Here is a 56,658-nt window from a genome sequence, read left to right as displayed (position 1 = left end):
CGCATGATTTCGGCGACGTCGCCGCTTCCGGACGGTGTCCGCGCGCGCATCCGTCACACGGTCTCGATGTCAGGCGTTCATGATCTCCGCCCGCTGATGAAGGCCGCGATGAATGTCGAGCTTCGCATCGACGAGGCGGAGGCGCGCGTGGAAAGCCCGGCCTTGCTGGCGCCGATGCCCAATGCCCGCGTGACGTGCTGGGTGGGCAGCGCCGAGCGCCCGGAATTCATCCGCCAGAACGCGCTGCTGGCCAACATCTGGACCGGGCTCGGCGCGAAAACCTGCGTGATCGAAGAGCCCGGCCGGCATCATTTCGACGTCATCGACGGGCTCGCTGATCCCGATCACCAGCTCACCAGGATGTTGCTGTCGACTTAGCCTGCCGATGACGTTGGCTGAAACGTCTGTACGGCCTGACGCGCGCCAACTGCAAAAAGTTTGGTGAGCGCCGCGGTGACGGCGCTGCGCATGCGCGGATCGGCGCCGAGCGTACCAAAAATGCCGTCGACCTCCAGTAGCGCCGGCGCGAGCCGTTCCGCGACCGGGCCCGCGCTCTCGGCAATTGCCTTCAGCTTCGCGGCCAACGGATCGCGGACGTCGATCGTACGGCCGTGCTCGTCGGTGCCGGTGACGTAACGCATCCAGCCGGCCACCGCGAGCGCGTGGGTTTCGATCGGCAGTCCCAGCCGCAGCCGGTCCTGCATCGTGGCGAGCAGGCGCTGCGGCAGTTTCTGCGAGCCATCCATCGCGATCTGCCAGGTGCGGTGATGTAGGGCAGGATTTGAGAAACGCCGCAGCAGCGAGGCGCCATAGGACGCAAGGTCCGTTCCTTCGGGCATCGCCAGCGTCGGCGCCGCGTCGAGCATCACCTGCCGGGCAAGGGCCGCAAAATGCGGATCGGTCATCGTGGACGCGATGGTCTCATGCCCTGCGAGATAGCCGAGATAGGCCAGCGCCGAATGGCTGGCGTTGAGCAGCCGCAGCTTCATGTGCTCGAACGGCGTCACGTCGGACACCAACTGCACACCGGCGGCGGCGAAATCCGGCCGGCCGGCCGGAAAGCGGTCTTCGACGATCCATTGCGTGAACGGCTCGGTGACGACGGGCCACGCGTCAATCATGCCGAGCGCGGATGACACCGCGGCGCGGTCGGCGTCCGTGGTCTCGGGCACGATGCGGTCCACCATGGTGGAAGGGAAGGCGACCTCGGCCTCGATCCAGTTGGCGAGATTGCGCGAGCGAAGTGCGGCGAACTGCGTCACGATGCGGCCCACCGTGTGGCCGTTGGCGGAAAGATTGTCGCAGGACAGAACCGTGAAGGGGGGCTCGCCGGCGATCCGCCGTCGCGAGAGCGCGGCCACCAGCAAGCCGATCGCCGAGCGCGCCGTGCCCGGATTCTGCAGGTCGTGAACGATGTCGGGATGAGCTTCGTCGAGTTCGCCGGTCTGCGGCGTGTGGCAATAGCCCTTCTCAGTGACGGTCAGCGAGACGATGCGCGTCGCCGGATTGGCCAGGCGCGCGATCAAATGGCCCGGCTTCTCCCTGGCGACTTCCAGCGCGAGGACCGAGCCGATAATGCGGTGATCGGTGCCTTCGCCGGAGCGGACGGCGAGCGTGTAGAGGCCATCCTGCGTGGCGAGCGCATCGCGCGTGTCCGGACTGCGCAAGCTCGCTCCGATGATTCCCCATTCGGTCGCGCCGCCGGCGATGAGGTCGTCGATCACCACGGCCTGATGTGCGCGGTGAAACGCGCCAATGCCGAGGTGGACGATGCCCGGTGTGACGCGCGAGCGGTCATAGGCCGGCCGGCGCATCTGGTCTGGCAGCTTGTCGAGATTGGCCTCGGACAGGCGCAAATCACCGGATTTCGATCCATAGGGCCGGCTTTTCGTCGTTTCGCTTGACATATCGAGCTCAATCCATCAATTTCCGGTCAATTGGTCAGGCCAATGTTCCGGATTTATTGGCCTTGATCCGATCAAAGCAAGAAAAATCGATTCACGTTTGGGATCGTCAGGGAGAGCCGAGCGTGCCGCTCGAAGCCGTGGAAGCGCGACGCCTTTATCGCCAGGTTGCCGATCAGCTTCGCGCCTTGATCGACAGCGGCGAATACGGCGTCGGCAGCCGTCTTCCGACCGAACGTGATCTTGCCGAACAGTTGAAAGTATCGCGGCCGACGGTACGCGAGGCCCTGATCGCGCTCGAAGTCGAGGGCAGGGTCCGCATTCGCGTCGGCTCCGGCATTTATGTCTGCGAACCGCCGCCGCTCGCGCCCCTGCCGCCAGCTACGAGCGAGATCGAAGGCCCGTTCGAGCTGTTGCGTGCGCGCGAATTCCTCGAGGGGGCCATTGCCGAGCAAGCCGCGCGCGTGGCGCGGCCTGAAGACATCGCGCGCATCGACGCTTCGCTGGAGGCGATGGCGACCGTCCAGCATCCCGGCGAAGCCTCGATGGTTCATGACCGCGCGTTCCATGTCGCGGTGGCCGGTTGTCTCGATAATGCCGTGCTGGTGCGCGTGGTCGGCGAATTGTTCGACCAGCGGCTCAATCCCTACTTTGCCAAGCTCGCGCATTATTTCGAGAATCCTTCGTCCTGGAATGCGGCACTCGCCGACCACCGGGCGATCCGCGATGCCATCGCGGCCCACGATCCGGATACGGCGCGCGAGGCGATGCGCGAGCATCTGGCGCGCTCGCAAAGACGTTTTGCGCAGAATTTTGGAACACAGGCCTTAACCGCCCGCGCCTCGCTAAGGAGCGGCTGAGACAACAATTCGAACGGTGCGGCGAAGTGCCGGGCCGGTTGGGTAACAAAAGCAATTTGGAGCAAGGGAGGAAATTCAAATGTTGAAGAAATTGACGATTGCCTTCGCGGCGTCGGCTGCGCTTCTGGCAGCGACCACATCAGGCATGGCGCAGACCAAGCTGAAATGGGCGCATGTGTACGAAACCTCGGAGCCGTTCCACACCGCCTCGGTCTGGGCCGCCGGCGAGATCAACAAGCGCACCAATGGGCGCTATCAGATCGACGTCTATCCGGCCTCGCAGCTCGGCAAGGAAACCGACATCAACCAGGGGCTTTCGCTCGGCTCGGTCGACATGATCATTTCCGGCTCGAGCTTCGCGGCCAAGAGCTTTCCGCCGATCGGCGTGACTTATTACCCCTACACCTTCCGCGATGCCGATCATCTCCTGGCCTACACCAAGAGCGACGTCTTCAAGGAGCTCGCGAAGGGCTACGAGGACAAGACCGGTCATCGCATCCTGGCGGTGACCTATTATGGTGTGCGCCACACCTCTTCGAACAAGCCGATCAAGACCTGCGCCGATATGAAGGGGCTCAAGATCCGCGTGCCTGACGTACCGGCCTATCTGGCGATGCCGCGCGCCTGCGGCTCCAATACCGCGCCGATCGCCTTTGCGGAAGTCTATCTCGCCCTGCAGAACGGCACCGTGGAAGCCCAGGAAAACCCGCTCACCACGATCGAGGCCAAGAAGTTCTACGAGGTGCAGAAGCACATCGTGCTGACCGGCCACATCGTCGATCATCTCAACACCGTGGCCTCCGCCGCACTCTGGAAGAAGCTCTCGGAAGAAGATCGCAAGATCTTCACTGAAGTCGCACAGGAAGCGGCCACGAAGGCCACCGCCGAAATCAAGACCAACGAGGGCAAGCTGGTCGATTTCTTCAAGCAGAAGGGCTTGACGGTGACCGAGGTCAACAAGGACGAGTTCCGCGACACCGTGCTCAAGAATGTGAGCTTTGAGAGCTTCGACTATCGCAAGGCCGACTGGGAACGTATCCAGGCGGTGAAGTAGCAAGGAGTTGTCATTCCGGGGCGGCTCGAAGAGCCGCACCCGGAATCTCGAGATTCCGGGTTCGATGCTTCGCATCGCCCCGGAATGACGTGAGTCAATCATGCGACGCTATTTGGGGAACAAGCGCATGTCGACGGCTGAAGTTCACAAACAGATCACGGCGGATGAGATCGCCCATACCTTCGAGGACGAGGTCCCGAAGGGCGCCGATCTCAGTGGCTACGCGCCGGAGGACTGGCTGGCGCTGGTGATCTTCTGGATCATGGCGCTGTCCGTGTTCCTGCAGTTCTTCACCCGCTATGTCCTCAACGACAGCTACGCCTGGACCGAGGAGATCGCGACCTACTGCCTGATCGGCGTCGTCTTCATCGGCTCGGCGATGTGCGTGCGGCTGTCGCGGCACATCCAGGTCGATCTCGTGTTCCGCTACCTGCCGCATGTCGTGGCGCGCGGGCTGTCGACGGTGATCGACCTGATCCGGATCGCCTTCTTCGGCTACGCGATCGTACTGGTCTGGCAGTTCATCCAGATCATCGGCGATGAGCGGATGACCACGATCAAGTTCCAGAAGGGTTTTGTCTATTACGCCGTGCTGCTTGGCTTCGCTCTGATGTTCGCGCGCTCGATCCAGATTGCGGTCGAGAACTGGCGACGGGGTTATTCGATTCTGGAGCGCCCCGGCGCATTCGACGGAACGGAAGGGTAGGGCGATGCTGCTGCTGCTTGGGGGATTTCTGCTGCTGATGCTGCTCGGCCTGCCGGTCGCGCTCGCCATGGCGGCCTCGTCGTTGCTCTACATTCTCGTCACCGGCATCACGCCCGATGTCACGCTGGCGCAGCGCATGATCGCCGGCGTCGAGAGCTTTCCGCTGCTCGCCGTGCCGTTCTTCATCTTGGCCGGCAACCTCATGAATATCGCTGGTGTCACCGGGCGCATCTACAAGTTCGCGGTCGCGCTGGTCGGCTGGATGCGCGGCGGCCTCGGCCACGTCAACATCATCGGCTCGGTGATCTTCTCCGGCATGTCCGGTACCGCGATTGCGGATGCCGCAGGCCTCGGCACCATCGAGATCAAGGCGATGAAGGACCACGGCTACTCGACCGAGTTCGCGGTCGGGGTCACCGCGGCGTCCGCTACCCTCGGCCCGATCATCCCGCCGTCGCTGCCGTTCGTGATCTACGGCATGATGGCGAACGTCTCGATCGGCGCGCTGTTTCTTGGCGGCGTGATCCCCGGCGTCGTCATGACGCTGGCGATGATGGCGACGGTCGCCTGGTTCGCCTACCGGCGCGGCTGGGGCAGCGACACGCCTTTCTCCTGGCCGCAGCTCGGCGCGGCCACGCTCGAAATCATCATCGTGTTCGCGTTTCCGCTGGTGGTCTGGCTCATGGTTCTCGCCGGGCTCTCGGTGAACATGGCGGTCGGCATCGGCCTCGTCGCGCTGCTCGCGCTCGACTGGTATTTCGATTTCTCCGCCGTGATGGCGCTGATGGCGCCGGTGATTCTGATCGGCGGCATGACGCTCGGCTGGTTCACGCCGACGGAAGCCGCGGTCGCCGCGGTGATCTGGTCGCTGTTCCTCGGCCTCGTGCGCTACCGTTCGATGACCCTGCAGACGGTGGCGAAGGCAACCTTCGACACCATCGAGACTACGGCTTCCGTGTTGTTCATCGTCACGGCCGCCTCGATCTTCGCCTGGCTGCTCACGGTGTCGCAGGCGGCGCAGACGCTGACGGACGCGATGCTCGGTATCACCCAAAACAAATGGGTGTTCCTGCTGCTCGCCAACATCCTGATCCTGTTCGTCGGCTGCTTCATCGACACCATCGCCGCCATCACCATTCTGGTGCCGATCCTGTTGCCGATCGTGCTCAAGCTCGGCATCGACCCGATCCACTTCGGCCTGATCATGACGCTGAACCTGATGATCGGGCTGCTGCATCCGCCACTCGGCATGGTGCTGTTCGTGCTGGCACGCGTCGCGAAACTGTCCGTCGAGCGGACGACCATGGCGATCCTGCCCTGGCTCGTGCCGCTGCTTCTGGCGCTCGCCGCCATCACCTACATCCCGGAGCTGACGCTCTGGCTGCCTAAATATATGGGACTCTCAAAATGACCTCGAAAGCTTTGGCTGCAACGCTGTTCGGTCCGGAAGATCTGCGCATGGTCGAGCGGCCGCTCGATCCGCTGGCCGCGGGCATGGTGCGAATCCGCTTCGGCGCCGGCGGCATCTGCGGCTCCGATATGCACTACTATCGCCATGCCCGCACCGGCGACTTCGTCGTCACCTCGCCGCTGGTGCTCGGCCACGAGATCGCGGGCGAGGTCGTGGAGATCGCGGGCAGCGCGCCGGGCGTGAAGGTCGGCGACCGTGTCGCCGTCAATCCGTCGCGCTGGTGCGGCCATTGCAAGCCGTGCCGGGAGAAGCGGCAGAACTTGTGCGAGAATATCTTCTTCATGGGCTCAGCCTCCAAGACCCCGCATATGCAGGGCGGTTTTGCCTCCTATTTCGACGCCATCCCGGCGCAGTGCGTGAAGATTCCTGATCACGTGACCTATCAGGCGGCAGCGCTCGCCGAACCCCTCGCGGTCTGCCTGCATGCCGTCGCCCGTGCCGGCGACGTCGACGGCAAGCGCGCCGTGCTGTTCGGCGCCGGCCCGATTGGCTTGCTCACCATGCTGGCGGCGAAGCGCGCGGGGATCTCCGAGACGACCGTCGTCGACATCGCGGCCGCGCCGCTGGCATTCGCCACCAGGCTCGGCGCCAACAGCGTCGTCGATACCTCCGGCGGTGAGGACGCGCTGAAAGCAGAAGCGGCGGCAAAGCCCTTCGATGTCGCCTTCGAGGTATCTGGAACGGCTGCCGGCCTTGCCAGCGCGATCGCCACCGTCAGGCGAGGCGGCGTGGTGGTTCAGATTGGCAATCTGCCGGGCGGGCAGATCCCGGTGCCGGCGAATGCCGTCATGGCCAAGGAGATCGACCTGCGCGGCTCGTTCCGCTTCGGCGAGGAATTCTTCACCGCACTCGACCTCATCGCCGACGGCAGCGTCGACGTGCTGTCGCTGGTGACGGCGCAACGCCCGCTCGCGGTTGCGCCGGACGCGGTCCGGCTCGCGCTCGACCGCTCGCAGAGCGTCAAGGTCGTGCTGACCGCTTGATCGTAATTCAGACCGCAGGAGATCGCCCATGATGCTGCAGGGATGGCGGTGGTACGGGCCCAACGATCCCGTATCGCTCGACGATATCCGCCAGGCCGGCGCGACCGACGTGGTGACGGCGCTGCATCAGGTGCCGATCGGCGAAGCCTGGACCCCCGCAGCCGTGGAGGAACGCAAGAACCTGATTGAGAACTCGCAACCGGGACGCTCGCAGCTGACGTGGTCGGTGGTGGAGTCGATTCCGGTGCCTGATGACGTCAAGCGGCTCGGGGGCGGCGCGACGCGCTCGATCGCGGCCTGGATTGCCAGCATGGAGGCGGTGGCTGCCGCCGGCATCAAGATCATCTGCTACAACTTCATGCCGGTCGTAGACTGGTGCCGCACCGATCTCGAATGGGAGCTGCCGAACGGCGCCAAGGCGATGCGCTTCGACCAGGAGCGGTTCGCGGCGTTCGACCTGCACATCCTTGAGCGACCCGAGGCGCCGGCCGAATACTCGGAAGCCGCGCAGCGCCGCGCCAAGGACGTCTATTCGCGGATGACGCAGGCCGATATCGATGTCCTCGTCACCAACATTGCCAGCGCCTTGCCGGGATCGACCACCGATCCCCTGACCATCCCGCAATTCCGTGATCGCCTGCAGCAATATCGCGGCATCGATTCCAGGGTGCTGCGCAAGCACCTCAGCGAATTCCTCGCCCGCGTCGCGCCGGTCGCCGAGCAACTCGGCGTGGAGCTGACGCTGCATCCGGACGATCCGCCGCGCCCGCTGTTCGGCCTGCCGCGCATCGCATCCTCGGCGGAAGATTATCAGGCGCTGTTCGATGCGGTACCGTCCAAGGCCAACGGCATCTGCTTCTGCACGGGATCGCTCGGCGTGCGCGCGGAAAATGATCTGTCCGCGATGGCAAAACGCTTCGCGCCGCGGATCGGTTTCGCTCATCTGCGCGCCACCAAGCGCGAAGCCGATGGCCTGTCGTTCTTCGAGTCCGATCATCTCGACGGCGACGTCGACATGATCGCGGTGCTCAAGGCACTGCTGACCGAGAACCGCAAGCGCTCATCGGACAAGCAGATCGTATTCCGGCCCGATCACGGCCATCGCATGCTCGACGACCTCGCGGCCGCGAAGCGCACGAATCCCGGCTACACCGCGATCGGCCGCCTGCGCGGCCTCGCCGAACTGCGCGGCGCCATCCGCGCCATCGAGCACGGCTAGGGCAGGAGGCGCTGCGAGATAGGCCCGTTCTACTTTGCATGGGGTTGTTTTCGCGATTTTTGTCCGGCGCAATAATTTCGGGTCACGGCAAGCCTTGGAATATTGCGACTCTGCCCCGGATCCATAGATCAAAACGGCCACGCTGCGGCGGCGCGGGAAGCGGTGCGCAGGTGCGTCATGCGTTTGATGCAACGTGAGCATGTCGATGCCGGCAAATGCCGTGCTTTTACGGGGCTCGCACGCGCGCCAGGGGCATGACGGGGAGTAGTTCCCGCTTTGCCGCGTCGCTATAATCGACGAATCCCCATTGGTTACTTGCAATGCCTGACGGCTCTGCCACCGCCCATCATTACCGCCCCAAGCTCGTCACCGTTCTCACGGAGGGCTACAGCCTCGACAGCTTCCGAAAGGACATGCTGGCGGCACTGACGGTTGCGATCGTCGCGCTGCCGCTCTCGATGGCGATCGCCGTCGCCTCGGGCGTATCCCCCGAGCGGGGATTATATGCCGCCGTCATCGGCGGCTTTTTAGTATCGGCGCTGGGTGGCAGCCGTTATCAGATCGGCGGCCCCGCCGGCGCGTTCATCGTCCTGGTCGCGGCCACCGTCACGCGGTTCGGTCTCGAGGGGCTGCTGCTGACCGTGTTCATCTCCGGTTTCATGCTGACGCTGATCGGCCTTTTGCGGCTCGGCGTGCTGATCCGCTATATACCCCATGCAGTGACCGTCGGCTTCACCTGCGGCATCGCGGTCACGATCTTCGCCAGTCAGCTCAAAGATCTCGGCGGCCTGAAGCTGCCCGGCGCCGAGCCCGGCCAGCTCTTGCCAAAACTTGCAGTGCTTGCGCAGTCCTTGCCGACCACTAGGCCGGCCGCACTGGTTGTCGGCATTGGCTCGGCGGGGCTGATCTTCCTGTTGCGGCGGCTCGCGCCGAACTGGCCGGGAATGCTGATCGCGGTGATCCTCGCAGCCGTGGCGGCGTGGCTGTTTCAGCTTCCTGTCGAGACCATTGGCAGCCGGTTCGGGCAATTGCCCGACGGTTTGCCGTCGCCGCACGTGCCGCTGATCTCCTATGCATGGGTTATCGAAGTGCTGCCAACGGCGCTGTCCTTCACGCTACTTGGCGCGGTCGAAAGCCTGCTCTCGGCGAAGGTCGCCGACGGCATGACCGGGCGCAAGCACCGCTACAATATGGAAGTCGTGGCGCAGGGCATCGCCAACATCGCCTCCGCCATCTTCGGCGGCATCAGCGTCACCGGCACAATCGCGCGCACCGCGACCAATATCCGTGCCGGCGCCCGCAGCCCGGTCTCCGGCATGGCGCATGCGTTGTTCGTTTTGGCGTTCATGGTGGCCGGCGCACGGTTGGCAAGCTTCGTTCCGCTGTCGGCGCTGGCTGGCGTGCTGGTGGTAGTATGCTGGAACATGGCGGAGAAGGAGGAGTTTCTTCGCCTGCTCCGTGAGTGGCGCCCGGCCTGCGTCTTAATCGCGACCTTCGGCCTGACGCTGATCGAAGACCTGACTGTCGGCATCATCGTCGGATGCGCGCTGGCGGCGGCATTCGCGGTCTATGATCGCGTGCGCGCTCGCGCCTAATCCTTCGGCCAGCCCGATCGCAAACTGCGGACACATCGTGACGGCAGGCGCTATCGACACGTGAGCGTCAGCCGAATGTGACGACCATCTTGCCCAGCGCCGATCGCGACTGCATGGTTTTGAACGCCTCGCGGAAATTCTCGAACGGCACGACCTTGCCGACCACGGGCTGCAATTGGCCCGAGGCCAGCCAGTCGAACAACTGCGCCATCAGCCTTGTGTGAGTCCCCGGCTCGCGGCGCTGGATCTGCGCGAGGTCGACGCCGAGCAGGGCGCCGCCCTTGAGCAGCGGCAGGTTGAATGCCAGCGCCGGAATGGTGCCGGAGGCGAAGCCGACCACGAGATGCCGCCCGCGCCAGGCGATCGAGCGAAACGCCTGCAGCGAAACCTCGCCGCCGACCGGATCGAAGATCACGTCCGGCCCGTGGCCGCCGGTCAATTCCTTGAGCGTGTCGCGCCAGTCCGCTCTGGTGTAATCGATGGTCTGATCCGCACCGTATCGGAGCGCAAAGTCGCGCTTCTCCGCGGTCGAGGCTGCGGCGATCACCCGCGCGCCCATCAGCTTGCCGATCTGAACCGCGGCGATGCCGACACCGCCGGCCGCGCCGAGCACCAGTAATATCTCGCCTGAGAGCAGCGAGGCACGGGCGTCGAGGGCGTAAAGCCCGGTGAGATAATTGGCCTGAAACGAGGCGGCGGTCTCGAACGGCACCTGCGGCGGCAGGTTCTTGAGCGCCGCCGACGGCACCGTGATGTATTCGGCCAGCGCGCCGGAGCGGGTCATTCCAACCACGGGCATGCCTGGCTTGAAGGCGCTGACGTCGCCAGCCACGGCATCGACGACGCCGGCAAATTCCGTCCCTGGCACGAACGGCAGCGGGTCCTTGGTCTGGTAGAGCCCTTGCACTTTCAAGCCGTCGACGAAGCCGATTGCGGCGGCGCCGACCTTGACGCGGACTTCGCCTTTGGAGATGCCGGGCGTGTCGATCTGCCTGATCGAAATACCGTCGATCGCATCATAATTCTCGACGACGACGGCCTTCATGCAAATTCTCTCATGCGTTTTCTCGTCCTGCGCCAAGGCCTTGCGCCGGGCCTTGAGGTGCTTTCGGATTTGGGTCGAACGCTATTCGGCCGCCTCGGCCTGCCGGTCTATGGCGAGCGCGCCTTGCTTGATCAATGGAATCAGGTCGCGGCCGATCGCCATGGTGTCATGGGGATTTTCGAACCCGCGCAGCAGGAAAGAGTGAATGCCGAGCCGGTAATATTCCAGCACAGCTGCTGCGATCTGCTCGGGAGTTCCGACCAGGCATGAGGTGTTGCCGGGCGCGCCGGTGGCGCGGGCAATCCCCATCCACAGCCGCTCGTCATGGACGTCGCCGCGGGCGGCGTAGCCGAGCAGGCGCTCCGCGGAATGGTTGGTCGGCTGCGGCGCGGCGCCGGTCTTGCGTTCGACATCCGCCAGCAGGGCGTTGGCCTTGTCCCACGCCGCGCCTTCGGTCTCCGCCATGATCGGCCGCAGCGACATGTTGAAGCCGACGCTGCGCCCGAAGGCCGCCGCGCGGCCACGAAAATCCTGCACCCGCTCCTGCGTCTCCTTGAGCGGCTCGCCGAAAATCGCGAACACGTCGCAATGCTTCGCCCCCATCTCCAGCGCGCCCCCGGAGGAGCCTCCAAAGAACAGCGGCGGGCAGGGCTGCTGATACGGCTTGATGTCGGAATAGCCGCCTTCGACGCGGTAGAACTCGCCCTTGTGATCGATCGGGCTGTCGCTGGTCCAGAGCTTTCGCATCACCTCCAGATATTCGCCGGCGCGGCGGTAGCGGTCGTTCTTGGGCAGGAAATCGCCCTCGCTGGCCTGGTCCGCGTCGCTAGTGCCGGCAATGATGTGCAGCGCCATCCGTCCCTGCGTGAGCTGGTCGAAAGCAAACCGATCGAATAGCGAATTGCGCTCCGTGAATTGCTGCGCTGCGTCAGGTGGGGGACCCACCCGGTGGGAGGCTGCGTTAGCGCCGGATCGTGCGCTACGCAGCGGGAATATGCATGGACGATTTTCTGTCATGGTTGGAACAGATGTTGGGCTGGGTGCCGCAATGGCTGGTCGGTCTCAGTCTCGTAGTCGGCGCTATTATCAGCGCCCTGTTCGTGCACGGCATTGCCGCACGGATCATCAAACGCGCGATCGGGGAGCGCTGGCCAGCGGTTAGCCTGCTGCTGCAGCGGATCGCAGGTCCCGCGCGGCTGGCGCTGTGTCTCGTCGCCGTCGCGCTGGTGCTGCCGGCTGCGCCGCTCAATGACGTGCTGCGCGAGCAGCTCCAGCACTTCTTCATCGTCGCCGTCATCGCGCTGATCGGATGGATTACCGTCCGCGCCGTCGACATGGGCGCGGCGCGCTATTTGCAGCGCTTTCGCCTCGACACCGACGAGAACTTCCTCGCCCGCAAGCATGTGACCCAGGTTCGTGTCTTCAAGCGGGTGCTCGATACGCTCGTTGTCATCATTGCGATCTCGACCGCCCTGATGACTTTCGAATCCGTCAAGCAATATGGCGTCAGCCTGTTCGCTTCCGCCGGCGCGGCCGGCCTGATCGTCGGTCTTGCTGCCCGACCACTCCTGAGCAACCTCATTGCCGGCGTGCAGATCGCGATCACCCAGCCGATCCGGATCGAGGACGCCGTCATTATCGAGAACGAATGGGGATGGGTCGAAGACATCGCCTCGACCTATGTCGTGGTCCGTTTATGGGACTGGCGGCGGATGGTGGTGCCGCTATCCTACTTCATCGAGCGTCCGTTTCAGAACTGGACCCGCGATACCCAGTCGCTGATCGGCGCCATCGTCCTTCACGTCGACTATTGCACCGACGTCTCGCGCATCCGGCAGCGGCTGGAGGAGGCGGTCCGCGAGTCCAAATTGTGGGATGGCGCGGTGGTCAATCTCCAGGTGATCGAGGCCAGCCCGCGGTCGATCGAGCTTCGGGCCCTCGTCAGCGCAAGGAGTGCGCCGCAATCCTGGGACCTGCGCTGCGAGATCAGGGAGAAGCTCCTGGCGTTCATTCGGCAGGAGATGCCGGAAGCCTTCCCGCGCGAACGAGCCCTGATATCGCCGCCGCTGGCAGACTATGAAGGCACCTTCGGCGATCGCGACGCCCCGTCGCGGCCGGCGCCGCCACGGACTCATAGCTGAGCCCCACTCTGATTCAACCGGACCCGAAAGGTGCATTAGACGATACCATGCTTCCTTAGAAGCGCCTGCTCATCGCCGGACACCCAGCCGAAGATTTTTGCGTCGCCATCCAGCTTCTGAACGAGGTAGTGAACGTCGAACTCTATGGCTGTGTCATTTTGATCCTTGCGAGCATAAGTCGCAGTCCAGGCGACATGGACCATGCAGTGATGCTGATCGATCGGCGAGAGACGAATATGACGGATGCGCATCTCTCTGGTCCCGATCGCGCGATAGCGTGCATATCCCTGTGCCATCATCTGCTTGAGCTGAACGTCGTTTTTCCCCGTCATGACGCCGCCAGGCGAGGCAGCGATGAACTCCGAGGCATACAGCGAAGCGACCTCATCCATGCAAGGGTTCCCATCCAGTGAGCGATTGAAAAAGCTCTCGTATCGCTCGAATAGCTTCCTTACGGCGTTCTCCATGGGTCGTTTTCCCCGGGTTGAAAGTGGGCGCTCCAGCAGCACCGCTCCGTGGCAGCTCGGAGCGAAGCTGCTCCGACGCAAGGCCCGGGGACGTCGGAATCGGCCTTGCTTCCGCTCCTTCGCCCTGCAATGGATACGGGCTGAACTACCTCCTTTAGCTGCATCCAGAAGAAGAGATCGATGAGCCAACTGATTGTCCGTGCCGGTGAATTCACCTTCGAGGCCCGTTTCGAGGAGCAACTGGCGCCGAAAACGGTCGCCGCCTTCCGCAAGGCGATGCCGTTCGAGAGCCAGGCGATTCATGTCCGCTGGAGCGGCGAGGGGGTCTGGATGCCGCTCGGCGATCTCGATTTCGGCGTCTCCTACGAGAACCACACCAGCTATCCGGCGCCGGGCCAGATCATCCTCTATCCCGGCGGCATCAGCGAGACCGAGATCCTGCTCGCCTATGGCGGCGTGCATTTCGCCAGCAAGATGGGCCAGCTCGCCGGCAACCACTTCATCACGCTGACCTCGGGGCTGGAGAACCTGACGGCGTTCGGCAAGACGGTGCTGTGGAAGGGTGCCCAAAAGATCCGCTTCGAGGAAGTCTGAGCCATGGCCGCGCCCGTCTATCCGCGCGACTTCCGCGGCTACGGGCGCAACCCGCCCGATCCGAAGTGGCCCGGTGAGGCGCGCGTCGCCGTGCAGTTCGTGGTGAATTTCGAGGAGGGCGGCGAGAACAATGTTCTCGACGGCGACCGTGCCTCGGAAGCCTTTTTGTCCGACGTATTGGGCGCGCAGCCCTGGCCGGGCCAGCGCCACGCCAATATCGAATCCATGTTCGAATACGGCTCGCGCGCCGGCTTCTGGCGGCTGTGGCGGATGTTCACCGAGCGCAATCTGCCGGCCACCGTGTTCGGCGTCGCCAAGGCGCTGCAACGCAATCCCGACCTGGTCGCCGCCATGAAGGAGGCGGGCTGGGATATCGCCAGCCATGGCCTGCGGTGGATCGAGCACAAGGACATGTCGGAGAAGGAGGAGCGGACCGAGATCGCGGCCGCGATCCGCGTTCATACCGAGGCGACCGGGGCGCGTCCGCTCGGCTGGTACACCGGGCGCTCCTCGATCAACACGATGCGGCTTCTGATGGAAGCCGGCGGATTGCTGTATCTCTGCGATTCCTATGCCGACGACCTGCCATACTGGATCAGGTCACGCGGCTCGAAGCCGCATCTGGTCATTCCCTATACGCTCGATGCCAACGACATGCGCTTCATCAACCCGCAGGGCTTTGGCGGCGGCGACGAATTCTTCACCTATCTCAAGGACAGCTTTGACGTTCTTTATGCGGAAGGCGAGACCGCGCCGAAGATGATGTCGGTCGGCCTGCATTGCCGGGTGGTCGGCCGTCCCGGCCGGGCGTCGTCGCTGATGCGCTTCCTTGACTACATCGGTAAGCATGAGCGCGTCTGGGTGCCGACCCGGCTGCAGATCGCGCAGCATTGGCACGCCTATCTCGCCCATCTTGCCAATGATGCCTTCGATATCGGATAGGCGGCAGCGATGAAGCAGCTTTCCGAGCTAAATCATTGCAGCAAGGATGAATTCGTCGCCGCGCTGGCCAACATCTTCGAGCATTCGCCGTGGGTGGCCGAAGCGGTGGCGGTGCTGCGGCCATTCGCCGGCATCGGAGCGTTGTTCGCGGCGATGACGGCAGCGGTCGACCGCGCGCCGGATGAGGCACGGCTGAAGCTGATCAAGGCGCATCCGGACCTCGCCAACAAGACCCAGCGCGCCGCCGGCCTGACTGCTGAGTCTGGTGCCGAGCAGGACAGTGTCGGCCTCGATCGGCTGTCGGATGCAGAATTTGAAGCCTTCGAGCGCGCCAACACTGCCTACCGCACAAAATTCGGCTTCCCTTACATCGTCTGCGTCCGCCGCCATACCCGCGATTCCATTCTGCGCGATTTCGCCCACCGTCTGCCAAACGAGGCGAGCGCGGAAATCCGGACATCGATCGCGGAAATCTGCCGGATCGCGGCGCTGCGTCTCGACCAGTCCATTGCGTCCGGCGACAGGCTGCCGGTGCATGGCCGCCTGTCGACCCATGTGCTGGATACCCATAGCGGCAAACCGGCGGCGGGCATTTCGATCGAGCTTACTGAACTATCCGATCTCGGACAGTCCCGCGTGGTGGCGCGCGCCACGACCAACAGCGACGGCCGCACCGATCAGCCCTTGATCGGCGGCCGGCCGGTGCCGATCGGCCGCTACGAACTGAAGTTCAGCGTCGGCGACTATTTTGCCGGACGCGGCGTGCCGATATTGGACCCGCCGTTCCTCGACCAGATTCCGCTGCGGTTTGCCGTGAGCGAGCCGGAAGGCCATCTCCACGTGCCGCTGCTGGTGACGCCGTGGAGCTATACCACCTATCGCGGCAGCTAGTTGCGCCTTTCATCCTCAATGCGTCGCCGTTACCGCCGCTGCGGCTGCATCGGCTTCCGCGGCCGTCTTGCTGCCGACGCCATTGAAGAAGGCGTTCAGCGTCACCGCGACCAGCGCGCTGAGCAGGATGCCGGATTCGAGCAGCGGGTGCAGGTCGTGCGGCAATTGCTTGAAGAAGTTCGGCGACACCAGCGGGATCATGCCGAAGCCGACCGAGATCGCCACCACGAACAGGTTATAGCGGTTGTTCCTGAAATCGACCGCGGTGAGGATGCGCGCGCCGGTGGCGGCGACCATGCCGAACATCACGAGGCCGGCGCCGCCGAGCACCACCAGCGGCACGGCCTCCACCAGCGCCGCCATCTTCGGCAATAGCCCGAGTAGCAGCAGGATGCCGCCGCCGGCGATCGTCACCCAGCGCGAGCGCACGCCGGTGACCCCGACGAGGCCGACATTCTGCGAGAACGACGTATAGGGAAACGTGTTGAACAGTCCGCCCAGGAGCGTGCCGACGCCATCGGCCCGCAATCCGCGGGTCAGCGCGTCGCGGTCGACGGTCTTGCCGGTGATCTCGCCGAGCGCCAGGAACATGCCGAGCGATTCGATCATCACCACGATCATCACGATGCACATGGTGATGATCGGAACCAACTGGAATTTGGGCGCGCCGAAATGCAGCGGCAGCACAATCGCGACCCACGGCGCGGCGGCGACCTTTTCGAAATGCATGACGCCGAGCGCGGCGGCGAGGATCGCGCCGGCCACGATGCCAAGCAGCACCGCGACGTTTGAAATGAATCCAGAGCCCCATTTGATCAGGCCGAGGATGACCAGCAGCACGAACAGCGCAATCCCGAGCCCTTGCAACTGACCGTAAGCGGGATTGGAGAACGCGCCCGGCACGCCGTCGACGACCTTGGTCAATGTCGGCAGGCCGCCGCCGGCCCAATTGACGCCGACCCGCATCAGCGAGATTCCGATCACCAGGATGATGGTCCCGGTCACGACCGGCGGGAACAGTGGCAGCAGCCGGCTCACGAAGGGGGCGATGACCACGGCAAACAGCCCGGCCGCGATCACCGAGCCGTAAATGCCGAGCAGGCCGATATCGGGCGACGCCGCCATTGCCAGCATCGGGCTGACGGAGGCAAAGGTGACGCCCATTATCACCGGCAGCCTGATACCGACCCCGGGAAAGCCGAGGCATTGCACCAGCGTCGCGACCCCGCAGGCAAACAGGTCCGCGCTGATCAGGAAGGCAACGTCCTCCGGCGGCAGCTTCAAGGCCCGACCGACGATCAGCGGCACGGCGACCGCGCCGGCATACATCACCAGCACATGTTGCAGGCCCAGTGCCAGCAAGCGTGGCGCCGGCAGCATCTCGTCGACTGCATGGATTTTACTGCTCATGTTCGGAAGTCCCCCCTGGTGCAGGTTTTTCAGGCCTGTCTGAACCGATACAAGGCTCGTGCCAAAAGCGTTTCCCCGGACCTTGCCCTCTGGCACGAAGGTTGCTCAATATTGGAACCATAGCGGGCGACCATGATCCCCGCAAACTCCGCTTCAACGGGAGCTCGTGGGATGCCGCTGATCAAGAATCGCTATGGAAAAGGCCGCGTCCGGGTCATGCGGATTCACCGCGACGGCGACCGCCACGAGGTCAGTCAGCTCAATATCAAGGCAATGATCGAAGGCGACTTTGCGCGCGCCTATACCCACGCCGACAATTCGACCTCGGTGGCGACCGACACGATCAAGAACATCGTCAATGTGGTGGCGCGCGAAAATACCGGGCTTTGCACCGAAGATTTCTGCCTGGTGCTGGCCAGGCGATATCTCGACACCTATCCGCAGATCGCCTCGATTGCAATCACGGCGCACGAGACCAAATGGACCCGGCTGAGTTTTGGCGGCAAGCCGCATCCCCACAGCTTCGTGCTCGACAGCAACGGCAAGCCGTTCGTCGAAGCCACGATCGCGCGCGGCGGCCCGATGGCATTGACATCGGGGATCGACGGCTTTGCCTTCATGAAGTCGACCCAATCCGGCTGGGAGAACTACCCCAGGGATCGCTACACCACGCTGCCGGAGACCGCCGACCGGATGTGCGCCACCAGCATGGTGGCGTCCTGGAAATGGTCGGGCATCCCGTCGAGCTATCCGGCGGCCAATGCGAAGATTCTGGATACCGTGCTAGAGGTGTTCGGCACGACCTACAGCATGAGCGTGCAGGACAGCCTCTATCGAATGGGCGAGGCGGCACTGGCCGCCGTCCCCGAGATTTCGGAAATCAGCATGGCCTGTCCCAACATGCACTTCATCCCGATGAACCTGTCGGCCTTTGGCCTCGATAACAACAACGACGTGTTCCTGCCGACCGACGAGCCCCACGGCCAGATTGAGTGCACGGTGGGAAGAGGTTAAAAGGCACCCCGATAAAGTCGGAAGGCGCCCGTTGTGGCGCGCTTCGTGGAGCAGCATGAACGAGATACCGACGGCAGGCGGCGGGGCGGCACGGTCGCCGCTCGGCACTGAAATCGTAAGCCGCATCAACCAGCTTGGAGCAATCTCTGAGACTTCAGAGCATCTGGCGCGAATTTTCCTGTCGCCCGAGCACCGCGTCGCGGCCGATCTCATCATGTGCTGGATGAAGGACGCTGGCATGGCCGCGCATCTCGACGCCATCGGCAACGTCTGCGGCCGCTATGAGGGCGGGCGTCCCGGATTGCCCTGCCTGATGCTGGGTTCGCATTACGATACCGTGCGTGACGCCGGCAAATGGGACGGACCGCTCGGGGTGATCACGGCCATCGCCTGCGTGGCCGATCTGAACCGGCGCGGCGTACGCCTGCCGTTTGCGATCGAAATCGTCGGTTTCGCCGACGAGGAGGGCGTGCGTTTCGCCTCGACGCTGCTAGGTAGCCGGGCCATCGCCGACACGTTTGACCAAAGCGTGCTCGACGCGCGCGATGCGAATGGCCTCACCATGCGCGAGGCGATGGTGCAGTTCGGGCTTGATCCTAGCGGCATCAGCGCGGCGGCACGCAAACGGGGCGATCTGCATGCCTATGTCGAACTACACATCGAACAGGGGCCGGTACTGGAACAGCAGAACCTGCCCGTCGGCGTGGTGACGGCGATCTCCGGCGCGACGCGGCTGGCAGCTAATCTTGCCGGCATGGCCGGCCATGCCGGCACGGTGCCGATGGCGTTGCGGCGCGACGCGCTGGCGGGCGCCGCCGAATGCATCGTCGCGGTCGAGCAGTTCTGCGCAGCGGATGGTGCGGGCCTGGTTGGCACCATCGGCGTCATCAACGCGATGCCGGGCGCCACCAACGTGATCCCCGGTCGCGTCTACTTCACCTTGGATATTCGTGCGCCTGAGGATCAGCACCGCAAGCAGGCTGTCGCCGCGATCGTGCAGCGGATCGAGGCGATCGCGGAACGACGCGACTTGTCATTGCAGATCGACGTCACCCACGAAAATCGCACCGTGCCTTGCGCGCCATGGCTGAAGGCGCAGATGGCGGATGCGGTTGCGGCCGAAGGCTATGGCGTATTCGAGCTGCCGAGTGGGGCAGGGCATGACGGCATGGCGATGATCGATATCGCCGATGTCGCCATGCTGTTCGTGCGCTGCCGCGGCGGCATCAGCCATAACCCGGCCGAGCATGTCGAGCCCGCTGATGCCGACGCCGGCGCGCGGGTGCTGCTGCGGTTCATCGAGCACTTCAGGCCGCCGGAGGCCGCAAAAGCCTGATCGTCACCGGTTCCCAAGATTTGCGCCGCGAGCCAGCGCGGCTGCGGTCTCAAGCCCGACGCGGCGCACCAGCGGGTCGGCGTGGCGGTGCACCAGCCACCATTGCCCGCCCTGTCTGCGATAGACCTGCGTCACCCGGAGTGACCAGTCCTGGTTCGGCAAACCACCGACTTCGCCGTGTTCACGCTCAATCATCGCCAAAACGACCAGATCGTCCGACACATAGGACTGAACGAGCTCGAGCTTGGCATCGCCATTTCTGAAGTAGCTGGCGAGCTGCGCCAGCCGCTCGGAACTCATGTCGAAGCCCCGGCTGGCCTCGCCGCCGAACGGCTGCATCAGCGTGAAGTCTTCTGCGATGTGCACCAGACTGGACCACGTGCCCATGTCACCGCGCATGAAAGCCGATGCCTGGGCCTCGGTCCTCCTGATGAGGCCGGCAAGTTCCTGCTCCGAACGCGCCGTCGTTGCCTCTTGTGCCGCGCTGGCCGACAGCGGCATGGCGAGTGCGGCCTTCAGCGCCAATCGTTTCCACATGCTCGATTTCAACATCTCGGTATCTCTCTATTCAGGTTGGGCCGGCAAACTGACCGGCGGGGCGCCTCCAATTCCCATTTCAATCATGCTGAATCCAGTGATATAATTTCATCATAATGCTGAATCAGATTGACCTTTCCCGGATCGACCTCAACCTGCTCGTCCTGTTCGAAGTCGTCTTCCAGGAGCGGCATGTCGGCCGCTCGGCGGAGCGGCTGCATCTGTCGCCGTCCGCGATCAGCCATGGCCTTGGCCGGCTGCGGACGCTGCTCGGCAATCCCTTGTTCCTCAAGACGCCGAAGGGCGTCGTTCCGACCGAACGGGCGCTGCAGCTCGCTACATCGGTTGCCGAGATTCTCGCGCGTATCCGCGGCGTCGTTTCGACGGCCACTCCGTTCGATCCGAAAGGCTCGAAGCGCCGTTTCGTCATCGGCGCGCCCGATGGCGTATCCTCAGTCATCCTGCCTTCGCTGCTGGCGAAGTTGCGGGATATGGCGCCGGGCACCGATCTCGGCATCCGTCAGCTATTGCCGGCGCAGGATTCCCTGGATCCGAACCTCGCATGGAAGGCAGCGCTGCAGGAGCTCGAAGACCGGACAATGGATATCGCGATCGTTCCCCTCGATGATCTTCCCGCCCGCTTTCATAAGCAGAAGCTTTACGAGGAGGAGTTCGTCATTGCCGCGCACAAGGGCCATTCGTTCCAGCGAAGCCCGACTCTCAAACGCTACTGCGAGATGGAGCATCTCGTTGTCTCGCACACCGGCGACGTCTCAGGATTTGTGGATGTCGAACTGGCGAAGAAGAACCTGGCGCGACGTGTTGTTCTGACCGTGCCTAACTTCAATTTTGCACTATCGGTACTGGCCGAAACCGAGATGGTCTCCGCGCTGCCGCGGCGGTTCGTCGAGATCCATGGCGCGCGCTTCAACGTTGGGGCCATCAAGCCGCCGCTGCCGCTGCCGCGTTTCTCGATCAATATCGTTCTTCCAAAAGTGGCGATGATGGATGCTGGCCTCGCCTGGTTGGTGCAGCTCTTGGGTTCGATACGAACCGGGTCGTCCGTTCCGCGATCGGGCCAGCGCAATCGCGGCATGCACAGCTAATGAGCAACTGCCTCCTTGCGGCGCGGCATGAGAACATGCGAACACTGCCATCAGCGAGTAACAGGCTGACAATACGATGATTTTCTCCGAACTCATCGCCTGCCGCCATTGTACACAATGGCATGCGCCTTGCTTGCCTTCTATTCGCGAAATTCTCGTTCGGGGCGCGTAGGTCATGGCGAACTCAGCAATGCTCGCAGCAGAGCCGGAGCCGATCGAGCTCGACTGGGCGGCAACCGCGCTCCTCATCATCGACATGCAGCGCGATTTCATGGAGCCGGGCGGTTTCGGCGAGACGCTCGGCAATGACGTCAGCCAGCTCGCGCGGGCGGTGAAGCCGATCGCGGCTGTGCTGGATGCGGCGCGTGCGATGGGCATGCTGGTCATCCACACCCGCGAGGGCCATCTGCCCGATCTCTCCGACGCGCCGCCGGCCAAGGTCGAGCGCGGCGCGCCGTCATTGCGCATCGGCGACCCCGGGCCGATGGGGCGCATTCTCATTCGCGGCGAGGCCGGCCACGACATCATTCCCGAACTCTATCCGACAGACGACGAGATCGTGATCGACAAGCCGGGCAAGGGCGCGTTCTACGCCACCGAGCTCGACGACGTGCTGCAAGACCATGGCATCGCGAACCTCCTGGTCTGCGGCGTCACCACCGAGGTCTGCGTCAACACCACCGTGCGCGAGGCCAACGACCGCGGCTATCGCTGCGTCGTGCTGGCGGATGGCTGCGCATCCTATTTTCCAGAGTTCCACGAGATTGGCCTGAAGATGATCAAGGCCCAGGGTGGCATCTTCGGTTGGGTCTCCGATTCGGCCGCGGTGCTTCGAGCGCTTTCGTCTGCCCCCGGTTGAATGGCGTCGCAGGTACGGAAGACGCAGTTCTCATTTGTGACGGCGTCAGCGATCAGGGCTCCCAAGCCTGACAAACTCCGTTGCAATCCAATCTAAATAGTGTACGATAAGTACACTAAATGAACCGTTCGGAACTGGCCCATGACGCCGCGTGCCGACTATGAAATTTTCGAAGCCGGAGACGTCGCGCTTCAGTCGGGCGCCGTCTTTCCTGCGATGCAGCTCGCCTACAAGACCTATGGCGCGCTGAACGCGCAACAAGACAACGTGATTGTCTATCCAACCTCCTTCAGCGCGCAGCACGGCGACATCGAGTGGCTGATCCAGCGCGGCGGCGCGCTGGACGCCGATCGCTATTTCATCATCATCCCGAACCTGTTCGGCAACGGCCTGTCGTCATCGCCGTCCAATTCCGACGTCACGCCGTTTCCGGACATCTGCTATCATGACGCCATCGCGGTGCAGCGCCGCCTGCTCGAGGAGCGGTTCGGCATCTCGAAAATCGCGCTGGTCTATGGCTGGTCGATGGGCGGCATGCAGGCCTATCACTGGGCGGCCCGCCATCCCGACATGGTAGAACGGGCGGCGGTCGTCTGCGGCAGCGCCAGATGCTCGCCCTATAATCACGTGTTTCTCGAGGGCGTGAAGGCGGCGCTGACGGCGGACCCGGCCTGGCAGGATGGCCGTTTCGTTGCAAAGCCCGTCGCCGGTCTTCGGGCGATGGGACGGGTCTATGCGGGGTGGGCAATGTCGCACGCCTATTACCGCGACGAGATGTGGCGCGAGGCCGGCTTCACCAGCCTCGAGGATTACTTGGCGCGCTCATGGGACGTCGCCTTCGCGCGGCGTGACGCCAATGATCTATTGGCGCAGATTGGCATCTGGCAGCGTGGCGATATCAGTCAATGCCCGGAATTCGGTGGCGACATCGACTGCGCGCTCGCCGCGATCGAGGCGCATGTGTTGCTGATGCCGGGGCAGACCGATCGCTACTTCGACATGCGCGACAACGAGGCCGAGCTCGGCCGCCTCGTCAACGCAAGGTCGGCCGAGCTCCATCCGATTCCGTCGATCCACGGACACCGTGCCGGAAATCCCATTAACAATCCCAGAGACCGCGACTTCATCAACGCCGAGATTTCGGCGCTGCTGCAGCGTTAACGTCAGCTTAGGAGACGATAGCGACCATGAGCACAGCAGTTACCGCAACGGGAGAGAAGCTGCTGACTTCAGCCGAGCTGCGCGCGCTGTCCGTGCGATCTAATCTGCCCGGCATCATTCGCGCGGCCAGCCACTACGGCGCCATCGCCGTTGTCGGCACGCTGATCTGGCAGATCGCTTCGACCTATGGCCTGCTTTGGGCGATGCCGCTGATGGTCGTGCAGGGCTATTTCGTCGCCTTCCTGTTCATGGTGGTGCACGAGACCGCGCACAAGACGGCGTTTCGCAGCCGTGCGCTCAATCTCGTGCTCGGCCATCTCTCGTCATTCGCGATCGGGCTGCCTTACGAATATTACTGCCTGTTCCACTGGGACCACCACCGCTACACCCAGGATCCGGAGCGTGATCCGGAACTGCTGGTCGGCCCGCTGCCTGCCTCGGATACGGAGCTTGCGCTCGCTTACTCCGGTCTTCGGCAGGTCGCCTTTCGGATAGGCCTAATGCTTCGTCATGCCCTGACCGGCAACGCAACCGCGCCCTGGATTCCAGAAAGTAAGCGCCACATCGTCGTGAAGGAGGCGCGGCTCTATGTTGCCGGCTATGTCGTGCTGCTGCTCGGCTCATTCGCGCTCCATACGGCGCTGTTGCTCTGGATTTGGATCGTTCCCCTGATCGTCGGCCAGTTATTCCTCCGTCCCTATCTCTATGCCGAGCACACCGGCTGCGAGCGGACGCGCAGCGCCTTCCAGAATACGCGCACCACCTATACCGGAAGGGTCATGAAGTGGTTTGCGTGGAACATGCCCTACCATGTCGAGCACCACGCCTATCCTTCGATCCCGTTTCATGCGCTGCCGAAACTGAACGAGATCGTCGACGGACGGATCGTGTTCCGGGGCAGGGGCTATCTGGCCGTGACACGCGAGACCTGGGCCTGGTTCCGGCGTCAGCGGGATGACCGTGTCCAAGGCGTCAGCGGCTCCTGATCATCAGCAAGGTCTCGACGAGGTTGCGGGCCTGCGCCGGCGAGATCGGTTTGATCCCGAAGATGTAGCGGTAGAACAGGCTGCCATAGATCGCATCGTACAGGTCTTCCGGGGTTCCGGCCGCGCCGACGCTGCCTTCCTGCTGGCCGGCGGCGATCAACTCGACTAGCGCGGTCCGACGATACCTGAGATAGCGCTCGTAGAAGATCTCGGCGGATCCGGTGTTCGAGATGCATTCGGAAATCACCGCGAGCTGCACCTTGCCGAATTCGCCTTGCAGTGCCTTTGCATACGCCGAAGCGTGATTTCGAAGGCGCTCTGCCGCTGTGCCTGAGGTCGGCAGCGGCAGCATGAGTGAAGCATGATGCAGGAACGCATCGATCAGCAGCGCCTCGCGCGACGGCCACCATTTGTAGATGGTCATCTTGGAAACGTTGGAATGCCGCGCCACCGCATCGATGCTGGTGGCGGCAAGCCCCGTCTCCGCCATCAGCGTGTAGGCACTTTGCAGAATGGCGTTGCTGGTCTCAAGGGAACGGGGACGGCCACGGCGGCCTGCCGCCGTATCGCCATCCGCCTGGATCATGCCCTTTGCCATTCCTGTTATCCCGGCGCGGCCGGCTACGCCACGAACGCCAGCATCGTGCCGTTACCCGCAGCCGGTGGCACCACCACGCCGCCCGCGCTCTTCACGCCGACAGCACCCAGCGCCTTCTCCGCCGCCGCGACGTCGGCTGCGATCACGAGCCCGGCACCGCCGCGCTCAGGCAGGCCGGCGAGCGACACGCCGGGGTAGCGCTTGGCGAGCTGATCCTTCGTGAGAAACACGAAGTCTGCGCGCTCGCCGCCCGACGGCACCGCCACCGAGCCATCCGCCTCACTGCGCGTTTCACGGTCGATCATCTTGGCCAGATGCGCGGCTTCCTTGACGGGGTCGGGCGCGACCATCAGCACCTGCTTCAATCGCTTCGCGCCATTAGCGTGCTTCATCAGTTCGGGAATCCACACCGTCTCGCGCGTCTTGTGCTGGCAGGCGAAGATGCGCACGCCGCCGGGCGCTTCCGCCGTCGGCCACTGGAAGGTGCGGAATTTCGCCGCCGACACCGTCCCATCAGGCATCGTCACCGGCCGCTCGAAATCGGTCGGGCCGACCGGCGGATAGCCGCGCGCGCGAATCTCCTCCGCGCCTTCGGCGGAGTCCACCGCGGTGAACGCGATGCGCTCGATGCCTTCGCCGTTCTTTTCCAGATACGCCCGCGCCGGAGCATTATGTTCCGTCGGATTGAGCACGCCGAGCAATTCCATGTAGTCGGGGTCGAACATGATGGTGTAGTTGCCCGATCCCATATGCGCGCTGTGGGTGCCGCGCGGCGACACGGTGAAGCCGAGCCGGCGATAGTTTTCGGCGGCCTTGTCGAGGTCCTTCACCATGACCACGGCGTGATCGATTCCGATGACGTTTTTGAGTGCCACTCTCTTGTTTCCCTGGAGTTGGTTAGCGGGCTAAACTAAGCAGAACGATCAGTTGCCTGCAAGGAATGATGCCGATGAATACGACTAACGTCCGCTGGCCCAATTCGCTGTGGGCGGCCGTGACGCCTGCAGGACCCCAATTGCCCGAACTGACCGGCGCGCAACAGGCGGACGTGATCGTGATCGGCGGCGGCTTCACCGGTCTTTCCACTGCGCTGCATCTGCGCGAGGCCGGCGTCGATGTCGCGATCGTCGAGGCCGCCGAGCCGGGATGGGGCGCCTCGGGCCGCAACAATGGCCAGGTGATCCCGACGCTGTCGCGGCCCGATCCGGAGGATATCGTTGCAAAGCACGGCGAGGCGGGAGAACGTTTTGTCGGCATGCTGCGTGACAGCGCGTCCTATCTGTTCGACTTGACGCGGCGCTACAAGATCGACGCCGAGGGCGAACAGGAGGGCTGGGTGCAGCCGGTGCATTCGCCCGGCCGCATCAAGATCGCCGAGCGCCGCGTGCGGCAATGGTCGAAATTCGGCGCGCCGGTCGAACTGCTGTCCCGCGAGCAGATGCGCGACATGCTCGGCTCCGATGCATGGTACGGCGGCTTCTGGAACAAGACCGGCGGCCATATCAACCCGCTAGCGCTGGCCCGCGGTCTCGCGCGCACTGTGATTGATCTCGGCGCGCGCATCTACGCCCGCTCGCCGGCCGAAAGTTTCGAGCGCCGGGGCGACCGCTGGGTGGTAACGACGGCCAAGGGCGAGATTTCCGGCCGCGCGCTGGTCATGGCTACCAATGCCTATAGCGGCGAGTTCTCGAAATCGCTGGTGCCGCAGATCGCGCACGAGGTGATGCCGGTCTTGTCGTGGCAGATGTCGACGCAGCCCTTGTCCGACAACGTCCGCAAGACCATTATCCCGGGCCGGCAGGCGATGTCGGATACCCATGGCGAGCTCTATTTCGCCCGTTACGACGCTCGAAACCGGCTCATTACCGGCGGCGCGGTGCTCGGCCCCGGCAACAAGGTCGAGCGCATCAAGGCGCGCGTCACCGAAAGGCTGCAGCGGCTGTGGCCGCAGATTGGCGAGGTCTCGTTCGACTATGTCTGGAACGGCTATGTCGGCATGACGGCGGATTTTTTGCCGCGCATCCACAAGCTCGGGCCGAACGCGTTCGGCTGGACCGGCTGCAACGGTCGCGCCGTCGCGCTGACGATGCCGCTCGGCCGCGAATTGGCGAAAGCCGTCCAGGGCGCTCCCGAAAGCGAACTGGCGCTGCCGCTCACCGAGCCGGTGACATACGTCGCGCATGGCCTGCTACGCAAGATCGCGCCGTGGATGCTGGTGCTTTACCGATATCGCGACGCGCAGGAGCCGGTTGGAGGCGACCGCTTCGAGTTGTTGCGATGGGCGGAATATTTCCTCGCCTCGCGCCGCTCGCAGTAAGGGCGGACCAACGTCGCGCCGGCTACTTCTCCCTCTCCCCGTTCTTCACGGGGAGAGGGTGGGGGTGAGGGGCTCTCTCCGCGAATCCCAATGAGCATTGGTGCGCGCTGAAGCAGCCCCTCACCCCAGCCCTCTCCCCGCGAAAGGGCGGGGCGAGGGAGCGGCGAGACCGCCTCCGCGGCGAAGCTACACCGCCGCCGTATCGTGCTCCCGCGCAAATTCGCCGCCGGGAATCGAATCCAGCAATGCCTGCGTATAGGGATGCTGCGGATTGCCGAAGACCTCCGCCGCGCGGCCGTGCTCCACCACCTCGCCATCCTTCATCACGGCAACGAGGTCGCAGATCTGCGCGGCGACGCGCAGATCATGCGTGATGAAGACGATGGAAAGCCCGAGCCGCTGGCGCAGTTCGCTGAGCAGCTTCAGCACCTGCGCCTGAACGGAGACGTCGAGCGCGGAAACCGGCTCGTCCGCCACCAGCACATCCGGCTTCAGCGCCAGCGCGCGGGCGAGGCCGATACGCTGGCGCTGGCCGCCGGAGAATTCATGCGGATAACGGTCACCGGCGGATGGATCGAGCCCAACAAGGGCGAATAGCTCCTTCGCATGTGCAATTGCTTCGGCCCGCGGGGTACCATGCACGATCGGGCCCTGGGCCACCAGCTCGGCGGCCTTGCGCCGCGGGTTGAGCGAGGCAAACGGATCCTGGAACACCATCTGGATATGGCGCGTCTCACGGCGAACCTGTTCACGCGACAGTTTTGCCCAGTCGTCGCCATCGAGCACGATCGAGCCGCTATCGGGATCGATCAGCCGCACGATGCAGCGCGCCAGCGTCGATTTGCCGGAGCCGGATTCGCCGACAATGCCGAGCGTTGCGCCGCGTGGAAGGGCGAGCGACACGTGCTTCACGGCCGCCGTCACCCGCGCGCCGCGCCCGAGAAAGCCGCCGGTGCGGTAGGTCTTCGAGACATCCGTGATCGTCAGGATGTCGTCGCTCGCAAGGGGGCGCGGCGGCGGCGCCTTCAGCGGCGGGACGGCGGCGATGAGCTGCTTGGTATAGGCGTGCTGTGGATGGTGCAGCACCTCAGTCGCCGCGCCCTGTTCGACGATGACGCCGTGCTGCATCACCACGACGCGGTCGGCGATCTCGGCCACCACGCCAAAGTCGTGGGTGATGAACATCACCGCCGTCCTGCGGCGCTGCTGCAGGTCGCGGATCAGCTTCAATATTTGCGCCTGCGTGGTGACGTCGAGGGCGGTGGTCGGCTCGTCCGCGATCAGCAGCTTCGGATCGAGCGCGAGCGCCATCGCGATCATGGCGCGCTGCCGCTGGCCGCCGGACAGTTCGTGCGGGTAGGCTTTTGCCGCCGACTTGGGATCGGGAATGCGGACATCAGCCAGCAGCGCCAGCACCCGTGCGTTGATCTCGGCTTTCGAGAGATCGGTGTGGATTGAAAACATCTCGGCGATCTGGTCGCCGATGGTGCGGAGCGGATTGAGCGCCGTCATCGGCTCCTGGAAGATCATCGCGATGCCGTCGCCGCGGACGTCGCGCATCTCGGCGTCGGAAATAGTGCAGAGATCACGGCCCTCGAACATCGCGCAGCCGCCATCGATCGTCACTTCATTCGGCAAGAGCCGCATCACGGCATTCGCCATCATCGACTTGCCGGAACCGGACTCGCCGACCACGCAGAGGATTTCGTTGGAGGCGATGTCGAGCGTCACGTCGGAAAGCGCATGCGTCCGGTCGGCGCCGGCGGGCAGGCGGACGCTGAGGCGGTCGAGCGAGAGGATGGTCTCGTTACAGCTCATCGGCCCTTCAGCCTCGGATTAAGCGCATCGTTGAGGCCCTGGCCGACCAGTGATACCGCGAGCACGGAGACGAGGATGGCGATGCCGGGAATCGCCGAGACGTACCATTGCACGCGCAGCACGTCGCGCCCGAGCCCGATCAGGTTGCCCCACGACGCCACGTTCGGGTCGGACAGCCGAAGGAAGGCGAGCGCGCTTTCGAGCAGGATCGCGACCGCCATCACTACGCTGGCGTAGACAATGACCGGCGGCAATGCGTTGGGCAGGATCTCGCCGAAGATGAGCTGGATGTTCTTCATGCCGAGCGTCCGGCCGGCCTGGACGAATTCGCGGTTGCGCAAGGACAGGAACTCGGCGCGGGTCAGCCGCGCCGGCGCCGGCCACGACACCACGCCGACGGCGATGGTCACCGTTGTCAGCGTCGAGCCGAACACGGCAACCAAAACCAGGAGCAGCACGAAGTTCGGCAGCGTCTGGAACGCCTCGGTAATCCGCATCAGGACATTATCGACCCAGCCGCCGTAATAGCCAGCGAAGGCGCCGACGAGGATGCCGATCAGGATCGCGATCACGGTGGCGACGCCGCCGATCAACAGCGAAATCCGCGCGCCATAGAAAATCTGCGCCGCGATATCGCGCCCCGAATTGTCGGTGCCGAGCAGGAAGCGCGGATTGGAGAAGGGCCAGACCAGGGGACGGCCGGCGAGCGCCAGCGGATCGCGCGGGTAGAGCCAGCCGGCCGAGATAGCCATCCCGATCACGATCAATAGCAGGATCAGGCCGGCGACCGCAGCGGGGCTTCGGAAGTAGCGCTTGACCGCATCCATGGCGCTAGCCCTCCGCCGCGATACGCGGATCGAGCCGCGCATAGATGAGGTCGACGACGAAGTTCACCGTGATGACAAGCAGCGCCGAGACGAAGACGATGCCGAGCAGCGTATTGAGGTCGCGCTGCACCACAGATTCATAGGCGAGCCGTCCGAGTCCCGGCAGCGAGAACACGCTTTCGACCACCACCGATCCGCCGAGCATGGTGCCGGCCTGCAGCCCGATCAGCGTCACCATCGGGAGCAGGGCGTTGCGTAGTACGTGCCGCGTCACCACCCGTGTCTCGTCGAGGCCTTTGGCGCGGGCGGTGCGAACATAGTCGAGGTTCAACACCTCGAGCATGGAGGCGCGCATGATGCGGAGATAAATGGCGAGGAAGATCAGGCCGAGGGTCAGCGTCGGCAGCACCAGATGGCTTGCAATATCCAGCGCGCGCCAGATGCCGGTCTGTACCGCGCCGATATCCTCGAAGCCCCCGGGCGGCAGCCACTGCAGATAGACCGAGAACACGACAATCGCCATCAGTCCGAACCAGAACGAAGGCGTCGCGTAGAAGATCAGGCCGAGGGTGGAGATCAGCGTATCCGGCCAGCGGTTGACGCCGCGGGCGGCGATCACCCCGAACACGAGGCCAAAGAAGAACGCGAACGACAGCGAGGCCGTCATCAACAGGATGGTCGGCGGCAGCCGCTCCAGAATGACCGAGGCCACCGGCTTGCCGTAGATCGAGGAAAAGCCGAGATCGAGCCGCACCAGCCGCCACAGATAATTGCCGAGCTGCGCCGGGATCGAGAGGTCGAGCCCATAAAACTGGCGCAGCGCCTTGGCGGTCGCGGCGTCGCCGCCGCCCATCTGCGCCATCATGGCGTCGACGGTGTCGCCCGGCGCGAACTGCAGCAGCAGGAACACGCCGATCAGGATCAGGACAAGGGTCGGGATCGAGGCGGCAAGCCGCCGCCCCGCAAGAGTCAGGATACGCATAAACCTATCTTGGCCGATATAATGTCAGGCCGAAAGCCAAAGATCGTGCCAGCTCGTCGAACCCCAGCGCGGGGTGTTGGAGTGGTTGCGCGCCTTGGCCGTGATCGTGGTGAGGAAGATCTGCTCGATCGGCATCCAGACCGGCAGCTCCGTGTTCACCTCCTTGACGAACTGGGCGTATAGCGCCTTGCGCTTGGCCGGGTCGACTTCGGTCGCGGCATCGTCGATGGTCTTGTCGACGTTCTTGTCCTCCCAGCCCCACTGGTTGGTCCAGGGCGCGCCCTTAGGCTGGCCGGAGCGGTACCAGACCGTGGTCGAGACGGCGGGGTCGTTGCGGTATTGATGCCAGCCGGTCGCGATGTCGAAGGCGTGCTCGTCATAGACCTGCTTGAGGAAGCCGCCGCCGTCATTGCGGACGATCTCGACGGGAATACCGATCTCGCCGAGCGACTGCTGGATGAAGGTCGACCACAGCGAGATGTCCTCGCCCCAGGGCGCCGGCAGCAGTTTTAGCGAGAAGCGCGTACCGCCGCGGGCCGCCTTGAAGCCCGCTTCGTCGAGCAGCGCAGCCGCCTTGGCCTTGTCGTAGGGATATTGCGGCGTATCCGCACCCGGATAGAAATCGGTCGAGGTCGAAGGGATCGGACCGGTGCCGAGCTTGGCGAAATCGCCGAGGAAGTTTTCGATGAAGAACGGCACGTTGATCGCGTGCGCGATCGCGCGGCGAACCTTGATGTCGGACAGTTCCTTGCGGCGGAAGTTGAATTCCAGTGTGTTGGTGCGTGCGTTGCCTTCATTGCCCTTGGTCGAGACGATGAAGCGCTTGTCCTTGCCGAGCCGCGCCATGTCGGAGAGCGTCAGCCCGGAGAACGGCGAATAGTGCAGATCGCCGGCTTCCATCTGCGCCGCCGCCGCGGCGCGATCGGTGATCACCTTCCAGACGATGCGGTCGAGATAGGGCGCGTTCGGCCGCCAGTAGTTTTCGTTGCGGTCGGCAATGATGTACTGCCCGCGTTCATATTTGACGAATTTGAACGGGCCGGTGCCGACGGGGGCCAGGTTGGTCGGGTTCTGCCTGATATCGCCGCTCTCGTAGAGGTGCTTGGCCGAGACATAGCCGAGATCGGGCAGGGCGCGCAGCAACAGGTTCAGCGGCATCGGCCGCTCGTACTTAAAAATTGCGGTATGGGCGTCTGGCGTCTCGACCGCTGTGAGGAAGAGCTGCAGCGTCGATCCGTAGTTGAGGATCTTCTTCCACATGTTCATGGCGGTGAATTCGACGTCGGCCGAGGTGAACGGCTTGCCGTCGTGCCAGGTGACGCCCTGGCGCAGCTTGAAGGTCACGGTCTTGCCGTCCGGTGTCGCTTCCCAGCTTTCGGCGAGCACGCCGACCGGCTGACCGCTGGCATCGAGATCGACGAGGTTTTCCTGGATCTTGCCGCCGATGATGTAGACGCCGGTGGAAGCCTGGATGCTCGGGTTGAGCTGGCGTTGCTCGGCACCATAATGGACGTTGAACACCCCGCCCTTGCGCGGCGTCTCCTGGGCAAAGGCCCGCATCGGATTGATCACGTTGGCCGCGATGGCCGCCGAGGTCAGCAGCGCGGTGCGGCGATTGATTTCAAGGCGCGTCAAATCCATGCGAAGTCTCCGGACACGATATTGATGGCGAACCGTTCACGCGTCCGCCTTAAGCTTCGATGTTACGATGGAACGTGAGCGCGAGTCATTTTCAAATCAACGCGCAAGGCGGAAAATCCTTCCTGAAACAACGTCGTTAGCGGCCGATCGGTCTGCGCATTTTGTCGCGCCCGAAGGCAAATCACGGCTCGCTCCGATAGAGGCGGAGGCAGGAGAGCAGCTCCGGATTGTCCGGAAATGGGACCTCAGGGGGTGCGGATTCCCCATAAAAATAGGGTCTGGAGGGCTTCCGGTGTTAAAAAAACCCGGAAAAATTGGACGAATCACTGCAACTCGACTAGCGAGGTAGTTGTGCAGAATGTCGGAAGCCCTATTTTTTAGGCGTTTTTCGCCATATCGTCGCCCTGTGCCAGAATCAATGGAGCAACCATGGCCACCCAAATGTCTAAGTCGCAGCTGATCGAGAAGATCGCGACCACCACCGAACTGTCGAAGAAAGAGGTCAAGAACGTGATGGACACGCTCGTTGACGTCGGTCACAAGGAGCTCAAGAAGAACGGGCTGTTTCTCGTTCCTGGCTTCGCCAAGTTCGTCGTGGTCAAGAAGCCGGCGACCAAGGCTCGTAAGGGCACCAACCCCTTCACGGGCGAGGAAATGATGTTCAAGGCCAAGCCGGCCCGCAAGATCGTCCGGGCCCGCCCGGTCAAGGCCGCCAAGGACGCGGTCTAAGAAAAACGCCGCTATTGAAGCGGCTGGCGAAAGCGAAAAGGCCTCCGGCGACGGGGGCCTTTTTGTTTGTGGGGCTGGTGTCCCGGATGCTGCGCAGCGCGAAGCGGTGCGCTGCTGATCCGGGACCCACAACGAAGCACTGGGTCCCGGCTCTGCGGAGCAGCGCTGAAGGAGCGCTGCACCGCGTCCGGGACGTGAGAGATGGCGTGAGCCATCTAGTCCCTACACCACAGGCGATCGGCCGCCATCGACATTGATCGCGGTGCCCGTGATGAACGATCCCTGATCGGAAGCGAGGAAGCAGGCGAGGTTGGCAAATTCCTCGGCCGTGCCGATCCGCCCAAGCGGCGTGCCCTTGGCGAGGTTCTTGGCGAACACCTCGAAGTCGGTGTCCGGCGCCTGCGCGGCATGGCGCTTCACCCATTGATCGCTCATGATCAGGCCGACCAGCATCGCGTTGACCAGGATGTTGTGCTCACCGCCTTCGCTGGCCATCACCTTGGTCAGCGCCATTCCGGCCGCCCGCGAGACCGAGGTCGGCGCCGACGAGACCGCCGGCGCCTTGGCATAGGTGTTGAGCACGTTGATGATGCGCCCCCATTTGCGCGCCTTCATCTCAGGCCAGACCAGCCTGGAGAAGCGGATCGCCGCGAACAGTTTGAGGTCGAGGTCTTCCTGCCAGGCCTCGTCGGAGATGTTCTCGAACGCCATCGTCCGCGCCGTCCCCGCGTTATTGATGAGAATGTCGACCGGGCCGAGGTCGCCAACGATCTTCTCATGTGTCTTCGCAATGTCCGATGCTTTCGAGACGTCGCAGACATAGTCGCGAACAACAAGCCCCTCCTTGCCAATCTGTTCCCGCGCGGAGTTGAGATCCTGTGCGCCGCGCGCGAGGATCGCCACCTTGGCGCCAGCGCCGGCAAATCGCCGCGCGACCGCGAAGCCAATTCCCTTGCTGCCGCCGGTGACGACGGCGACTCTGTCCTTCATCGTGACTTGCATGTTGTTCTCCCCAAGCGCGGTCTTGATGCCGCCGGCTGGCCGATGCGGATGCTGGGCCGAACTCCATCATGGTTCCCATGGCCAGCGTGATCAAGCCGCCGGTAGGTGAAGGCAGCGTCGCGTGCCACGCATCGTCAAGCGCTACGTACGGCGATGACGCGCCCGTGAATACTGGAAATACCTTCCGGTTTAGGCGGCGCTTTGAACAAGGATTTTTCCCGTTGGCGCCCAGCGGGAATAGCATCCTTGCTATTTTTGCCGCGGGCTTGTGACGGGTAGCCTCCGCGCCGACATCAAACAGAACAACAATGGAGTCCAGGAGACCACCATGGGCCTGCAGCAAGCCAAACTCGAATCGCTTCCGTTCGTTACCGCCGAGCTGAACTATCTCGCGCCGACTGACGGAAAGCCCCGCACTTACGCTTTCGATCCGCCGCCGGGCGAGCCCAAATCCACTGCGCTGCCCGAGCCGCACAATGTCCCGATCTTCGACGCGCGCCTGATTGCCGCCAATCTCTCCTTGGACCGTGAAGGCTTTGCGCTGGTCCGCCATCCCACCATCGTCAGGGATTTCTACGACGATAAGGAAGTGCGGAACGTCTACTATCCCGCCGTGGAGGCCTTCCTGAAGGCGACGCTGAAGGCCGACCGCGTCTTCATCTTCGATCACACCGTGCGCAGGCGCGTCGAAGGCGCCGCCGATATCAGGGGCGCCGGCCCGCGCCAGCCGGCGACCCGGGTGCATGTCGACCAGACCGACAAATCCGGCGCTAACCGCGTGCGCGAACATCTGCCCGATGAAGCGGAGGAACTGTTGAAGGGCCGCGTGCAGGTGATCAATGTGTGGCGGCCGATCCGCGGCCCCTTGCGCGATACGCCGCTCGCCATGGCCGACGGGCAGACTGTTGAGCCCGGCGATCTCGTAGCCTCCGACCTGATCTATCCGAACCGCAGCGGCGAAACCTATTCGGTCAAATATAATCCGAACCATCGCTGGTACTACATTCCGGAAATGCGCACCGATGAGGCGCTGCTGCTCAAGTGCTACGATTCCGCAACCGACGGCCGCACGCGGTTCGGGCCGCATACCGCCTTCACCGATCCGACCACGCCGGCCGACGCCGCCCCGCGCGAAAGCATCGAATTGCGGACGCTGGTGTTCCACCGGAACTGAGCGCCGCGGGCAGATTCGCCTTCTCCGCCTATTAATGATACCTCGCCTCAAAACAGGTTTGGGGCGAGACGGCTCATGGACGGCAAGGCCGATCGTGCGGATGGCAGCTTCCGCGCACTGATATTTGCGCTTCTGGCGCTGGCCTGCGGCCATATGCTGTCGACGCTGCTGCGGACCATTCCGGCCGTCAGCCTCGACGTCATGGCCGCCGATTTCCGTACCGCGCCGCAGACGCTCGCGAGCCTCACCTCGATCTATCATTTTGCCTTCGCGGCCTCGCAGATCCCGGTCGGCGCGGCGATGGACCGTTTTGGTGTTCGTCCGGTCTCGTTGACCCTGCTCGCGGGAACCATTTTGGGCGCGCTGGCTTCCGGACTTGCGACAGGACCGGTGAGTTTTCTGTTCGGGCAACTCCTGCTTGGCATCGCCACCTCGGGCATGCTGATGTGCCCGATGACGCTGGCCGCCAAGCAGATGTCGTCGGCGCGCTTCGGCCTATGGTCCGGCATCATCCTCTCGATCGGCAACATTGGCATGCTCTTGTCGGCGAGCCCGCTCGCCCTCGTCGTCGAGCACTATGGCTGGCGGGCAGGGTTCTGGATTTCAGCCGGCTTTGGCGCGGCGGTGGCGCTGGCCGTGTTTCTGCTGGTTCCGAAGCAGCCGGCCGAGCATGCCGATCCATCCTCGCCGCTGTCGCAAATGGGAGAGGTGCTGCGCATCGGCCTGTCGCGGCCACTCCGTGGCCTTATCGCGCTGGCGCTGGTTTCGCTCGCGGCCTCGCTGGTGCTGCGAGGATTGTGGGGCGGGCCGTGGCTGATGGAGATCAAGGCGCTCAGCCGCGTCGAGGCCGGCAACGTGCTCGGCCTGTTCACGCTGGCGCTGATCGCCGGCCCCGCGCTGATAGGCTTTCTGGACCGCAGCTTCGGCCATCGCCGCGAAGTGCTGGCCGCGACCCATTCGCTTGCCGGCTTGCTGCTCGCTTTGGCGGCGGCTGGCGCGCCGAACTATCCTCTCGCCGAACTGCTCGGCATAAAGGCCGTGCCGGCGCCGATCGATGCCGTGCTGTTCGTCCTGATGGGCATCGCGATATCGACGCAGCCGCTGCTATTCGGCATGACGCGGCAACTGGCGGGTGCCCAGAATGCCGGGAAGGCGCTGTCGGCGATCAACCTCGCATTCTTCCTCGGCACCGCGCTGATGCAATCGGCGACCGGCGTGGTCGCGGCGGCGTTCGGTCTTCCCGCAGTGCTGCTATTCATGGCGGCGGCCTTGATCGTCGGGGTAATTGTGTTTTTGATATACACCTGATCCTTGCATGGAATGGCGCATGTACCCCGATCCGGACTCGTCATCGCAGAAAATGTACGACCGCGCGCTGGCCAGCCTTCCCGGCGGCAATACACGCACCACCGTGTTCATGAAGCCCTATCCGATCTATGCCGCGCGCGGCGAGGGTTGCCGGGTCTGGGATCTCGACGGCAACGTCTATATCGACTGCATCAACAATTTTACTGCGGCAATCCATGGCCACGCGCATCCGGTTTTGATCAAGGCCGCGACCGCGCAGCTTGCGCTGGGATCGGCGTTCGGCCTGCCGACGGAATCCGAAGTCGATCTCGCTGAACTCCTGGTTTCACGCTTGCCATCAGTGGAGCAGGTCCGCTTCGCCAATTCCGGCACGGAGGCCGTGATGATGGCGCTGAAGGCGGCGCGGGCGCATACGGGGCGGCCGAAGATCGCGAAATGCGAAGGCGCCTATCACGGCTCCTATGATTATGCCGAGGTGAGCCTCGATCCGACCCCGGAAGCTTGGGGGCGCAACGCGCCGGTCTCTGTAGCCTACGCCAAGGGCACGCCGCAGAATGTGCTGGCCGATGTCGTCACCATTCCCTTCAACGATCCAGAGGCCGCCGTCAGCCTGATCCGCGAGCACGGTCGTGAGCTCGCCTGCGTGCTGGTCGATCCCATGCCCAACCGCGCCGGGCTTGCACCCGCCGCCCAGGCCTATCTGGAGGCGCTTCGAAACGTCACGCGCGAGGTCGGCGCGCTCCTGATCTTCGATGAGGTCATTACGTTTCGCCTCGGCTATCGCGGCGCGCAGGGCATCTGGAATATCGATCCCGACCTGACCACGCTCGGAAAGATCATCGGCGGCGGCTTTCCGGTCGGCGCGATCGGCGGCCGCAAGGATGTGATGGCGGTGTTCGATCCGCGCCCGGGCAAGCCGGCGCTGCCGCATGGCGGAACGTTCTCCGCAAATCCCGTGACGATGCGGGCCGGGATCGCCGCGATGCAACTGCTCGACGACGCAGCCTTTGCGCGGCTCGATGCGATGGGCGAGGCGGTGCGCTCCGGCATCAACGCGGCGTTCAAGCGCCATGGCGTGCCCGGTGGCACTGTCGGGCTCGGCTCGCTACTGAAAATCCACTTCGCCGACCGGCCGGTCCGCGACTATCGCTCGGCTTACTTGAGCGAGGAGGAGGCACGACGGCAGGCGGTGTTTAACCGCGCATTCCTCAATCGCGGCGTGCTGGCCGCGGGTAACGGCTTGATGGCCTTGTCGACCCCAATGACGGATGCGGATATCCATGTCATCATCGATGCAGCGTCGGGCGCGCTCGAGGAAGTCGTGCGCACGCTTTGACCTTCTTACGATCAAACGAATAACAACGGCACCGAATGTCCGCCAAGATTGATCCTATCACGCGTTCCGTCGTCCAGCACCGCCTCAGCTCGATCGTGAAGGAGATGGGCGAGGCGATGCTTCGCACTTCCTATTCGCAGATCCTCAATTCCAGCCGCGATTTCTCGTTGGCGATCTGCGATACGAATGCGCGGCTGATCGCGCAGGCCGATCATCTGCCCGTCCATGTCGGCGCGCTGCCATGGGCGACGATCGCCGTCGAGGAGCGGTTCAAGGACGTGAAGCAGGGCGATGTCATCCTGCTCAACGATCCCTATTACGGCGGCAGCCACCTGCCTGATGTGACGGTGTTCGTGCCGGTATTCGCTGACGGCAAGCGTCTGCTCTGGACCATCGTGCGCGCGCACCAGAGCGATATCGGCGGCGGCACCCATGGCGCCTATAATCCTGCGGCCACCGAGATCTGGCAGGAGGGGCTGCGTATCCCGCCGATCAAACTCTACGAGGCCGGCAAGCTGCGCGACGATCTGTTCGATTTGCTGGCGCTCAACGTCCGCAACCCCCGTGAATTCCGCGGCGACCTCGCGGCGATGCTGGGTGCCGCGCATCTCGGGGAACGGCGACTGTCGCGGCTGTTTGCCGAATTCGGTGCTGCCGTGGTCGAAGCCGCGATGGAGGCGATCCTCGATGCGACCGAGCAGCAGACCCGCGCGGTCGTTTCCACCTGGAAAGACGGCGTGTTCTATGGCGAAGCATTCCTCGACGATGACGGCCATGGCCGCACCGATCTGCGCATCGCTGCAAAGGTCACCAAGAAGGGCAGCGACGTCGAAATCGATCTCTCCGATTCCGATCCGCAATCGACCAGCTTTGTGAACTCCTCGCACGCCAACATGCAGGCCGCTGTGGCGATGGCATTCGCCTATCTGATCGACGCCGACATTCCAAAAAACACCGGTGCGCTGCGTCCGCTGAAGGTGACCGCAAAGCAGGGCACGATCGTGTGGGCCGATCCGGGCCGGCCGGTGACGCTGTGCACCAGCCATCCCTCGAACGAAATTGTCGAGGCGATCGTCAAGGCCCTGTCGGGATCGTGTCCGGAGCGTGCGATGGCCGGTTGGAGCCGGCGTTTCCGCATCGCGATCCAGGGTGAAGACCCGCGCAGCGGCAAGAACTTTATCTGGCACCTGTTCCAGGCGCGGCCCGGTGGCGGCGCGTCGTCCGGCGGCGACGGCTGGTCGTCGATCGGCGAGTGGCATTCGGTCGGCGGATTGAAGTTCGGCAGCCTCGAAGTGGCGGAGGTGCGCTTTCCGTTATATTTCCGCCAGCATGAATTCCGCCCGGGCTCCGGCGGTAACGGCCGGCATCGCGGCGGCCTCGGCGTATCGCTCGATCTGGTGCTGGAGACGGAAAAGGTCGCCAAGGGCAACACCGCGGGCGATGGCGCGCGCCATGGCCCCTGCGGTATGCTCGGCGGTGAGGACGGCAAGCCGCATCATTATCGTCTTTTATCCGAGGGACGCGAGCCGCGCGTGCTCCGCACCAAGGAAGTCGGGATCGAGTTGCGCCCCGGCGATTGCCTCGAAATCCGCTCTTCCGGCGGCGGCGGGTGGGGACCGCCGGACAAGCGCTCCGCGGAGGCGCGCCGGCGCGACCGCGAGCTAGGCCTGACCGACGTCGCGACGGAGCAGGCGTCCTCATGATGTTCAGGATAGGCGTTGACGTCGGCGGGACCTACACCGATCTCGTGGCGACGGATGAGAGCGGCCGCACGGTGTTTGCGAAATCACCGTCGACCCCGGTCGATCAGTCGCTCGGTGTGATGGCGGGACTGGAGGAACTGGCGCGGCGGCTGAACGTCACACGCGCGGAAATGCTTGGCTCGACTGATCGCCTCGTCCACGGCACCACGGTTGCGACCAACGCGCTCCTGGAACGCAAAGGCGCAAAGGTCGCGCTGATCACGACCGAAGGCCACCGTGACGTCATCGAGATGCGCGAGGGCCTCAAGCCCGACCGTTACGACCTGCGCTCGCCGCCGCCGGCACCGCTGGTGCCGCGCGACCTGCGCTTTGGCGTGAAGGAGCGGCTCCGGGCCAGCGGCGAGGTTCTGATCCCGCTCGATTCCAAATCGCTCGATGACGCTATTTCCGGCATCCGGCAATCCGGCGCGACCTCGGTCGCGGTGTGCTTCCTGCATTCCTATGTCAATCCCGTGCATGAACTCGCCGCTGTCGAACGGCTGAAGCAGTCACTGCCCGAGATCAGCATCTCGCGCTCCAGCGACGTGCTGCCGCAGATCAAGGAATATGAACGCGTCTCGACCACGATCGTGAACGCCTATGTCGAGCCGATCGTGCGGCGCTATCTCACCAACCTCGAGGCGCGGCTCACGGAGGCAGGTTTCAACGGCAGTCTCTTTGTCGTGCTCTCGCATGGCGGGATGGCGCCGGTGGAGGAAGCCTCGCGGCTCGCAGCGGGCACGGTGCTGTCGGGCCCCGCCGGCGGCATGTCCGGCGGCCGGCGCTGTTCTGATCTGGTCGGAATTCCCGATCTCGTGCCGTTCGACATGGGCGGCACCTCGACCGACATCTCGCTGATCACAGGCGGGCAGGCCTCGCTCTCCGCCGACGGCATGCTGGCCGACCAGCGCATCGCGCTACGCAGCCTCGACATCGCCAGCATCGCGGCGGGCGGCGGCTCGATCGCCAGCGTCGATGCCAGTCGCACGCTGCGCGTCGGGCCGGAAAGCGCAGGCTCGGTGCCGGGCCCGGCCTGCTACGGCAATGGCGGCGAGGCCGCGACTGTCACTGACGCCAATGTCGTGCTCGGCTATCTTGATGCCGCAGCCTTCATGGGCGGCAAGCGTCCGCTCGACCGCGCCGCTTCGGAAGCGGCGGTCGATCGCATCGCGGGCGCGATGGATCTGTCGCGCATTGAAGCCGCCGCCGGCATCTATCGCATGATCAATCTGAACATGGCCGACGGCATCCGCCTGATGACGCTGCGTCGCGGCGTCGATCCCCGAAAGTTTGCGCTGCTCAGTTTCGGCGGCGCGGCCGGTTTGCACGCTGCGGAAGTAGCGCGCGAGCTTGAGATCAAGCGCATCATCGTGCCGACGGTGGCCTCGGTGCTGTCGGCCTGGGGCATGCTGACCAGCGACCTGCGCTACGAAGTCAGCCGCACGCATTACGGCGCGGGAGCGCGTATCACAGCCGATGAGGTGCGTGAACTCTTCGCCGGCCTGGAACAGCAGGCCGCTGGCCGGCTGCGCTCTTGGTTCCGCGGGCCGATCGCCATCGAGCGCTCCGCCGAGATGCGCTACGGCGAACAGATCTTCGAGATCGATGTCTCGCTCGACGGCCTCGACTGGAACGCGCCTGATCTGGTCGACCGGATCGAGGATCGTTTCCACGTCAGGCACGAGGAACTCTACACCTACGCCTCGCGCGGTCAGGAGGTTGTGTTCGTCAACGCCCGCGTTGCCGCTGTCGGCGAAGTCGAACGGCTAGGCGAGGGGGCGCGCGAGGCCGCATCATCCGGCAGCGCTGTGCCGCGCAGCAAGCGGCAGGCCTTCTTTGGCGGCTGGCGCGAAGTGCCGGTCTATGCGCTCGACGAACTACAACCCGGCCACACGCTGACGGGACCTGCAATCATCGAAGCCGAAACCACAACGGTGGTTGTCGATACGGAGGACCGCGTCACGGTCAATCCGTTGGGCTGGCTGGATATTGCGCTACGCTGAGGTCGTTGCCCGGATGAGCGTAGCGATATCCGGGGTAGCCCCGCATGTCGCTTCGCTCATGCGGGCTACTTTCCGTCAATCGGTTCAGTACCGTCGTCCCCGGCACGGCCAATCGCGGCCATGGATACGGCCAAGACCCAATTCGTTCGCCAGCCATAGTGGAACCGTTGCCTCTTGAGGCCCATAGCGTATCACCGGCACGACGGGCCCGCCGCATGGATCAACCCGGTCATCCTCGGGGCGATAACGATATCGTGGAACAAGATTCGAATCCCAATAGGGAGCTGGCCTTACGATGGGCACCCGGATGATGGGTCTTTCCCGTGGTTCACGAACGACTTGGGCGGTCTGCGCCTGCGCTGCGGCACCAAGCGTGCCCAGGTTACATAGGACCAGGGCCGTTCCCAAAGCTGCGATCGCTATCCTCATGCCTCGACCTCCTTGCCACGCGCAGCTTGGACGCTAACTCGGATATCCGGCGATGTTCGAGTTCGTGCCGCTGCTGAACGTGTATCGGACATCAAACTCGCCAAAACCGCAACGTCTCATTTCGTGAAGACTGCCGAGCTATCCAACGCGGCGAAGGCACGCCACCAACATTTCATTTTAACAAGCTGATCTCCCGCGCTATCATCGTCATTGCTGGGTGGCGTCACGAGCTCCGAACAGCTCGCGCACGAGGGCAGTGTTGATGAAAACAAGAATAAAATGGCTGCCAGCAGCCTTCTTCGCTGCGTTGTTCTTGGCATCGATTTGGATCGCTCCGATCGTCCGCGCCGCCGGCGTGACCGACACCGAAATCCGCATCGGCAACATCATGCCGTACACCGGCCCGCTCGCCGCGTTCGCGTCGATCGGCCGGGCGGAGGCCGCCTATTTCGACATGATCAACGAGCGCGGCGGCATCAATGGGCGCAAGGTCAGGTTCATCTCACGCGACGACAGCTCTAACCCGAAGACTGCGGTCGAGCACACCCGCGACCTCGTCGAGCAGGAACGCGTGCACCTGATGTTCGGATCGTTCGGCACGCCGAGCAACCTCGCGACGCGAAACTATCTCAACGAGCAGAACATCCCGCAGCTCTTCGTCGCCTCCGGTGACGAGGAGTGGGCGCATCCGAAGCGATTTCCGTGGACGATGGGCTGGCAGCCGACGTTCCGCTCCGAGGGCCGCATCTACGCCAACTACATCCAGGCCGCCTATCCGAGCCGGAAGATCGCCGTGCTCTGGCAGAACGACCAGTTCGGCCGCGATCTGTTTAGGGGATTGCAGGAAGGGCTCGGCATCACCGCCAACATGATCGTGGCCGATATCGCCATCGAGCCTGATATGTCGATCGATGCGCAGGTCGACATCCTCAAGAACTCCGGTGCGGAAGTGCTGGTGCTCAACTGCGCGCCGCCGATCTCGGCGCGCGCGATCCGCAAGGCCGCCGAACAGGGCTGGCATCCCGTGCTGGTGCTCGTGAATGCGGCGGCCTCGATCGCCAACGCGCTGCGGCCGGCAGGATTGCAGAATTCCGTCGGCGTGATCTCGACGTCGTTTTTGAAGGACGCCAGCGACGCCAGTTGGAAGGATGATGCTGGTATCAAGGAGTGGCTCGCCTTCATGGACAAGTATTATCCTGACGGCGACAAGGAAGACGGCAACGCGATCTTCGGCTACGCGGCGGCCGAAACGCTGGCGCGGGTGTTGACGCAATGCGGCGACGACCTGTCACGCGAGAACATCATGCGGCAGGCGGCGTCACTGCGAAACTACCAAAGCACGGTCGCGTTTCCGGGGATTACGATCAACACCGGGCCCGCCGACTTCCATCCGATTGAGCAGATGCGGCTGGTGCAGTTCGACGGTAATTCCTGGCAGCCGATCGGCGACGTCATCGAGAGCGCGTTTCTGGGTGTGGCGGGGGATAAGTGAGATTTTACACTATGGCTGTCACTGCCCACGAAGGCGGGCAATCCAGTACGCCGAGACGCCGGTGACTTTGCCGATGAGCCGCGGCGTACTGATACCCCGCATGCGCGGGGTATGACAACGGAGCTCCGCGCCTACTTCTGCCCGTAATTCAACAGTCCGCCCTTGCTCTTCGGCGGATGGGCGCGCAGGCCTTCCTCGTTGGGCTCGGTGCCCCAGCCGGGGCGGTCCGGCATGACGAGATAGCCGTCGACGATCTCGGGCACATGGGTGAACAGTTCGTGGTCCCATGCCAGGCGGTCGATATCGGTTTCCATGATGCGCAGGTTCGGCACGGCGGCCGAGAAGTGCGCGTTTTGCATGGTGCAGAGATGGCCGTAGAAATTATGCGGGGCGACGTTGACCTCGAAATGCTCGGCGGCGGCGGCGATCTTCATCGATTGCCACACCCCGTTCCATGGCGTATCGACGATCGCGACATCCATCGCCTGCTCTGTGAAATAGGGCAGGAATTCGCGCAGGCCGAGCAGCGTCTCGCAGGATGAGACCGGGTGCGGGCTCTGGCGGCGGATGTAGCTCAGCGCCTGCGGATTGAAGGTGTCGATCTCCACCCAGAACAGGTCCATGTCCTTGATGGCACGCAGTATCTTCAAATAGCCCTCGGTCTTGGCGTTGAAGTTGAGATCGAGCAACAGGTCGACATCGGGACCGGCGCCGTCGCGGATCGCTTCCAGATGCATGCAGAGGTTTCGCAGCACCTTCCGATCGACATTGATCTCCGGCTCGAACGGCGAACCGAACCCGGGACGCCAGCCTTGCGGCTTGCCGTCGGTATAGACGAAGATGTTGGTCTTCATCGCCGTAAAGCCTTTTTCACGCACCTCATTGCCGATTGATTTGACGCCGTCGAGATCGGTGATGGCCGGCTTGAACCAGTCGGGATGGTTGATGCGCCATGTCGCGCAGTGCGACCAGTAGACGCGGATGCGGTCGCGGATCTTGCCGCCGAGCAGCTCGTAGCAGGGCACCCCTAACGCCTTGGCCTTGACGTCGAGTAGCGCGTTCTCGATGGCGCCCAATGCCAGAGCCACCACGCCGCCGGCGGCCGGTCGCGTCGCGGCAAACAGCTCCGCATAGATCCGCTCATGCTGGTAGGCGTTCTTGCCGACCACGCGCGCCCCGAGCCGCTCGATCGCCGCGGTCACGCCGGGCGCGCCAAAACCCTCGTCGTACTCGCTCCAGCCGACGATGCCGTCCTCGGTCGTGATCTTGACGAAGTGATAGTTCCGCCAGCCGGCGTCGCAGGCGAGCGTTTCGACGTTTCTGATCTGGGTGGCTTTTTTCATGATTTCCTGCCCGGGCTGATTGTTTTTATTGACCCGATACCAACAACGGATCGGCGGGGAGGTCAATTGCGGGAGACCGCATGGGCTGGAGCGCGGCCTGCATGGTTCGAGAACGCGGCCTTGCCGCGCTCCTCATCATGAGGGTCTCAGACCTCATCCTGGGGAGCCACGAAGCGGCATCTCGAAGGATGTGGCCACCGATGGCGCAGCACACCGAAACTATGGACGAAACAGTACCGGCTTCTTCCGCTCGAACACCTGCCGGCCGTTCTTGAACCCCATCAGCATGTCAGGCAGTTCGGCAATCGCATTGGTGCCGCTGTCGGTATCAAGGATGACGAGGTCCGCGGGGTTGCCCGGCGCGATGCCGTAATCCCGCAAGTTCATCAGCCGCGCCGGTAGATCCGTGACGAGGTCGAGGCAGGCCTCGAACTCGCTGATGCCGGCATGCGCGACATTGGCGTAGAAATTCGCCATCCGCAGCAGCGAGGCATCGCCGAACGGCGTGAACGGATTGAGCAGATTGTTGGTCGCCACCGAGCAGAGCACGCCGTTCTCGGCGAGCTTGTGCGCCACCGTCAGCCCGCGCGGCGCGTTGTGCGTGGCATCGCGGCCCATCAGATAGAGATCGGTCGCGGGCAGCACGGTGACGGCGACGCCGGATTTGGCAAGCAGTGCCGTTGCCGCCTGCAGCCGGTCCGGCGGCAGTGCCGACAATTTGGTGGCATGGCCGATCGCAACGCGCCCCTGATAATTGCGCCGCTCGGTCTGCCGGCAGACCTCGTCCAGATGCCACCAGGACGGATCGAGATCGAAGTCGAGATGCAGATCGACATCGACGTCGAACTCCTGCGCCAGATCAAAAATCTTTTGAAGATGCGTATTCGGATCGGTGTCCATGTAGGGACAGCCGCCGATCGCTTCGCCGCCGTCGCGTAGGGCCGCGATCAGCAGTTCCTCGGCGCCGGGATCATTGGTCAGGCCCTCCTGCGGAAACACGCAGATCGAAAGCTCGATGGCCCAGGCGTAGCCGCGCTTCAGCGCCTTGATCGCCTCGAAGCTGCGCAGGCCGATGCGCGGATCGATCTCGACATGGGTGCGCATCCGCGTCGTGCCGTGCACGATGGCGCGGTCCAGCACGCGCGCGCCGCGGGCGTAGACGTCCTCTATTGTAAACTCGCGCTTCATCGCGGCGACCGCCGCGATGGCTTCGCTGACGCTGCCATGGTCGTGCCCGCAGCGGCCGAGCAGGCAGGCCTTGTCGAGATGAATGTGGGTGTCGACGAAGCCTGGTAGCGCGAGCCGGCCGTCGACCTCGACCTCGGCCGCCTCGCACTCGAGCCGCGGCGCGATCGCCGCGATCCGGCCGCCGCTGACGCCGATATCGACCGGAATCGCCGATGACCGGGTTTTGGCGTTGCGGAAGACGAGGTCGAAGGCGGTTTTCGCGTTCATGGTACCGGGAAGGGGGCGGGTTCGATGATGCGAACCTAGCGGAACGGCAGCGGACGGGCAGCTCCAGATTGTGTGCAATTTGAGCACCGAATTGTTCAAAATATATGCATGCAATCTGGCGACCCGATTGTAGAGTCCCGCCCATCAGGAGAACCGCGATGTCCGTTGCCGCAACAGCCAAACCGAAAATGTCGGATGCCGAGGTGGTCGAAGCCTACCTCACGGCGTCGATGATCCCCGATCCCGATGCCGCTGCGGCGTATATGAAGCCGGGGACGATCATCACATTCACCGGCGGACGGGAGTTCGATCATCCGCGCGGCCCGACCGGCTTCAACGCGCGGCGCTATCGCTGGGTCAAGAAGAAGATGGACCGTTTCGACGTCTGCCCGGGCGCGGAGGAGACGGTGGTCTACAGCACCGGCACGCTCTACGGCGAATGGACCGACGGCACGCCGTTCGAAGGCAACCGCTACGTCGACCGCTTCGTCGTGAGAGGCGGGCAGATCGTGAAGATGGACGTCTGGAACGACAGCGCCGAGCGGATCCTGGTGCAGCGGGGGATTGAGGCGTAGTTTTTTACCTCGCCCCGCTTGCGGGGAGAGGTCGAAGCCGAAGGCTTCGGGTGAGGGGGACTCTCCGCGAGTCCGATTGCTTGGATAGAGCCCCTCACCCCAACCTTCTCCCCGCAAGCGCGGGGCGAGGGAGCGGGCCTACCTCACCCTAACCACCTTCGGCAGTTTCACCACGCGGCCGCCTTCGCTTTCCTCGGCATAAGGCGCCAGAATATCCAGCAAATCGCGACCGCGCTGCGGGGCGGGGGAGACCAGCGCACGGCTGGCGACCGAGTCCAGATGGCTGTGCATCAGGCTCATCACCTTGGCCTCATCGCCCTTGACCAGCGCCGCGATGATCGCGCGGTGCTCGTTGATGGCGCATTCCGAGGAGTGCGGACGGCTGTACAGCGACAGCGTCAGGCAGCAGCGATAGGCGACCTCGCTGACATAGCGCACCAGGATCGGGCTGTTCGTCATGTTGGCGAGCAGGATGTGGAATTCGGTCGCGAGGCGAATCGATACCGCGTCCGTGCCGTCGCGTGCGCGATCCTCGGCGTCGACATGGGCGTTCAGCTCCGTGATCTGCGCCTTGCTGAGCTTGCCGGCCAGCTGGCGCACGACGAGGCGCTCGAGCTCGATCCTGATGTCGAAGGCATCGCGGGCTTCCTGCCAGCTCGGCGTCGCCACCACGGCAATCCGGTTGCGCCGCAGCTCAACGAGGCCTTCTGCGGCGAGCTGGCCCAGCGCATGCCGCGCGATGGTGCGGCTGACGCCGAACCGCTCGCCAAGCGAATCCTCCGGCAATTTTGCGCCCGGTGCCAGCGCCTGCTCGATGATGGCGCGGCGCAGCGCGCGGCAGATCACGCCGACCTTGTCGGACGGTTCGGCGGTCTTGGCGGTGCGGGGCGCCATTGGCGAATCCTGGGAGTTCTGAACGGCGTTCTCTTATCACATTTGCGTACAAAGCGAGCGCCTCAATTGCATGCAGTTTGCGCCACGAATTGCACAAAAGAAATTCGCTGCATTTGTGCCGCCGGTCGCGATCCCGTTGATTTTCCACGCGGACGTGGCTGGCATCCGGCTTGCATGCACTTCTGGCCATGATGCGCATGCAACCCCATTCCGAATTCCGCGGCGCGCCGGTTGCGGCATCCGCTGCGCCCATTGCGATCGAGCTGTCGGAAGCCTCCGTCACCTTCGGCCGCGGCGCCCGGGCGGTGCCGGCTCTCGCCACGACGACGCTTCGGATCGCCGACGGCGAGTTCGTTGCCCTGGTCGGCCCGTCCGGCTGCGGCAAGTCGACCATCCTGCGTCTGGTGAGCGGCCTGGTGCAGCCGACCTCCGGCGTCGTTATCGTCGGCGGCCGGGAAGTCTCCGCGCGCGCGATGCGCGTCGGCATGGCCTTCCAGAACCCCACCATGCTGCCGTGGATGTCGATCGAGCGCAACATCATGCTGCCGCTCAAGATCGTCGAGCCCTTCCGCTCGCAGTTCCGCAAACTGCGCAAGACCGATTTCCGCGAGAAGGCCAACGCGCTCTTGGAGCAGGTCGGCCTCAAGGGGTTCGGCAACCGCTATCCCTGGCAGCTTTCCGGCGGCATGCTCCAGCGCGCCAATCTCTGCCGCGCGCTGATCCATGAGCCGCGCATGCTGCTGCTGGATGAGCCCTTCGGCGCGCTCGACCAGTTCACGCGGGAAGAGCTGTGGTCGATCCTGCAGGAGCTCTGGATCGCCCACAAGCCGACCGTGCTGCTGGTGACGCACGATCTGCGCGAGGCGGCGTTCCTCGGCAGCCGCATCTGCGTGATGAGCGCGCGGCCCGGCCGCATCCTCGACGACAGCCGCGTCGATTTTCCACGGCCGCGCACCGTCGCGATGACCTTCGAGCCTGATTTCGTCGCGCTGAACCAGAAGCTGCGCGCCTTCATCGTCGACGCAAGAGGCGCGGCAAAGGGAGCAGCCTGACATGCCCGATCTCGATTATCGCCAAAAGGCCTGGTCGGCGGGGCTGATCGTGCTGTTCTTCGTCGGCTGGGAATTGTTCTGCCTCATGACCGGGATGTCCGACCTGGTGCTGCCGCGGCCCTCGCAGGTGTTTTTCACGCTGTTCGAGAAATTCCCGATCCTGTGGCCGCATATCCTGCAGACGCTGGCGACAACCATGATCGGTTTTGTGCTTGGCGTCGGCCTCGGCGTCGTGCTCGGCGCCATCATCGGGGTTTCCAGGACGGCCTATGATACGGCGTATCCGCTCCTCGTCGGCTTCTCCTCGATTCCGAAAGTCGCCGTGGTGCCGATCTTCGTATTATGGTTCGGCTCCGGCACGGTGCCGGCGGTATTGACCGCGCTGTCGATCTGCTTCTTCCCGATCGTCGTCAACATCGCGACGGGGCTTGCCACCACCGAGCCCGAGCTCGAAGACGTGCTGAAGGCGCTGGGCGCCAGCAAGTTCGACATTCTCTGGAATGTCGGCCTGCCCCGGACCATGCCGTTCTTCTTTGCTTCGCTGAAGGTCGCGATCTCCTACGCCTTTGTCGGCGCGGTGCTCTCGGAGACCGTCGCCTCCAATCGCGGCATCGGCAACGTCATGATGACCGCGTCCTCGAACTTCAACGTGCCCTTGGTGTTCGCCGGCCTGTTCGTGCTCGCCGGGCTCGGCGTCGCCCTCTACGTGAGCTTCTCGGTGATCGAAGGCCGCATCACCGGCTGGGCTACGCGCAAGAACGACATGATCGCCACGTGAGAAAGCTTCCGCCAACCGTCATCCAACCCCGATCGAGGAGACCTGTGATGTTAGCCAGAGTAAGTGCCGCGCTGCTCGGAGTAGCCTTGTTAGCCGGCGCCGCCCATGCCCAGGAGACAACGATCAAGTTCACGCTGGGCTGGAAGACGCAAGGCTCGGACGCCGCGTTCTTCTATGCCAAGGACCACGGCTACTTCAAGGAAGAGGGCCTCAACGTCGTGATCGACCAGGGCGAGGGCTCGGGCGCGACGGTGACGCGCATCATGTCCGGCGCCTATGATGCCGGCTTCGGCGACGTCAACGCCATCATCCAGAACGCCTCGACCAAGCCGCAGGATGCCCCTGTCATGGTCTACATGATCTGGAACCAGCCCCCATTCGCGATCGTCACCAAGAAAACCAGCGGCATCAACAGCATCAAGGATTTTGAAGGACACACCCTCGGCGGTGCGCAGGGCACGCCGACCACGCGGCTGCTCCCAGTGTTCGCGAGCAAGAACAAGCTGGAAGGCGAGAAGATCAAGATTTCCAACATGGCGCCGAACCTGCAGGAGCCGATGCTGATCAAGGGCGACATCGACGCTGCCCTGGTGTTCAACATCACGAGCTATTTCAACCTCGTGCTGAACCGCCAGGACCCCGACAAGGACTACAAATGGTTCTCGTTCGGCGATTACGGACTCGACCTCTATTCCAACGGCGTGATGGTGTCGCGCAAGCTGCTCGCCTCCAACCCGAAGGCCGTCGCCGGCCTCGTCCGCGCCGTCAACAAGGCGATGATCGCGATCGCCAAGGATCAGAACGCGGGCATGAAGGCCGCTGTCAATTACGACAATCTGATCAATGTCGAGGTCGAGAAGCGCAGGTTGCAGTTTTCCTTCGACAAGCTGATCGTCTCGCCCGAGATGAAGGAGATCGGCGTCGGCGACGTCAAGGACGACCGCATGGCGCGCGCCATCGGCATTATCGTCGAAGGCTATCAGCTCGCCCGCGCGCCCGTGCCGTCGGAGATTTTTTCGCGGGAGTTCCTGCCGCCGCGGGGGGACCGGGAGCTGGTTTACACGGCGAACTGACGTTGGCACCGTCATTGCGAGCGAAGCGAAGCAATCCATGCCTCCGCTCGGGAACAGATGGATTGCTTCGTCGCTTCGCTCCTCGCAATGACGGAGGGTAGCCATGATTACCGAAGTCCCCGCACACAGCCTGTTCTCCGGCCGCGATCGCGGCCTGCTCGACGTCGTGCTGCGCCACGACAATGGCGTCATCACTGAAATCTCCGAAGGCACAGTGCCTGCAACAGGCCCACGCTCCCTCGTGCTGCCGGCCTTCGTCAACGCCCACGACCATGCCCGCCCGGCCGCGTCCTCGTTCGGCGCGGTCGGCATGCCCCTGGAGAGCTGGATTCTTAGGTCCGCGCTCGGCACGCCGATCGATCCGTATCTGACAGCCGCCTCGGCGCTGGCGCGTTCGGCGCGGGCAGGGTGCGCGGCGATGATGATCCATTACACCCGGCCGAGCGGGGCGATGCCGCTGGTCGAGGAGGCCAAGGCGATTGCCCGCGCAGCATCCGATGTCGGCATCCGGATCGCCTTCGCGCTCGCGGTGCGCGACCAGAACCCGGTCGTCTATGGCGATGAGGAGCCGCTTCTCGCCGGCCTCTCCAGGGACGACCGTAGCACGATCGAGCAGATGTTCGTCCGCGCGCCGATGTCGCCAAAAGCCTATATCGAGCTGACGGACGCGATCGCCGCCGCCATCGCCGGTCCCAAGGTCGACGTGCAGCTCGGCCCGGCCGGCGTGCAATGGTGCTCAAAGCCGCTGCTCGAAGCGGTGGCGGAGAATTCGGCACTGACCGGCCGGCGCATCCATATGCATCTCCTCGAGACGATCTATCAGCGCGCCTGGGCGGACCGGCATTTCCCTGACGGCATCGTCCGCTACCTCCGCGATATCGGTTTGTTGTCCGAGCGGCTGACCTTGGCACACTGCATTCACGCCCGCCCGGACGAGATCGAGATGATCGCGGCGTCCGGCGCCCGCATCGTCACCAACTTCTCCTCCAACCTTCACCTGCGTTCCGGGCTGGCGCCGATCAAGGCGGCGCACCGCTGCGGCTGCGCCATTGCGGTCGGCGTCGACGGGCTGGCGCTGGACGAGGACGATGACGTGCTGCGCGAGATGCGGCTGGTGCAGATGGCGCATGGCGGCCTCGGTTTTGACCGCACCTGGACGACAGCTGAATTCCTGGGTCTCGCCGTCGCAAACGGCCGCAAGGCGACAGGGGCGCCCGGAACCGGCGCGCTCGTGCCGGGCGCGCCAGCCGATTTCGTTACCCTCGATCTCGACCGGCTCGACCGCGACCAGATCCTGCCAGTTGATCCCATCGATCTCCTGTTCGCGCGCGGCAACGCCTCGCTGCTACGCGATGTCGTGGTCGATGGCCGCCTGATCGTGCAGGACGGCCGCTGCACCGGCGTCGATCGCGCGGCAATCGAGACGGAGCTGCGCGGCATCTACCGGGCAAGCGCTGCAACCTCCGGCCTTCAGCACGCCTGGCCGCAGCTTTCCGCCTCGCTGCAAAACTGGTTCGAGACCAACTTCGCTTGCGGCTGACGGCCAAACCACGTTCGGACCCGCGGTGATTTCCCGTTGCGTGGAACAAAATTCCACTTGCATCGCCATTCCCGCAAGGTTGTCATATCAGGCACAAGAATCTGAATCGACAGCGGTTTCGCCGGCGAATTCAGTCCGCGAATTAGGGGCCAGCGAAACGTCCATGTCCTTCAATAAGCTCTTGATTGCCAACCGCGGCGAGATCGCCATCCGCATCGCGCGCGCGGCGGGCGATGCCGGGCTCGCCGCTGTCGCGATCCATTCCGCCGACGATGCCCAGTCGTTGCATGTCCGCGCTGCGGATAGCGCCTATGAAATCCCCGGGCGCGGCGCGCGGGCCTATCTTGATATCGAGGCGGTCATCGCCGCTGCCAAGGCGACCGGATGCGACGCCATTCATCCCGGCTATGGCTTCCTCAGCGAGAACGCCGCATTCGCCCGGCGCTGCATCGAGGAACACATCGTCTTTGTCGGGCCGTCGCCGGACGCGCTCGATCTGTTCGGCGACAAGGCGCAGGCCAAGGCGCTGGCCAAGCAATGCGGCGTCCCCATCACCGAGGGCACCAGCGGCCCGACCAGCCTGGAGGAGGCAAAAGCCTTTCTGGAATCGCAGGGCGAGGGCGGCGCCATCATGATCAAGGCGATTGCCGGCGGCGGCGGCCGCGGCATGCGGATTGTCGATGATCCCTTGCGGCTGGAGGAAGCCTATGCCCGCTGCCGTTCCGAGGCGATGGCCGCCTTCGGCAGCGACGGCGTCTATGTCGAACGCCTGATCCGCAACGCCCGCCATATCGAGGTGCAGATCATCTGCGACCATCACGGCGCGATCAGCCATCTCTGGGAGCGCGAATGCACGGTGCAGCGCCGCAATCAGAAGCTCATCGAGGTCGCGCCGAGCCCGTCCCTGAGCGACGCGCTGCGCATCCGCATCATCGATGCGGCCAAGGAACTCGCCGCCGCCGCCAATTACGACAATCTCGGCACCTTCGAATTCCTGGTCGATAACGACGCCCGCACCAGCGATAAGGCCTTTGCCTTCATCGAGGCCAATCCGCGGCTGCAGGTCGAGCACACCGTCACCGAGCAGGTGCTCGGCGTCGACCTCGTACAGTCGCAGCTGGCGGTCGCGGCTGGCGCAACGCTCGGCTCGCTCGGCCTGGCGCAGGGCTATATCCCGCGGCCGCGCGGTTTTGCGATGCAGCTTCGCGTCAACATGGAGGTGATGGACGAAACGGGCGCCACCAAGCCGACCGGCGGGATACTCGCGATGTTCGACCTGCCGTCCGGCCCCGGCGTTCGCGTCGATACGTTCGGCTATTCGGGCTATCGCACCAGCGCCGCCTTCGACTCGCTACTGGCAAAAGTCATCGTGCATTCGCCTGGCGGCAACTGGACCGATATCGTGCACAAGGCCTCACGCACGCTGCGTGAGTTCCGCATCGACGGCGTCGCCACCAACCTGCCATTCCTTGCGGCGATCCTGGCGCATCCGGACTTTGTCGAAAACCGCCTCTCTACCGGTTTCATCGATCGGCATGCCGCCGATCTCGTTGGCGAAGCTAAGCGGGCGGCCGAGGAAGTGGCGGAGACGGAGCTGGCCGAATCCGGCAGCGCCGCCGATGACGAGACGCTCGCAGCAGCGGTTGCAGCATCGGCAAGCGGTCCGGAAGGTTCGGTGGCCGTTCCGGCACCTCTGCAAGGCACGATCGTCGCTGTTGATGTCGAGGAGGGGGACCTCGTTCGCCCCGGCCAGCAGATCGCCGTGCTGGAATCCATGAAGATGGAGCATCTGGTCACGGCGCCGCACGGCGGCCGCGTGACGGAGATCGCAGCCGGACCAGGCGTGACGCTGATGCAGGATGAGGCGATCCTTTATCTCGAGCCGGCCGAGATCGACGCCCATGACGTGGCCGAGGAAGAGGACGTCGACCTCGATCACATCCGTCCCGATCTTGCCGAACTGATCGAGCGCCACGCCATCACGCTGGATGAAAACCGCCCGGCCTCGGTCGAGCGCCGCCGCAAGACCAACCAGCGCACCGCGCGCGAGAACGTCGCCCATCTCGTCGACGAAGGCTCCTTTGTCGAATACGGCTCACTTGCGATTGCCGCCCAGCGCCGCCGCCGCTCGGTCGACGACCTCATCCGCAACACGCCGGCCGACGGCCTGATCTCCGGCGTCGCTACCGTGAATGCGCACCTGTTCGGCGCGGAAGCCGCCCGCTGCATGGTGATCGCCTACGACTACACGGTGCTGGCCGGCACGCAGGGCCATATGAACCACAAGAAGATCGACCGCATGCTGAGCCTGACGGAGCAATGGCGATTGCCTTTGGTGTTCTATGCCGAGGGCGGCGGCGGCCGTCCTGGCGATACCGATAGGCTCGGCATGACCGGCCTGGACGGACCATCCTTTGTGCAGTTCGCCAAACTCTCAGGCCTGGTGCCGGTCGTCGGCGTGGTCTCCGGCTATTGCTTTGCCGGCAACGCCGCAATGCTCGGCTGCTGCGATGTCATCATCGCGACCAAGAATGCGTCCATCGGAATGGGCGGTCCCGCGATGATCGAGGGCGGCGGCCTCGGCGTCTACCATCCGGCGGAAGTTGGACCGGTGTCGTTCCAGTCGCCGAATGGCGTGATCGACATCCTGGTCGAGGACGAAGCGGAAGCGACCGCAGCCGCGCAGAAATATCTGTCCTATTTCCAGGGCGCCGTCGCCGATTGGAAAGCGCCGGACCAGCGCCTGCTGCGGCGGGCGATCCCGGAAAACCGCCTGCGCGTCTACAATATCCGCAGCGTCATCGATCTGCTCGCGGACGAAGGCTCGGTGCTCGAGATCCGCCGGGATTTCGGCGTCGGCATGATCACCGCCTTCATCCGCATCGAAGGAAAACCGTTCGGCCTGATCGCCAACAACCCAAAGCATCTCGGCGGCGCGATCGATGCGCCGGCCGGTGACAAGGCCGCGCGCTTCATGCAACTCTGCGACGCCTTCGACCTCCCGCTGCTGTCGCTGTGTGATACGCCGGGCTTCATGGTCGGCCCCGAAGCCGAAAAGACTGCGATCGTGCGCCATGTCGCGCGCATGTTCGTCACCGGCGCCAGCCTCACCGTGCCGCTGTTCGGCATCGTCTTGCGCAAGGGCTATGGCCTTGGCGCACAATCGATGATCGGCGGCGGTTTTCATGCCTCCTTCTTCACGGTGGCCTGGCCGACCGGCGAGTTCGGCGGCATGGGCCTGGAAGGCTATGTGCGCCTCGGCTTCCGCAAGGAAATGGAAGCGATCGAAGATCCCGCCGAGCGCGACGATTACTACAAGGCCAAGGTTGCCGAACTCTATGCCAACGGCAAGGCCGTCTCGATCGCTTCCGTGCTTGAGATCGACGAGGTGATCGATCCCGCCGAGACAAGGCACTGGATCATGTCCGGCTTGCGCTCGGTGCCGAAGGCGGAAGCGCGCACGACCAAGAAGCGGCCGTGTATTGATGCGTGGTAGCGGAAGGTCCGTAGGACCTCCTAGCTTTGGTCAAGGGGGCTGGACGTCCTTGAACCACGAGCATAGCGCCGTGCCCAACACCATCCATCACCGAGCATGCTTGGCGATCGTCGCCGCAAGGGTCGCCGGCCGCGAAGGCGAAAAGCTGATACCACAGCCAACAAAACCAGACCGCTATATCGTGCAGCCTATCGATTGTGGGCGCTCAAGCAGCGTAGCAAGTGAGCTATAGGTGGTCAGCCGCAGGGTCGGCTTTACTTTCGTTTGCGCCGTGTTCGTTTCCGGCTAAGCCGTTTGGTGTTTGCCGCCACCTTTCTTCGATACTGCTGAATAATCTTGTCGCCAGATGCGCCAGCCATCAGGCTTGTACCGGCCTTCGCCGCCGCAAACATTTTCTCACTCACCATGCGCTGAGCTTCACGTTTGGCCGCTTTACCGCCGCGCATCAACTTCGCGATGCGCAGTCCGATCACGCGATTGCTTTCTAGCCCCAGCATCATCCAGTTCCACATTCTGCGATATTCCTAGCAATGCGAATAATAGCTTCGGATCACATCAACGACCAAGCTGTGTGATGTCCAATCAAAGCCGCGTGGCTGTCACGACGAGCACAATCTGCTCGCGTCATTCCTGAGCCTCCCTTGGCAGCGCGTCGGTCGCTATGACCTAAAGGGCCGCGTTAGCGGTCTTGTCTGCCATGCTGTTCGCTTCTTCGCACGGGGTCATGGCGGAACCTAAGTGTCGGGTTGTGCACTGCGTGATGTTAAGCATTG

50 protein-coding genes (1 of these 50 only partly in view) are annotated in these 56,658 nt (G+C 63.8%); 32 read left to right on the top strand and 18 right to left on the bottom strand.

What is annotated here, in order from left to right; translation table 11 throughout:
• Positions 1–378: the 3' portion of an alpha/beta hydrolase gene (locus RX331_RS29900; RefSeq protein ID WP_317253190.1), read on the top strand. Its footprint begins 453 nt before the window's first position; the window shows 378 of its 831 coding nt (coding positions 454–831); its start codon lies off the left edge, out of view; the stop codon is at positions 376–378.
• Here RX331_RS29900 and RX331_RS29895 read toward each other — a convergent pair.
• Positions 375–1,907, bottom strand: a complete 1,533-nt coding sequence (locus RX331_RS29895) for a mannitol dehydrogenase family protein (RefSeq protein WP_410708025.1) — start codon at positions 1,905–1,907, stop codon at positions 375–377. The two genes, RX331_RS29900 and RX331_RS29895, sit on opposite strands and share 4 nt — an antisense overlap.
• Positions 1,908–2,029: 122 nt before the next feature.
• On the opposite strand from RX331_RS29895, the gene RX331_RS29890 reads away from it, so the two are divergent.
• From RX331_RS29890 to RX331_RS29860, 7 genes are all read left to right on the top strand, one after another.
• Complete coding sequence (locus RX331_RS29890; protein ID WP_317253189.1) at positions 2,030–2,764, top strand: FadR/GntR family transcriptional regulator; 735 nt, start codon at positions 2,030–2,032, stop codon at positions 2,762–2,764.
• 79 nt (positions 2,765–2,843) lie between these two features.
• Positions 2,844–3,818 (top strand): sialic acid TRAP transporter substrate-binding protein SiaP, encoded by a 975-nt coding sequence (locus RX331_RS29885; RefSeq protein WP_317253188.1) that lies wholly within the window; start codon positions 2,844–2,846, stop codon positions 3,816–3,818.
• A 127-nt stretch (positions 3,819–3,945) separates the two neighbouring features.
• On the top strand, positions 3,946–4,524 hold the full coding sequence (locus RX331_RS29880) for a TRAP transporter small permease (RefSeq protein ID WP_317253187.1): 579 nt from the start codon (positions 3,946–3,948) through the stop codon (positions 4,522–4,524).
• Between the two features lie 4 nt (positions 4,525–4,528).
• Positions 4,529–5,935 carry a TRAP transporter large permease gene (locus tag RX331_RS29875; RefSeq protein ID WP_317253186.1) on the top strand — a complete coding sequence of 469 codons (1,407 nt, stop codon included), beginning with the start codon at positions 4,529–4,531 and terminating at the stop codon, positions 5,933–5,935.
• Positions 5,932–6,978 carry an L-idonate 5-dehydrogenase gene (locus tag RX331_RS29870; protein ID WP_317253185.1) on the top strand — a complete coding sequence of 349 codons (1,047 nt, stop codon included), beginning with the start codon at positions 5,932–5,934 and terminating at the stop codon, positions 6,976–6,978. Before RX331_RS29875 ends, RX331_RS29870 begins: the two co-directional genes overlap by 4 nt.
• 28 nt (positions 6,979–7,006) lie before the next feature.
• Complete coding sequence (uxuA, locus tag RX331_RS29865) at positions 7,007–8,197, top strand: mannonate dehydratase (protein ID WP_317253184.1); 1,191 nt, start codon at positions 7,007–7,009, stop codon at positions 8,195–8,197.
• A gap of 320 nt (positions 8,198–8,517) precedes the next feature.
• Positions 8,518–9,792, top strand: a complete 1,275-nt coding sequence (locus RX331_RS29860; protein WP_317253183.1) for a SulP family inorganic anion transporter — start codon at positions 8,518–8,520, stop codon at positions 9,790–9,792.
• 67 nt (positions 9,793–9,859) lie between these two features.
• Here RX331_RS29860 and RX331_RS29855 read toward each other — a convergent pair whose 3' ends face one another.
• Positions 9,860–10,837 carry an NADPH:quinone oxidoreductase family protein gene (locus RX331_RS29855; protein WP_317253182.1) on the bottom strand — a complete coding sequence of 326 codons (978 nt, stop codon included), beginning with the start codon at positions 10,835–10,837 and terminating at the stop codon, positions 9,860–9,862.
• 81 nt (positions 10,838–10,918) lie between these two features.
• On the bottom strand, positions 10,919–11,692 hold the full coding sequence (locus RX331_RS29850; RefSeq protein ID WP_317253181.1) for an LLM class flavin-dependent oxidoreductase: 774 nt from the start codon (positions 11,690–11,692) through the stop codon (positions 10,919–10,921).
• A gap of 143 nt (positions 11,693–11,835) precedes the next feature.
• Here RX331_RS29850 and RX331_RS29845 point away from each other — a divergent pair, with 143 nt between their 5' ends.
• Positions 11,836–12,978 carry a mechanosensitive ion channel family protein gene (locus RX331_RS29845; protein ID WP_317253180.1) on the top strand — a complete coding sequence of 381 codons (1,143 nt, stop codon included), beginning with the start codon at positions 11,836–11,838 and terminating at the stop codon, positions 12,976–12,978.
• 35 nt (positions 12,979–13,013) lie between these two features.
• Here RX331_RS29845 and RX331_RS29840 read toward each other — a convergent pair whose 3' ends face one another.
• Positions 13,014–13,445 (bottom strand): nuclear transport factor 2 family protein, encoded by a 432-nt coding sequence (locus RX331_RS29840; protein WP_317253179.1) that lies wholly within the window; start codon positions 13,443–13,445, stop codon positions 13,014–13,016.
• A 180-nt stretch (positions 13,446–13,625) separates the two neighbouring features.
• On the opposite strand from RX331_RS29840, the gene RX331_RS29835 reads away from it, so the two are divergent.
• The 3 genes from RX331_RS29835 to uraD are packed head-to-tail and all read left to right on the top strand — an operon-like array spanning position 13,626 to position 15,872.
• On the top strand, positions 13,626–14,039 hold the full coding sequence (locus tag RX331_RS29835) for a DUF3830 family protein (RefSeq protein WP_057833489.1): 414 nt from the start codon (positions 13,626–13,628) through the stop codon (positions 14,037–14,039).
• Positions 14,040–14,042: 3 nt separating this feature from the next.
• Positions 14,043–14,981 (top strand): allantoinase PuuE, encoded by a 939-nt coding sequence (puuE, locus tag RX331_RS29830; protein ID WP_317253178.1) that lies wholly within the window; start codon positions 14,043–14,045, stop codon positions 14,979–14,981.
• A gap of 9 nt (positions 14,982–14,990) precedes the next feature.
• The gene (gene uraD, locus RX331_RS29825) at positions 14,991–15,872 is read left to right on the top strand and encodes a 2-oxo-4-hydroxy-4-carboxy-5-ureidoimidazoline decarboxylase (protein ID WP_317253177.1); all 882 of its coding nucleotides are present in this window, start codon (positions 14,991–14,993) and stop codon (positions 15,870–15,872) included.
• A gap of 15 nt (positions 15,873–15,887) precedes the next feature.
• On the opposite strand, the gene RX331_RS29820 is transcribed toward uraD, so the two are convergent.
• A complete protein-coding gene (locus RX331_RS29820; protein WP_317253176.1) occupies positions 15,888–17,282 on the bottom strand; it encodes a nucleobase:cation symporter-2 family protein in 1,395 nt (464 codons plus the stop codon).
• Positions 17,283–17,453: 171 nt separating this feature from the next.
• On the opposite strand from RX331_RS29820, the gene pucL reads away from it, so the two are divergent.
• Positions 17,454–18,296, top strand: coding sequence for a factor-independent urate hydroxylase (gene pucL / locus RX331_RS29815; protein ID WP_317253175.1), 843 nt, complete (start codon positions 17,454–17,456; stop codon positions 18,294–18,296).
• A 55-nt stretch (positions 18,297–18,351) separates the two neighbouring features.
• The gene (locus RX331_RS29810; RefSeq protein ID WP_317253174.1) at positions 18,352–19,632 is read left to right on the top strand and encodes an allantoate amidohydrolase; all 1,281 of its coding nucleotides are present in this window, start codon (positions 18,352–18,354) and stop codon (positions 19,630–19,632) included.
• A gap of 3 nt (positions 19,633–19,635) precedes the next feature.
• Here the strand turns inward: RX331_RS29810 and RX331_RS29805 are convergent, their stop codons facing one another.
• Complete coding sequence (locus RX331_RS29805; protein ID WP_317253173.1) at positions 19,636–20,184, bottom strand: nuclear transport factor 2 family protein; 549 nt, start codon at positions 20,182–20,184, stop codon at positions 19,636–19,638.
• A 101-nt stretch (positions 20,185–20,285) separates the two neighbouring features.
• Here RX331_RS29805 and RX331_RS29800 point away from each other — a divergent pair, with 101 nt between their 5' ends.
• The 4 genes from RX331_RS29800 (at position 20,286) to RX331_RS29785 (ending at position 24,281) form a co-directional block, all read left to right on the top strand.
• Positions 20,286–21,275 (top strand): LysR family transcriptional regulator, encoded by a 990-nt coding sequence (locus tag RX331_RS29800; protein WP_317253172.1) that lies wholly within the window; start codon positions 20,286–20,288, stop codon positions 21,273–21,275.
• A gap of 175 nt (positions 21,276–21,450) precedes the next feature.
• Positions 21,451–22,134 (top strand): isochorismatase family cysteine hydrolase, encoded by a 684-nt coding sequence (locus RX331_RS29795; protein WP_317253171.1) that lies wholly within the window; start codon positions 21,451–21,453, stop codon positions 22,132–22,134.
• 141 nt (positions 22,135–22,275) lie between these two features.
• Positions 22,276–23,295 carry an alpha/beta fold hydrolase gene (locus RX331_RS29790; protein ID WP_317253170.1) on the top strand — a complete coding sequence of 340 codons (1,020 nt, stop codon included), beginning with the start codon at positions 22,276–22,278 and terminating at the stop codon, positions 23,293–23,295.
• Positions 23,296–23,321: 26 nt separating this feature from the next.
• Entirely contained in the window at positions 23,322–24,281 is a 960-nt protein-coding gene (locus tag RX331_RS29785) for a fatty acid desaturase (RefSeq protein ID WP_317253169.1), read from the top strand.
• On the opposite strand, the gene RX331_RS29780 is transcribed toward RX331_RS29785, so the two are convergent.
• Both RX331_RS29780 and RX331_RS29775 read right to left on the bottom strand, forming a co-directional pair.
• Complete coding sequence (locus tag RX331_RS29780) at positions 24,268–24,879, bottom strand: TetR/AcrR family transcriptional regulator (protein WP_317253168.1); 612 nt, start codon at positions 24,877–24,879, stop codon at positions 24,268–24,270. The genes RX331_RS29785 and RX331_RS29780 overlap by 14 nt on opposite strands.
• A 23-nt stretch (positions 24,880–24,902) precedes the next feature.
• Positions 24,903–25,754: a VOC family protein gene (locus RX331_RS29775; protein WP_317253167.1), complete on the bottom strand. Its 852-nt coding sequence runs from the start codon at positions 25,752–25,754 to the stop codon at positions 24,903–24,905.
• A gap of 74 nt (positions 25,755–25,828) precedes the next feature.
• Here RX331_RS29775 and RX331_RS29770 point away from each other — a divergent pair, with 74 nt between their 5' ends.
• Entirely contained in the window at positions 25,829–27,196 is a 1,368-nt protein-coding gene (locus RX331_RS29770; protein ID WP_317253166.1) for an FAD-binding oxidoreductase, read from the top strand.
• 186 nt (positions 27,197–27,382) lie between these two features.
• Here RX331_RS29770 and RX331_RS29765 read toward each other — a convergent pair whose 3' ends face one another.
• Genes RX331_RS29765 through RX331_RS29750 form a run of 4 tightly spaced genes read right to left on the bottom strand, consistent with a single transcriptional unit; the run spans position 27,383 to position 32,464 of the window.
• Positions 27,383–29,014, bottom strand: a complete 1,632-nt coding sequence (locus tag RX331_RS29765) for an ABC transporter ATP-binding protein (protein WP_317253165.1) — start codon at positions 29,012–29,014, stop codon at positions 27,383–27,385.
• A complete protein-coding gene (locus RX331_RS29760) occupies positions 29,011–29,841 on the bottom strand; it encodes an ABC transporter permease (RefSeq protein ID WP_317253164.1) in 831 nt (276 codons plus the stop codon). The genes RX331_RS29765 and RX331_RS29760 overlap by 4 nt, the downstream gene beginning before the upstream one ends.
• Positions 29,842–29,845: 4 nt before the next feature.
• A complete protein-coding gene (locus RX331_RS29755) occupies positions 29,846–30,823 on the bottom strand; it encodes an ABC transporter permease (protein WP_317253163.1) in 978 nt (325 codons plus the stop codon).
• Positions 30,824–30,847: 24 nt separating this feature from the next.
• On the bottom strand, positions 30,848–32,464 hold the full coding sequence (locus RX331_RS29750) for an ABC transporter substrate-binding protein (RefSeq protein ID WP_317253162.1): 1,617 nt from the start codon (positions 32,462–32,464) through the stop codon (positions 30,848–30,850).
• Between the two features lie 429 nt (positions 32,465–32,893).
• On the opposite strand from RX331_RS29750, the gene RX331_RS29745 reads away from it, so the two are divergent.
• On the top strand, positions 32,894–33,193 hold the full coding sequence (locus RX331_RS29745; protein WP_028347431.1) for an HU family DNA-binding protein: 300 nt from the start codon (positions 32,894–32,896) through the stop codon (positions 33,191–33,193).
• A gap of 222 nt (positions 33,194–33,415) precedes the next feature.
• Here the strand turns inward: RX331_RS29745 and RX331_RS29740 are convergent, their stop codons facing one another.
• Positions 33,416–34,195, bottom strand: coding sequence for an SDR family oxidoreductase (locus tag RX331_RS29740; protein WP_317253161.1), 780 nt, complete (start codon positions 34,193–34,195; stop codon positions 33,416–33,418).
• A 328-nt stretch (positions 34,196–34,523) separates the two neighbouring features.
• Between RX331_RS29740 and RX331_RS29735 the strand changes: the two genes are divergently transcribed.
• The 5 genes from RX331_RS29735 (at position 34,524) to RX331_RS29715 (ending at position 41,758) form a co-directional block, all read left to right on the top strand.
• Positions 34,524–35,369, top strand: a complete 846-nt coding sequence (locus tag RX331_RS29735) for a CmcJ/NvfI family oxidoreductase (protein WP_317253160.1) — start codon at positions 34,524–34,526, stop codon at positions 35,367–35,369.
• 75 nt (positions 35,370–35,444) lie between these two features.
• The gene (locus RX331_RS29730) at positions 35,445–36,677 is read left to right on the top strand and encodes an MFS transporter (protein ID WP_317253159.1); all 1,233 of its coding nucleotides are present in this window, start codon (positions 35,445–35,447) and stop codon (positions 36,675–36,677) included.
• A 19-nt stretch (positions 36,678–36,696) separates the two neighbouring features.
• On the top strand, positions 36,697–38,013 hold the full coding sequence (locus RX331_RS29725) for an aspartate aminotransferase family protein (protein WP_317253158.1): 1,317 nt from the start codon (positions 36,697–36,699) through the stop codon (positions 38,011–38,013).
• 35 nt (positions 38,014–38,048) lie between these two features.
• Positions 38,049–39,716, top strand: coding sequence for a hydantoinase B/oxoprolinase family protein (locus tag RX331_RS29720; RefSeq protein WP_317253157.1), 1,668 nt, complete (start codon positions 38,049–38,051; stop codon positions 39,714–39,716).
• Entirely contained in the window at positions 39,713–41,758 is a 2,046-nt protein-coding gene (locus tag RX331_RS29715; RefSeq protein WP_317253156.1) for a hydantoinase/oxoprolinase family protein, read from the top strand. Before RX331_RS29720 ends, RX331_RS29715 begins: the two co-directional genes overlap by 4 nt.
• Before the next feature lie 636 nt (positions 41,759–42,394).
• On the opposite strand, the gene RX331_RS29710 is transcribed toward RX331_RS29715, so the two are convergent.
• Positions 42,395–42,577 (bottom strand): hypothetical protein, encoded by a 183-nt coding sequence (locus RX331_RS29710; protein ID WP_317258382.1) that lies wholly within the window; start codon positions 42,575–42,577, stop codon positions 42,395–42,397.
• Here RX331_RS29710 and RX331_RS29705 point away from each other — a divergent pair.
• Positions 42,495–43,679 carry an ABC transporter substrate-binding protein gene (locus tag RX331_RS29705; RefSeq protein ID WP_317258271.1) on the top strand — a complete coding sequence of 395 codons (1,185 nt, stop codon included), beginning with the start codon at positions 42,495–42,497 and terminating at the stop codon, positions 43,677–43,679. The two genes, RX331_RS29710 and RX331_RS29705, sit on opposite strands and share 83 nt — an antisense overlap.
• A 131-nt stretch (positions 43,680–43,810) precedes the next feature.
• On the opposite strand, the gene RX331_RS29700 is transcribed toward RX331_RS29705, so the two are convergent.
• Positions 43,811–45,022: a mandelate racemase/muconate lactonizing enzyme family protein gene (locus RX331_RS29700; RefSeq protein ID WP_317253155.1), complete on the bottom strand. Its 1,212-nt coding sequence runs from the start codon at positions 45,020–45,022 to the stop codon at positions 43,811–43,813.
• Between the two features lie 219 nt (positions 45,023–45,241).
• Entirely contained in the window at positions 45,242–46,477 is a 1,236-nt protein-coding gene (locus tag RX331_RS29695; RefSeq protein WP_317253154.1) for an amidohydrolase family protein, read from the bottom strand.
• A 158-nt stretch (positions 46,478–46,635) separates the two neighbouring features.
• Here RX331_RS29695 and RX331_RS29690 point away from each other — a divergent pair, with 158 nt between their 5' ends.
• Positions 46,636–47,052: a nuclear transport factor 2 family protein gene (locus RX331_RS29690; protein WP_317253153.1), complete on the top strand. Its 417-nt coding sequence runs from the start codon at positions 46,636–46,638 to the stop codon at positions 47,050–47,052.
• Between the two features lie 138 nt (positions 47,053–47,190).
• On the opposite strand, the gene RX331_RS29685 is transcribed toward RX331_RS29690, so the two are convergent.
• On the bottom strand, positions 47,191–47,946 hold the full coding sequence (locus tag RX331_RS29685) for a GntR family transcriptional regulator (protein WP_317253152.1): 756 nt from the start codon (positions 47,944–47,946) through the stop codon (positions 47,191–47,193).
• 191 nt (positions 47,947–48,137) lie between these two features.
• Between RX331_RS29685 and RX331_RS29680 the strand changes: the two genes are divergently transcribed.
• From RX331_RS29680 to RX331_RS29660, 5 genes are all read left to right on the top strand, one after another.
• A complete protein-coding gene (locus RX331_RS29680; RefSeq protein WP_410708329.1) occupies positions 48,138–48,998 on the top strand; it encodes an ABC transporter ATP-binding protein in 861 nt (286 codons plus the stop codon).
• Between the two features lies 1 nt (position 48,999).
• Positions 49,000–49,776, top strand: a complete 777-nt coding sequence (locus RX331_RS29675) for an ABC transporter permease (RefSeq protein WP_317253150.1) — start codon at positions 49,000–49,002, stop codon at positions 49,774–49,776.
• A 47-nt stretch (positions 49,777–49,823) separates the two neighbouring features.
• Entirely contained in the window at positions 49,824–50,849 is a 1,026-nt protein-coding gene (locus tag RX331_RS29670) for an ABC transporter substrate-binding protein (protein WP_317253149.1), read from the top strand.
• A gap of 103 nt (positions 50,850–50,952) precedes the next feature.
• A complete protein-coding gene (locus RX331_RS29665) occupies positions 50,953–52,389 on the top strand; it encodes an amidohydrolase family protein (protein ID WP_317253148.1) in 1,437 nt (478 codons plus the stop codon).
• A 163-nt stretch (positions 52,390–52,552) separates the two neighbouring features.
• The gene (locus tag RX331_RS29660; protein ID WP_317253147.1) at positions 52,553–55,885 is read left to right on the top strand and encodes a carboxyl transferase domain-containing protein; all 3,333 of its coding nucleotides are present in this window, start codon (positions 52,553–52,555) and stop codon (positions 55,883–55,885) included.
• 254 nt (positions 55,886–56,139) lie between these two features.
• Here RX331_RS29660 and RX331_RS29655 read toward each other — a convergent pair whose 3' ends face one another.
• Positions 56,140–56,397 carry a hypothetical protein gene (locus RX331_RS29655; RefSeq protein ID WP_317253146.1) on the bottom strand — a complete coding sequence of 86 codons (258 nt, stop codon included), beginning with the start codon at positions 56,395–56,397 and terminating at the stop codon, positions 56,140–56,142.
• Between the last annotated feature and the right edge of the window lie 261 nt (positions 56,398–56,658).

The sequence above is a fragment of the Bradyrhizobium sp. BWA-3-5 genome (assembly GCF_032917985.1).
In the GTDB taxonomy this organism is placed as follows: domain Bacteria; phylum Pseudomonadota; class Alphaproteobacteria; order Rhizobiales; family Xanthobacteraceae; genus Bradyrhizobium.
The sequence above is the reverse complement of the archived record's forward strand: the minus strand, read 5'-3'. Positions and strand labels throughout refer to the sequence as shown.

What these genes read in the sequence shown, in the direction of transcription:
- RX331_RS29895 (WP_410708025.1), bottom strand. Translation starts at nt 1,907, where the DNA reads ATGTCAAGCGAAACGACGAAAAGCCGGCCCTATGGATCGAAATCCGGT.
- RX331_RS29885 (WP_317253188.1), top strand. Translation starts at nt 2,844, where the DNA reads ATGTTGAAGAAATTGACGATTGCCTTCGCGGCGTCGGCTGCGCTTCTG.
- RX331_RS29880 (WP_317253187.1), top strand. Translation starts at nt 3,946, where the DNA reads ATGTCGACGGCTGAAGTTCACAAACAGATCACGGCGGATGAGATCGCC.
- RX331_RS29875 (WP_317253186.1), top strand. Translation starts at nt 4,529, where the DNA reads ATGCTGCTGCTGCTTGGGGGATTTCTGCTGCTGATGCTGCTCGGCCTG.
- RX331_RS29870 (WP_317253185.1), top strand. Translation starts at nt 5,932, where the DNA reads ATGACCTCGAAAGCTTTGGCTGCAACGCTGTTCGGTCCGGAAGATCTG.
- uxuA (WP_317253184.1), top strand. Translation starts at nt 7,007, where the DNA reads ATGATGCTGCAGGGATGGCGGTGGTACGGGCCCAACGATCCCGTATCG.
- RX331_RS29860 (WP_317253183.1), top strand. Translation starts at nt 8,518, where the DNA reads ATGCCTGACGGCTCTGCCACCGCCCATCATTACCGCCCCAAGCTCGTC.
- RX331_RS29855 (WP_317253182.1), bottom strand. Translation starts at nt 10,837, where the DNA reads ATGAAGGCCGTCGTCGTCGAGAATTATGATGCGATCGACGGTATTTCG.
- RX331_RS29850 (WP_317253181.1), bottom strand. Translation starts at nt 11,692, where the DNA reads ATGGCGCTGCACATCATTGCCGGCACTAGCGACGCGGACCAGGCCAGC.
- RX331_RS29845 (WP_317253180.1), top strand. Translation starts at nt 11,836, where the DNA reads ATGGACGATTTTCTGTCATGGTTGGAACAGATGTTGGGCTGGGTGCCG.
- RX331_RS29840 (WP_317253179.1), bottom strand. Translation starts at nt 13,445, where the DNA reads ATGGAGAACGCCGTAAGGAAGCTATTCGAGCGATACGAGAGCTTTTTC.
- RX331_RS29835 (WP_057833489.1), top strand. Translation starts at nt 13,626, where the DNA reads ATGAGCCAACTGATTGTCCGTGCCGGTGAATTCACCTTCGAGGCCCGT.
- puuE (WP_317253178.1), top strand. Translation starts at nt 14,043, where the DNA reads ATGGCCGCGCCCGTCTATCCGCGCGACTTCCGCGGCTACGGGCGCAAC.
- uraD (WP_317253177.1), top strand. Translation starts at nt 14,991, where the DNA reads ATGAAGCAGCTTTCCGAGCTAAATCATTGCAGCAAGGATGAATTCGTC.
- RX331_RS29820 (WP_317253176.1), bottom strand. Translation starts at nt 17,282, where the DNA reads ATGAGCAGTAAAATCCATGCAGTCGACGAGATGCTGCCGGCGCCACGC.
- pucL (WP_317253175.1), top strand. Translation starts at nt 17,454, where the DNA reads ATGCCGCTGATCAAGAATCGCTATGGAAAAGGCCGCGTCCGGGTCATG.
- RX331_RS29810 (WP_317253174.1), top strand. Translation starts at nt 18,352, where the DNA reads ATGAACGAGATACCGACGGCAGGCGGCGGGGCGGCACGGTCGCCGCTC.
- RX331_RS29805 (WP_317253173.1), bottom strand. Translation starts at nt 20,184, where the DNA reads ATGTTGAAATCGAGCATGTGGAAACGATTGGCGCTGAAGGCCGCACTC.
- RX331_RS29800 (WP_317253172.1), top strand. Translation starts at nt 20,286, where the DNA reads ATGCTGAATCAGATTGACCTTTCCCGGATCGACCTCAACCTGCTCGTC.
- RX331_RS29795 (WP_317253171.1), top strand. Translation starts at nt 21,451, where the DNA reads ATGGCGAACTCAGCAATGCTCGCAGCAGAGCCGGAGCCGATCGAGCTC.
- RX331_RS29790 (WP_317253170.1), top strand. Translation starts at nt 22,276, where the DNA reads ATGACGCCGCGTGCCGACTATGAAATTTTCGAAGCCGGAGACGTCGCG.
- RX331_RS29785 (WP_317253169.1), top strand. Translation starts at nt 23,322, where the DNA reads ATGAGCACAGCAGTTACCGCAACGGGAGAGAAGCTGCTGACTTCAGCC.
- RX331_RS29780 (WP_317253168.1), bottom strand. Translation starts at nt 24,879, where the DNA reads ATGGCAAAGGGCATGATCCAGGCGGATGGCGATACGGCGGCAGGCCGC.
- RX331_RS29770 (WP_317253166.1), top strand. Translation starts at nt 25,829, where the DNA reads ATGAATACGACTAACGTCCGCTGGCCCAATTCGCTGTGGGCGGCCGTG.
- RX331_RS29765 (WP_317253165.1), bottom strand. Translation starts at nt 29,014, where the DNA reads ATGAGCTGTAACGAGACCATCCTCTCGCTCGACCGCCTCAGCGTCCGC.
- RX331_RS29760 (WP_317253164.1), bottom strand. Translation starts at nt 29,841, where the DNA reads ATGGATGCGGTCAAGCGCTACTTCCGAAGCCCCGCTGCGGTCGCCGGC.
- RX331_RS29755 (WP_317253163.1), bottom strand. Translation starts at nt 30,823, where the DNA reads ATGCGTATCCTGACTCTTGCGGGGCGGCGGCTTGCCGCCTCGATCCCG.
- RX331_RS29750 (WP_317253162.1), bottom strand. Translation starts at nt 32,464, where the DNA reads ATGGATTTGACGCGCCTTGAAATCAATCGCCGCACCGCGCTGCTGACC.
- RX331_RS29745 (WP_028347431.1), top strand. Translation starts at nt 32,894, where the DNA reads ATGGCCACCCAAATGTCTAAGTCGCAGCTGATCGAGAAGATCGCGACC.
- RX331_RS29740 (WP_317253161.1), bottom strand. Translation starts at nt 34,195, where the DNA reads ATGCAAGTCACGATGAAGGACAGAGTCGCCGTCGTCACCGGCGGCAGC.
- RX331_RS29735 (WP_317253160.1), top strand. Translation starts at nt 34,524, where the DNA reads ATGGGCCTGCAGCAAGCCAAACTCGAATCGCTTCCGTTCGTTACCGCC.
- RX331_RS29730 (WP_317253159.1), top strand. Translation starts at nt 35,445, where the DNA reads ATGGACGGCAAGGCCGATCGTGCGGATGGCAGCTTCCGCGCACTGATA.
- RX331_RS29725 (WP_317253158.1), top strand. Translation starts at nt 36,697, where the DNA reads ATGTACCCCGATCCGGACTCGTCATCGCAGAAAATGTACGACCGCGCG.
- RX331_RS29720 (WP_317253157.1), top strand. Translation starts at nt 38,049, where the DNA reads ATGTCCGCCAAGATTGATCCTATCACGCGTTCCGTCGTCCAGCACCGC.
- RX331_RS29715 (WP_317253156.1), top strand. Translation starts at nt 39,713, where the DNA reads ATGATGTTCAGGATAGGCGTTGACGTCGGCGGGACCTACACCGATCTC.
- RX331_RS29710 (WP_317258382.1), bottom strand. Translation starts at nt 42,577, where the DNA reads ATGATGTTGCCGATGCGGATTTCGGTGTCGGTCACGCCGGCGGCGCGG.
- RX331_RS29700 (WP_317253155.1), bottom strand. Translation starts at nt 45,022, where the DNA reads ATGAAAAAAGCCACCCAGATCAGAAACGTCGAAACGCTCGCCTGCGAC.
- RX331_RS29695 (WP_317253154.1), bottom strand. Translation starts at nt 46,477, where the DNA reads ATGAACGCGAAAACCGCCTTCGACCTCGTCTTCCGCAACGCCAAAACC.
- RX331_RS29690 (WP_317253153.1), top strand. Translation starts at nt 46,636, where the DNA reads ATGTCCGTTGCCGCAACAGCCAAACCGAAAATGTCGGATGCCGAGGTG.
- RX331_RS29685 (WP_317253152.1), bottom strand. Translation starts at nt 47,946, where the DNA reads ATGGCGCCCCGCACCGCCAAGACCGCCGAACCGTCCGACAAGGTCGGC.
- RX331_RS29680 (WP_410708329.1), top strand. Translation starts at nt 48,138, where the DNA reads ATGCGCATGCAACCCCATTCCGAATTCCGCGGCGCGCCGGTTGCGGCA.
- RX331_RS29675 (WP_317253150.1), top strand. Translation starts at nt 49,000, where the DNA reads ATGCCCGATCTCGATTATCGCCAAAAGGCCTGGTCGGCGGGGCTGATC.
- RX331_RS29670 (WP_317253149.1), top strand. Translation starts at nt 49,824, where the DNA reads ATGTTAGCCAGAGTAAGTGCCGCGCTGCTCGGAGTAGCCTTGTTAGCC.
- RX331_RS29665 (WP_317253148.1), top strand. Translation starts at nt 50,953, where the DNA reads ATGATTACCGAAGTCCCCGCACACAGCCTGTTCTCCGGCCGCGATCGC.
- RX331_RS29660 (WP_317253147.1), top strand. Translation starts at nt 52,553, where the DNA reads ATGTCCTTCAATAAGCTCTTGATTGCCAACCGCGGCGAGATCGCCATC.
- RX331_RS29655 (WP_317253146.1), bottom strand. Translation starts at nt 56,397, where the DNA reads ATGTGGAACTGGATGATGCTGGGGCTAGAAAGCAATCGCGTGATCGGA.